Annotated in this window: 48 protein-coding genes, 1 tRNA gene, 3 rRNA genes and 1 riboswitch (2 of these 53 only partly in view); of the genes, 33 read left to right on the top strand and 19 right to left on the bottom strand. The window is 45.1% G+C overall.

Annotated elements, in window-relative coordinates; genetic code table 11:
* The 4 genes in view from BQ7400_RS08055 to BQ7400_RS08040 are tightly spaced (at most 10 nt apart) and all read left to right on the top strand, a layout consistent with a single transcriptional unit that may run on beyond the window.
* Positions 1–635, top strand: partial view of a homocysteine S-methyltransferase family protein gene (locus BQ7400_RS08055; RefSeq protein WP_072470095.1) — the final stretch only. The gene continues 1,693 nt to the left of window position 1, outside the view; the window shows 635 of its 2,328 coding nt (coding positions 1,694–2,328); its start codon lies off the left edge, out of view; its stop codon occupies positions 633–635.
* Positions 636–645: 10 nt separating this feature from the next.
* Positions 646–2,382, top strand: coding sequence for a bifunctional homocysteine S-methyltransferase/methylenetetrahydrofolate reductase (locus BQ7400_RS08050; protein WP_083553310.1), 1,737 nt, complete (start codon positions 646–648; stop codon positions 2,380–2,382).
* Complete coding sequence (locus BQ7400_RS08045; RefSeq protein ID WP_072470094.1) at positions 2,360–3,265, top strand: patatin-like phospholipase family protein; 906 nt, start codon at positions 2,360–2,362, stop codon at positions 3,263–3,265. The genes BQ7400_RS08050 and BQ7400_RS08045 overlap by 23 nt, the downstream gene beginning before the upstream one ends.
* Complete coding sequence (locus BQ7400_RS08040) at positions 3,255–4,520, top strand: M18 family aminopeptidase (RefSeq protein ID WP_072470093.1); 1,266 nt, start codon at positions 3,255–3,257, stop codon at positions 4,518–4,520. Before BQ7400_RS08045 ends, BQ7400_RS08040 begins: the two co-directional genes overlap by 11 nt.
* Here the strand turns inward: BQ7400_RS08040 and BQ7400_RS08035 are convergent.
* The gene (locus tag BQ7400_RS08035; protein WP_072470092.1) at positions 4,498–5,013 is read right to left on the bottom strand and encodes an NUDIX hydrolase; all 516 of its coding nucleotides are present in this window, start codon (positions 5,011–5,013) and stop codon (positions 4,498–4,500) included. The two genes, BQ7400_RS08040 and BQ7400_RS08035, sit on opposite strands and share 23 nt — an antisense overlap.
* A complete protein-coding gene (locus tag BQ7400_RS08030; protein WP_072470465.1) occupies positions 5,000–6,085 on the bottom strand; it encodes an A/G-specific adenine glycosylase in 1,086 nt (361 codons plus the stop codon). The genes BQ7400_RS08035 and BQ7400_RS08030 overlap by 14 nt, the downstream gene beginning before the upstream one ends.
* 406 nt (positions 6,086–6,491) lie before the next feature.
* Here BQ7400_RS08030 and BQ7400_RS08025 point away from each other — a divergent pair.
* The 3 genes from BQ7400_RS08025 to rrf all read left to right on the top strand — a co-directional run bounded on the left by BQ7400_RS08025 (position 6,492) and on the right by rrf (position 11,272).
* Positions 6,492–8,014: ribosomal RNA gene (locus tag BQ7400_RS08025) — 16S ribosomal RNA — on the top strand.
* 260 nt (positions 8,015–8,274) lie between these two features.
* Positions 8,275–11,134 (top strand): 23S ribosomal RNA (locus tag BQ7400_RS08020).
* 21 nt (positions 11,135–11,155) lie between these two features.
* A 5S ribosomal RNA gene (rrf, locus tag BQ7400_RS08015) occupies positions 11,156–11,272 on the top strand.
* Together the 16S, 23S and 5S rRNA genes form the textbook arrangement of a ribosomal RNA operon.
* Positions 11,273–11,402: 130 nt before the next feature.
* On the opposite strand, the gene BQ7400_RS08010 is transcribed toward rrf, so the two are convergent.
* From BQ7400_RS08010 to BQ7400_RS07985, 6 genes are all read right to left on the bottom strand, one after another.
* Entirely contained in the window at positions 11,403–11,621 is a 219-nt protein-coding gene (locus tag BQ7400_RS08010; RefSeq protein WP_034438037.1) for a hypothetical protein, read from the bottom strand.
* Between the two features lie 354 nt (positions 11,622–11,975).
* On the bottom strand, positions 11,976–12,752 hold the full coding sequence (locus BQ7400_RS08005; protein ID WP_072470091.1) for a sugar phosphate isomerase/epimerase family protein: 777 nt from the start codon (positions 12,750–12,752) through the stop codon (positions 11,976–11,978).
* The gene (locus tag BQ7400_RS08000) at positions 12,753–13,835 is read right to left on the bottom strand and encodes an ABC transporter ATP-binding protein (RefSeq protein ID WP_072470090.1); all 1,083 of its coding nucleotides are present in this window, start codon (positions 13,833–13,835) and stop codon (positions 12,753–12,755) included.
* Positions 13,836–13,900: 65 nt separating this feature from the next.
* Positions 13,901–14,722 carry a carbohydrate ABC transporter permease gene (locus BQ7400_RS07995; protein WP_072470089.1) on the bottom strand — a complete coding sequence of 274 codons (822 nt, stop codon included), beginning with the start codon at positions 14,720–14,722 and terminating at the stop codon, positions 13,901–13,903.
* Positions 14,712–15,587, bottom strand: a complete 876-nt coding sequence (locus tag BQ7400_RS07990) for a carbohydrate ABC transporter permease (RefSeq protein WP_072470088.1) — start codon at positions 15,585–15,587, stop codon at positions 14,712–14,714. Before BQ7400_RS07990 ends, BQ7400_RS07995 begins: the two co-directional genes overlap by 11 nt.
* A gap of 10 nt (positions 15,588–15,597) precedes the next feature.
* A complete protein-coding gene (locus BQ7400_RS07985; protein WP_072470087.1) occupies positions 15,598–16,902 on the bottom strand; it encodes an ABC transporter substrate-binding protein in 1,305 nt (434 codons plus the stop codon).
* A gap of 233 nt (positions 16,903–17,135) precedes the next feature.
* Here BQ7400_RS07985 and htpG point away from each other — a divergent pair, with 233 nt between their 5' ends.
* The 8 genes from htpG (at position 17,136) to BQ7400_RS07945 (ending at position 25,629) form a co-directional block, all read left to right on the top strand.
* Positions 17,136–19,007 (top strand): molecular chaperone HtpG, encoded by a 1,872-nt coding sequence (gene htpG, locus BQ7400_RS07980; RefSeq protein ID WP_072470086.1) that lies wholly within the window; start codon positions 17,136–17,138, stop codon positions 19,005–19,007.
* The gene (locus BQ7400_RS07975; RefSeq protein WP_072470085.1) at positions 19,004–20,329 is read left to right on the top strand and encodes a C1 family peptidase; all 1,326 of its coding nucleotides are present in this window, start codon (positions 19,004–19,006) and stop codon (positions 20,327–20,329) included. The genes htpG and BQ7400_RS07975 overlap by 4 nt, the downstream gene beginning before the upstream one ends.
* Positions 20,330–20,487: 158 nt before the next feature.
* The gene (locus BQ7400_RS07970; protein ID WP_034438017.1) at positions 20,488–21,252 is read left to right on the top strand and encodes a ParA family protein; all 765 of its coding nucleotides are present in this window, start codon (positions 20,488–20,490) and stop codon (positions 21,250–21,252) included.
* A complete protein-coding gene (locus BQ7400_RS07965; RefSeq protein ID WP_072470084.1) occupies positions 21,249–22,100 on the top strand; it encodes a ParB/RepB/Spo0J family partition protein in 852 nt (283 codons plus the stop codon). Before BQ7400_RS07970 ends, BQ7400_RS07965 begins: the two co-directional genes overlap by 4 nt.
* Positions 22,087–22,968 carry a PhzF family phenazine biosynthesis protein gene (locus tag BQ7400_RS07960; RefSeq protein ID WP_072470083.1) on the top strand — a complete coding sequence of 294 codons (882 nt, stop codon included), beginning with the start codon at positions 22,087–22,089 and terminating at the stop codon, positions 22,966–22,968. Before BQ7400_RS07965 ends, BQ7400_RS07960 begins: the two co-directional genes overlap by 14 nt.
* Positions 22,961–23,548 (top strand): cyclodeaminase/cyclohydrolase family protein, encoded by a 588-nt coding sequence (locus tag BQ7400_RS07955; protein ID WP_072470082.1) that lies wholly within the window; start codon positions 22,961–22,963, stop codon positions 23,546–23,548. Before BQ7400_RS07960 ends, BQ7400_RS07955 begins: the two co-directional genes overlap by 8 nt.
* Positions 23,538–24,437 (top strand): diacylglycerol/lipid kinase family protein, encoded by a 900-nt coding sequence (locus BQ7400_RS07950; RefSeq protein ID WP_072470081.1) that lies wholly within the window; start codon positions 23,538–23,540, stop codon positions 24,435–24,437. The genes BQ7400_RS07955 and BQ7400_RS07950 overlap by 11 nt, the downstream gene beginning before the upstream one ends.
* Before the next feature lie 112 nt (positions 24,438–24,549).
* Positions 24,550–25,629 carry a M23 family metallopeptidase gene (locus BQ7400_RS07945; RefSeq protein WP_072470080.1) on the top strand — a complete coding sequence of 360 codons (1,080 nt, stop codon included), beginning with the start codon at positions 24,550–24,552 and terminating at the stop codon, positions 25,627–25,629.
* A 111-nt stretch (positions 25,630–25,740) separates the two neighbouring features.
* On the opposite strand, the gene BQ7400_RS07940 is transcribed toward BQ7400_RS07945, so the two are convergent.
* A tRNA-Arg gene (locus BQ7400_RS07940) sits at positions 25,741–25,815 on the bottom strand.
* 121 nt (positions 25,816–25,936) lie between these two features.
* On the opposite strand from BQ7400_RS07940, the gene BQ7400_RS07935 reads away from it, so the two are divergent.
* Together BQ7400_RS07935 and BQ7400_RS07930 are read left to right on the top strand one after the other, a co-directional pair.
* Complete coding sequence (locus BQ7400_RS07935) at positions 25,937–27,655, top strand: ABC transporter ATP-binding protein (protein WP_072470079.1); 1,719 nt, start codon at positions 25,937–25,939, stop codon at positions 27,653–27,655.
* Positions 27,642–29,411: an ABC transporter ATP-binding protein gene (locus BQ7400_RS07930; protein WP_072470078.1), complete on the top strand. Its 1,770-nt coding sequence runs from the start codon at positions 27,642–27,644 to the stop codon at positions 29,409–29,411. Before BQ7400_RS07935 ends, BQ7400_RS07930 begins: the two co-directional genes overlap by 14 nt.
* 27 nt (positions 29,412–29,438) lie before the next feature.
* On the opposite strand, the gene ctlX is transcribed toward BQ7400_RS07930, so the two are convergent.
* From ctlX to glpK, 4 genes are all read right to left on the bottom strand, one after another.
* Entirely contained in the window at positions 29,439–30,368 is a 930-nt protein-coding gene (gene ctlX / locus BQ7400_RS07925) for a citrulline utilization hydrolase CtlX (protein WP_072470077.1), read from the bottom strand.
* 49 nt (positions 30,369–30,417) lie between these two features.
* A complete protein-coding gene (locus tag BQ7400_RS07920; protein WP_034438000.1) occupies positions 30,418–31,305 on the bottom strand; it encodes a fructose bisphosphate aldolase in 888 nt (295 codons plus the stop codon).
* 65 nt (positions 31,306–31,370) lie between these two features.
* Positions 31,371–32,960 (bottom strand): gamma-glutamyltransferase family protein, encoded by a 1,590-nt coding sequence (locus tag BQ7400_RS07915; protein ID WP_072470076.1) that lies wholly within the window; start codon positions 32,958–32,960, stop codon positions 31,371–31,373.
* 48 nt (positions 32,961–33,008) lie between these two features.
* Positions 33,009–34,496, bottom strand: a complete 1,488-nt coding sequence (glpK, locus tag BQ7400_RS07910) for a glycerol kinase GlpK (protein ID WP_072470075.1) — start codon at positions 34,494–34,496, stop codon at positions 33,009–33,011.
* Positions 34,497–34,611: 115 nt separating this feature from the next.
* Here glpK and BQ7400_RS07905 point away from each other — a divergent pair, with 115 nt between their 5' ends.
* A complete protein-coding gene (locus BQ7400_RS07905) occupies positions 34,612–35,733 on the top strand; it encodes a cysteine desulfurase family protein (protein ID WP_072470074.1) in 1,122 nt (373 codons plus the stop codon).
* 10 nt (positions 35,734–35,743) lie between these two features.
* Complete coding sequence (gene mnmA, locus BQ7400_RS07900; protein ID WP_072470073.1) at positions 35,744–36,844, top strand: tRNA 2-thiouridine(34) synthase MnmA; 1,101 nt, start codon at positions 35,744–35,746, stop codon at positions 36,842–36,844.
* 39 nt (positions 36,845–36,883) lie between these two features.
* Here the strand turns inward: mnmA and BQ7400_RS07895 are convergent, their stop codons facing one another.
* Together BQ7400_RS07895 and BQ7400_RS07890 are read right to left on the bottom strand one after the other, a co-directional pair.
* A complete protein-coding gene (locus BQ7400_RS07895) occupies positions 36,884–37,633 on the bottom strand; it encodes a class I SAM-dependent methyltransferase (protein ID WP_083553307.1) in 750 nt (249 codons plus the stop codon).
* 205 nt (positions 37,634–37,838) lie between these two features.
* A riboswitch (cobalamin riboswitch) is annotated at positions 37,839–38,026 on the bottom strand.
* A gap of 43 nt (positions 38,027–38,069) precedes the next feature.
* Positions 38,070–38,426: a YccF domain-containing protein gene (locus BQ7400_RS07890; protein ID WP_034437982.1), complete on the bottom strand. Its 357-nt coding sequence runs from the start codon at positions 38,424–38,426 to the stop codon at positions 38,070–38,072.
* A gap of 174 nt (positions 38,427–38,600) precedes the next feature.
* Here BQ7400_RS07890 and BQ7400_RS07885 point away from each other — a divergent pair, with 174 nt between their 5' ends.
* The 7 genes from BQ7400_RS07885 (at position 38,601) to rlmD (ending at position 44,629) form a co-directional block, all read left to right on the top strand.
* Complete coding sequence (locus BQ7400_RS07885) at positions 38,601–39,122, top strand: YcxB family protein (RefSeq protein ID WP_072470072.1); 522 nt, start codon at positions 38,601–38,603, stop codon at positions 39,120–39,122.
* Between the two features lie 15 nt (positions 39,123–39,137).
* Positions 39,138–39,833: an S-layer homology domain-containing protein gene (locus BQ7400_RS07880; RefSeq protein ID WP_072470071.1), complete on the top strand. Its 696-nt coding sequence runs from the start codon at positions 39,138–39,140 to the stop codon at positions 39,831–39,833.
* A 147-nt stretch (positions 39,834–39,980) separates the two neighbouring features.
* On the top strand, positions 39,981–40,898 hold the full coding sequence (locus BQ7400_RS07875) for a DMT family transporter (protein WP_072470070.1): 918 nt from the start codon (positions 39,981–39,983) through the stop codon (positions 40,896–40,898).
* A gap of 22 nt (positions 40,899–40,920) precedes the next feature.
* Positions 40,921–42,090 (top strand): GNAT family N-acetyltransferase, encoded by a 1,170-nt coding sequence (locus BQ7400_RS07870; RefSeq protein WP_165478669.1) that lies wholly within the window; start codon positions 40,921–40,923, stop codon positions 42,088–42,090.
* A 105-nt stretch (positions 42,091–42,195) separates the two neighbouring features.
* Positions 42,196–42,636 (top strand): DUF4342 domain-containing protein, encoded by a 441-nt coding sequence (locus tag BQ7400_RS07865; protein WP_072470068.1) that lies wholly within the window; start codon positions 42,196–42,198, stop codon positions 42,634–42,636.
* 105 nt (positions 42,637–42,741) lie between these two features.
* Complete coding sequence (gene yfcE, locus BQ7400_RS07860; protein WP_072470067.1) at positions 42,742–43,266, top strand: phosphodiesterase; 525 nt, start codon at positions 42,742–42,744, stop codon at positions 43,264–43,266.
* A complete protein-coding gene (rlmD, locus tag BQ7400_RS07855; protein WP_072470066.1) occupies positions 43,259–44,629 on the top strand; it encodes a 23S rRNA (uracil(1939)-C(5))-methyltransferase RlmD in 1,371 nt (456 codons plus the stop codon). The genes yfcE and rlmD overlap by 8 nt, the downstream gene beginning before the upstream one ends.
* Positions 44,630–44,771: 142 nt before the next feature.
* On the opposite strand, the gene BQ7400_RS07850 is transcribed toward rlmD, so the two are convergent.
* Genes BQ7400_RS07850 through BQ7400_RS07840 form a run of 3 tightly spaced genes read right to left on the bottom strand, consistent with a single transcriptional unit; the run spans position 44,772 to position 46,550 of the window.
* The gene (locus tag BQ7400_RS07850; protein ID WP_425445227.1) at positions 44,772–45,716 is read right to left on the bottom strand and encodes an IS3 family transposase; all 945 of its coding nucleotides are present in this window, start codon (positions 45,714–45,716) and stop codon (positions 44,772–44,774) included.
* A gap of 32 nt (positions 45,717–45,748) precedes the next feature.
* Entirely contained in the window at positions 45,749–46,153 is a 405-nt protein-coding gene (locus tag BQ7400_RS10715) for a helix-turn-helix domain-containing protein (RefSeq protein ID WP_008901347.1), read from the bottom strand.
* Positions 46,110–46,550: a hypothetical protein gene (locus BQ7400_RS07840; protein WP_245759425.1), complete on the bottom strand. Its 441-nt coding sequence runs from the start codon at positions 46,548–46,550 to the stop codon at positions 46,110–46,112. Before BQ7400_RS07840 ends, BQ7400_RS10715 begins: the two co-directional genes overlap by 44 nt.
* A gap of 327 nt (positions 46,551–46,877) precedes the next feature.
* Between BQ7400_RS07840 and BQ7400_RS07835 the strand changes: the two genes are divergently transcribed.
* From BQ7400_RS07835 to BQ7400_RS07820, 4 genes are all read left to right on the top strand, one after another.
* Complete coding sequence (locus tag BQ7400_RS07835; RefSeq protein ID WP_034437969.1) at positions 46,878–47,483, top strand: TetR/AcrR family transcriptional regulator; 606 nt, start codon at positions 46,878–46,880, stop codon at positions 47,481–47,483.
* 51 nt (positions 47,484–47,534) lie between these two features.
* Positions 47,535–49,445 carry an ABC transporter ATP-binding protein gene (locus BQ7400_RS07830; RefSeq protein ID WP_072470063.1) on the top strand — a complete coding sequence of 637 codons (1,911 nt, stop codon included), beginning with the start codon at positions 47,535–47,537 and terminating at the stop codon, positions 49,443–49,445.
* Between the two features lie 3 nt (positions 49,446–49,448).
* Entirely contained in the window at positions 49,449–51,185 is a 1,737-nt protein-coding gene (locus BQ7400_RS07825) for an ABC transporter ATP-binding protein (protein WP_034437966.1), read from the top strand.
* A 715-nt stretch (positions 51,186–51,900) separates the two neighbouring features.
* Complete coding sequence (locus tag BQ7400_RS07820; RefSeq protein WP_072470062.1) at positions 51,901–52,527, top strand: helix-turn-helix domain-containing protein; 627 nt, start codon at positions 51,901–51,903, stop codon at positions 52,525–52,527.
* 436 nt (positions 52,528–52,963) lie between these two features.
* Here the strand turns inward: BQ7400_RS07820 and BQ7400_RS07815 are convergent, their stop codons facing one another.
* Positions 52,964–53,956 carry a helix-turn-helix domain-containing protein gene (locus BQ7400_RS07815; RefSeq protein WP_072470061.1) on the bottom strand — a complete coding sequence of 331 codons (993 nt, stop codon included), beginning with the start codon at positions 53,954–53,956 and terminating at the stop codon, positions 52,964–52,966.
* A gap of 160 nt (positions 53,957–54,116) precedes the next feature.
* On the opposite strand from BQ7400_RS07815, the gene BQ7400_RS07810 reads away from it, so the two are divergent.
* The 3 genes in view from BQ7400_RS07810 to BQ7400_RS07800 are tightly spaced (at most 11 nt apart) and all read left to right on the top strand, a layout consistent with a single transcriptional unit that may run on beyond the window.
* On the top strand, positions 54,117–55,871 hold the full coding sequence (locus tag BQ7400_RS07810; RefSeq protein WP_072470464.1) for an ABC transporter ATP-binding protein: 1,755 nt from the start codon (positions 54,117–54,119) through the stop codon (positions 55,869–55,871).
* Positions 55,855–57,576 (top strand): ABC transporter ATP-binding protein, encoded by a 1,722-nt coding sequence (locus BQ7400_RS07805; RefSeq protein ID WP_072470060.1) that lies wholly within the window; start codon positions 55,855–55,857, stop codon positions 57,574–57,576. The genes BQ7400_RS07810 and BQ7400_RS07805 overlap by 17 nt, the downstream gene beginning before the upstream one ends.
* A gap of 11 nt (positions 57,577–57,587) precedes the next feature.
* Positions 57,588–57,671 carry the start of an MATE family efflux transporter gene (locus BQ7400_RS07800; protein ID WP_072470463.1) on the top strand. It continues 1,260 nt past the right edge of the window, so only the first 84 of its 1,344 coding nucleotides appear in the window; the start codon lies at positions 57,588–57,590; the stop codon falls past the right edge of the window.

Raw genomic sequence — 57,671 nt, 5'->3', positions numbered from 1 at the left:
TGGAAGAGGATGAAGGGGACTTTTCACCCTACCAGGCTATGAGGCGGTCCCAAAAAACAGAACTTTTAAACTATGTCAAGGGGGCCATAAGGGAAAAAGACCCCATGGAGATTATTTCAGAAGAGTTGATTCCGGCCCTGGACGCCATTGGCCGGGACTATGAAAAAAAGGAAATCTACCTACCCCAACTCATTGGAGCCGCATCGGCAGCCCAAGAGGCCTTTTTATTCCTAAGAGACCAGTTAAAGGTCAAGGGAGACGGCAAGGGGGAAAAGATCCTCTTGGCTACGGTAAAGGGAGACATCCACGACATTGGAAAAAATATAGCCAAGGTTCTTTTGGAAAACTATGGCTATGATGTCTATGACCTGGGCCGGGATGTGTCCAAGGAGGAAATTTTACAGACTGTAGAGGAAGAGGACATCCACCTGGTGGGCCTGTCTGCCCTCATGACCACTACGGTTTCCTCCATGGAAGACACCATCCAACTTTTAACAGAAAAAAGACCCGACCTGAAAATCATGGTAGGCGGGGCCGTTTTAACCCAGACCTATGCCCATGAAATTGGGGCCCACTACTATTGCAAGGACGCCAAGGAAGATATAGAAATCGCAAAAAATGTATTTAAGGACTAGGAGAAAATGATTGATCGAATTTAGAGGAAGTAAAACACAACCCTTGATTTTTGACGGGGCCATGGGGACCTATTTAAAGCAAATATCCCCCTCGGACCTGACCATTGAAGAATATAATATAGAAAAACCTGCCATTATTGAAGAAATCCACCGGCAGTACATTGAAGCGGGAGCCCAGGCCATTAAGACCAATACTTTTGGGGCCAACCCCATCCAATATGACCGGGATCTTTGCCGGACCTACCTGGAAGCCGGGGCAAAAATTGCCTTGAAATTCCAAGACCGGGCAGAAGTTTACGGGTCCATAGGTCCCATGGAAACTCCAGACCTTGGGGACTATCTTTTCGTGGCTGATGTCCTTTACCAGGCCGGGATTCGGAAATTTCTCTGGGAGACCTTTCCTGAAGCAGACAAGCTCCTGGAAATCATCGACAGTTTTTGCCAGGACCATGGCGATACCCTCCATATAACAAGCTTTGCCGTCTTCCCCTCTGGAGAAACCAGGCTGGGCGTCTTGGCCCAAGAGGCCTTGGAAGCCGCAGATAAAAACCCCCATGTCCAAGCCATGGGCCTAAACTGTATCTCCGGCCCCTACCACCTGGTCCAGCTGGTAAAAAGCCTTCCGACCTACCAAACTCCCCTGGGCTTGATGCCCAATTCCGGCTACCCCACCATGGTGGATGGCCGCCTCCAATACAAGGAGAACCCCAGCTACTTTTCCCAGGCCCTGGCCCAAGGCCTAAACTATGGCCTCAGCTACCTGGGAGGTTGCTGCGGGACAGACCCCTCCTATATTCTGGAGCTAAGCCGGCACTTAAAGGAAGTTCCTGGCCAGGTAAAGAGCCTGAAAAAAGAAGAAATAGTTCTAAAAAAGACAGAAAGTAACCTCAAGAAGAAGCTAAAGGCTGGCAAGCAAGTTATGGTTGTGGAATACGATCCACCCCAAGAGGCCACCCGGGACTATTTTAAAAAGCTCTCCCTCTTAAGACAGATGGAGGTAGATGCCGTTACCCTGGCAGATTGCCCCATTGGCCGCCCCAGGATGGATGCTTCCTTGACCTCTTTGATCCTAAAAAAGGACTATGGCCTGGACTCTGTGGTCCACATGACCTGTCGAGACCGCAACATCAATGCCATCAAGGCCCTTTTGCTGGGTCTTTCCCTAGAGGGAATCCAAGATATCCTCCTAATTACAGGAGACCCAGTCCCATCGGTGGACCGGGAAGATGTCAAGGCAGTTTTCCAATTTAACTCAGCCCGCCTGGCAGCCTTTGTGAAAAACCTCAACCGGGACCTGGAAAATCCCTTTACCATTAGTGGGGCCTTAAACATCAATGCCCCAAATTTTGACAGCGAATTGGTCAAGGCCAAAAGAAAAATAAAATCCGGCGTTGAATTGTTTTTTACCCAGCCAATAATGGGTAAAAATGCTATAGTACAATTAAGACGTGCCCAAAAAGAACTGGATGTTCCTATTCTGGCAGGGATTATGCCCCTGGTAAGTTATCGAAATGCCCAATACCTCCACAACCAAGTTTCCGGAATGCAGGTGGACCAAGAAGTCCTGGATAGTTTCCATGAAGGTCTGAGCCGGGAAGAAGGAGAGGAAATTGGCATTGGCTGGGCTTTAGACTTTATGAATGAAATTAAGGATGAAGTCTCTGGATTTTACCTCATTACTCCCTTTCAAAGGCTCCAGGTCATAGAAAGGTTGTTGAAAGACTATGGACAAGGAAAAGAAAAATAACATATTCAAAACAGCCCTCTTAATTGAAGGCGGCGGGATGCGGTGCGCTTTTTCTGCTGGCATCCTCAACTGCCTCTTGGAAGAAGGCATCTATATCAACTATGTCATTGGCATTTCGGCAGGGTCCAGCTGCCTGGTAAACTACCTGGCCAGGCGACCGGATATTATGAAAAAGTGCTTTACAGACTTTGTCACCGACCCCAATGCCATGAGTTGGCGGAGCTTTTTCAAGGGAGGAGGCTATATGCAAAGTGACTACATTTATGGTCAGGCCTGCCAACCAGGAGGCCCCCTCCACATCGACTTTGACGACTTTTTTGCCAATCCAGCCAGCTACCGCATAGTGGCCTATGAAGAAAAGCAAGGCCCCATGTTTTGGACAGAAAAGGACAGCCGGGACCCGGAAGACCTTATGATGAAGGTCCGGGCCTCATCCAGCCTGCCCCTTTTTATGCCGCCAACCCACTACCAAGGCAAGACCTATTATGATGGAGGAATCAATAACGGCTTGCCCATTGACATTGCCTTTGACGACGGCTTTGACCGGATCCTGGTTATCCGGACCAAGACCCGGACCTATGTCCGCCCGCCCTTGAACCCCTTGCGGCAAAGCATTCTTAGAAGGAATTTCAGGGGCAATGAAAAAATCCAAGAAGCTCTTTTTAGCCGCTATAAAAACTACAACCAATCAGTTGAAATTATTAAATTGATGGAAAAGGAAAATAAGGCCCTGATGGTTTGCCCGGAAATCATGGAAGTTAGCAACCATGACCGGGACCTGGACGCCCTAAACAAGACCTATGCTCACGGATTAGACGTAGGTAAAAAAGAAGTGGGCCGGATTAAGACCTGGTTAGAAGAAGGAGAAAAAGATGAAAAATGACCTGTTGGAATTTATAGACCAAAGCCCCACTCCCTACCAAGGAGTGGTAGAAATTGAAAAAAGACTCAAAGCCCAAGGCTACCTTGCCTGCCCCCTGGACCAAGACTTCCAATGTACAGAGGGAGGGAAATTTTACGCAAAAAGCCCAGGAGCTATTTTTGCCTTTGAATTAGGGAGGAAGAAGCCCTGGGAAACAGGCTTTGCCCTTGTCGCTTCCCACCTGGACTCTCCCTGCCTTCGGGTCAAGCCCAACCCCCATATTAAAAAGAAAAACTACATCCAAATCAATACAGAAGTTTATGGAGGCCCCCTGCTCTACACCTGGTTTGACAAGCCCCTGACCCTGGCCGGCAAGGTCTACTACCAAGAAGAGGGTCAAGTAAGGGAAAAGCTAGTCCATAGCCAGAAGGCCCTAACCATTATTCCTTCTTTAGCCATCCATATGAACCGGGGGGCCAATGAAAAATTTGCCCCCAACCCCCAAGAGGACCTTTTACCAATCTTTGTAGACTTAGAAGAAAATCTCCAAGACCCCCTCTTTGGATTTTTAGAAGAAGAGTTGGGGATCAAATCCCAAGACCTCTTGGACTTTGACCTCTTTGTCCTTCCCCTGGAAAAATCCTCCAGCATAGGCTTAAAGGAAGAATTGATTTCTGCCCCCAGGTTGGACAACCTGGCCAGTGCCCATGCTTCTTTACAAGGACTCTTCCAATCCAAGCCTGGGGATAAGAGTAAGTTTTTGGCCTTTTTAAACCACGAAGAAATAGGCTCCCTTACAGAAGAGGGAGCCAGTGGAAACTTAAGCTATGAAATTTTAGAGAGGATTGTCTATGCCCTGGGAGGGACCAAGGAAGAATTCTACCAAGCTCTCCACAAGAGCTTCCTCCTAAGTGCCGACTTGGCCCATGCCGTCCATCCATCCCATCTAGAATGTGCCGACCCCTCCAACCAACCCCTTATGGGTAAGGGGCCAGTTATTAAACTGGCGGCCAACCGGTCCTATGTATCCACAGGCTATACATCCGCTGTCATTGAGGCCCTCTGCAGGAAACACGACATCCCCTATCAAAAGTTTGTCAACGCATCCGACCGCAAGGGCGGGTCAACCCTGGGGCCCTTGATGCAACACAGCCTGACTATTCCAGGTGTAGACGTGGGAACCCCCATCCTGGCCATGCACAGCAACCGGGAACTAGGGGCCTGGGTGGACCAAATTAACTATGAAAAACTCTTTAAGGTCTTTTTGGAAGACTAAGCCAATCATTTAAAAGCTCATGGTAGAGTTTGACCATGTGGCTTTCCCTGACCTCTTGGTCTAGCTTGTCCAGAGGAATCCAAGCAACCCCCTTGTTTTCATCCAATTTAGGATGAAGACTTGGGGGATTTTTTATCATGTAACCATAGGTGAAATTCAAGTGGTCATGGGCCTGGACCAAGACCCCCTTGCGGTAGTGGTCCTTTACAGGAAGAAGTCGAACATCCAGCAAGAGGCCTGGCTCAGAAAGCTCCAAACCCGTTTCTTCCAAGACCTCCCGCCGGGCGCAGGCCTCCGGGTCTCGGTCCCCGTCAGCATGGCCTCCGGGCCAGGACCAGGATTGAAAAATCAAGTGGTTGACCATGAGTAGGGCCTCCTTTTCTGGGCAAAAGACCAGGGCCGAAGCCGTTACATGGGGAGAGACTTCCCGCTGGTAAAGGGCCGGATCTTCCCGGTGGTCTAAATAGTATTGGTAGGCCTTAGATTCTTTCATTTTCTTGCCTCCATTCTTGGACAAAGACCTTAAAGGCCGAGGGAAGGGCGATGGTTTGGTCCAGGTCTTCTTGGGAAAAATATTGAAGGACATCATCCTCCCGGGCAAAGGGCAGGTCCCGGACCTGGACAAGGTAGGACTTCATCCGCCACTCGATATGGGAAAAAAGGTGTTTGCCAGAAGGCCCCTTCTTAATAGAAGAAAAGGGCAGGTCCCTTTCCAACAAAAGAGCCTTGGCATCTTCTAAATCCAAATAGGAGTCCACTCCTGGCAGTTCCCATTGCCCCCGTAAAAGGCCCTGGTCTGGCCGCTTTTTCAAGGCCAGGGCCCCGTTTTTAACCAGGATAAAGATGGTTCGCTCAACAAGCTTTCTCTCTTTTTTTGGAGCCTTGACAGGATACTTGGCCACAGACCCCTCCTGGTAGGCCAGGCAGTAGGCCTTCAAGGGGCAGGAAGGGCAAAGGGCACGGTCCTTGGGCAGGCAAATTTTAGAGCCAATATCCATTAGACCCTGGTTAAAGGCCGAAGGGTCCGGTCCCATAATCTCCTGGCCAAAAGAAGTTAAATCCTCCTTGGTCTGGGCCTTGCCAATGTCCCCGTCATAGGCCAGGAGCCTGGAAAAAATCCGAGACAGGTTTCCATCCAGGGCCACATAGGCTTGGCCATAGACAATAGAAGCAATGGCAGCTGCCGTATAGGGGCCAACCCCCGGTAAAGATAAAAGTTCTTCGTAGCTTTTTGGAACTTCCTTCCTAATATAGACGATTTCTTGGGCAGCCTTTTTTAAATTTCTAGCCCGGTTATAATAGCCTAGGCCCTCCCAAAGTTTTAGCAAGACCTCTTCCTGGACATCCGCCAGGTCTTGGATGGTGGGCAGGGCCTCCATAAAGTTTTGGTGGTAAGAAACCACCACCTCCATCCGGGTTTGTTGGGCCATGATTTCACTGATCCAAACAGGATAAAAGGCAGGGTCCCTCCTCCAGGGAAGGTCTCGGCCAAACTCTCTATAATAGGCATGAATTGCCTGGCCTATTTTTTTCTTGCTGGACTGGGTAAAAAAATCTTTTCTCATAAGGTTAGTATAGCACAAGAAGACTTGGAAAAAGAAAAAGGATTTAAAAGACAAGTTGGAAACCTGGGAAAGCATTAAAAAAAGAAGCTTGAGAAAAAATTTAAAAACTTAAAAAAAATCTCTTGACTCGACTTCAAAGCCCTGCTATACTATAGAAGTTATCGCCACAAGGGCGATATGAACTGCAGAAGAAATTGTCAAAAAGTTAAAAAAAGATTAAAAAAACTCTTGACAAAAGATTCTGGGCTTGATATTATAGATAAGCTATCTCGTAAAGAGATCAGTTAAACAGAACCAAAAAAACTAAACAGTGTAAGAGAATGAACACACAAGCAAAAGCAAAAAAAGCGGAACTTCAGTGAAGAATCCGGAGTCAGTCTAAAGACGATAAAATGGAAAAAACTTTTTAATTGAGAGTTTGATCCTGGCTCAGGACGAACGCTGGCGGCGCGCCTAACACATGCAAGTCGAGCGATGAAATTTTAACCGATCTCTTCGGAGAGAAGATAAAATGGATTAGCGGCGGACGGGTGAGTAACACGTGAGAAACCTGCCTTTCACAAGGGGATAGCCTCGGGAAACCGGGATTAATACCCTATGACACATTTCCTTCGCATGGAAGAAATGTTAAAACTCCGGTGGTGAAAGATGGTCTCGCGCCTGATTAGCTAGTTGGTGGGGTAACGGCCCACCAAGGCCATGATCAGTAACCGGCCTGAGAGGGTGAACGGTCACATTGGAACTGAGACACGGTCCAAACTCCTACGGGAGGCAGCAGTGGGGAATATTGCACAATGGAGGAAACTCTGATGCAGCGACGCCGCGTGAGCGATGAAGGCTTTCGAGTCGTAAAGCTCTGTCCTATGGGAAGATAATGACGGTACCATAGGAGGAAGCCCCGGCTAACTACGTGCCAGCAGCCGCGGTAATACGTAGGGGGCGAGCGTTGTCCGGAATCACTGGGCGTAAAGGGTTCGCAGGCGGTCTACCAAGTCCGATGTGAAAGGCATGGGCTCAACCCATGTAAGCATTGGAAACTGGTAGACTTGAGTTAAGGAGAGGTAAGTGGAATTCCTAGTGTAGCGGTGAAATGCGTAGATATTAGGAAGAATACCGGTGGCGAAGGCGACTTACTGGACTTAAACTGACGCTGAGGAACGAAAGCGTGGGGAGCAAACAGGATTAGATACCCTGGTAGTCCACGCTGTAAACGATGAGTGCTAGGTGTCGGGGCAACTCGGTGCCGCAGTTAACACATTAAGCACTCCGCCTGGGGAGTACGTGCGCAAGCATGAAACTCAAAGGAATTGACGGGGACCCGCACAAGCAGCGGAGCATGTGGTTTAATTCGAAGCAACGCGAAGAACCTTACCAAGGCTAGACATTTTAATGATCGGTCTAGAGATAGACCTTTTCTTCGGAACAGTAAAACAGGTGGTGCATGGTTGTCGTCAGCTCGTGTCGTGAGATGTTGGGTTAAGTCCCGCAACGAGCGCAACCCTTACCTTTAGTTGCCAGCATTTCGGATGGGAACTCTAAAGGGACTGCCGATGATAAATCGGAGGAAGGTGGGGATGACGTCAAATCATCATGCCCTTTATGCCTTGGGCTACACACGTGCTACAATGGTCGGTACAGAGAGCAGCGAGCGAGCGATCTCAAGCGAATCTCAAAAAGCCGATCTCAGTTCGGATTGTAGGCTGCAACTCGCCTACATGAAGTCGGAGTTGCTAGTAATCGCGAATCAGAATGTCGCGGTGAATGCGTTCCCGGGTCTTGTACACACCGCCCGTCACACCATGGGAGTTGGTAATACCCGAAGCCGCCGAGCTAACCGCAAGGAGGCAGGCGTCGAAGGTAGGATCAATGACTGGGGTGAAGTCGTAACAAGGTAGCCGTATCGGAAGGTGCGGCTGGATCACCTCCTTTCTAAGGAGTTCAGAAAGAAGTGGGCCTTGAGCAATCAAGTCATTTCTTGACTCTTACACTGGATTTTTTGGCTCTAACGACAGAGTCTAGTACCCTTTTTATAAGGCATGGTGCAAATCCATGGATGTCGAAGATGCACAATGAAAACTACATACTCCAATTTTAAAAGTAAGAATGAGATTTTCAAATTATTCAATAACGAGAGTAAAGAAAAGACATTTTTACCGGATAGAAACAGTTTTAAGGAAAACTGAAACAAAGGTCAAGTTAGAAAGAGCATCAGGTGGATGCCTTGGCACCAAGAGCCGAAGAAGGACGTGATAAGCTGCGAAAAGCAACGGGGAGTCGCAAATAGACGTGAATCCGTTGATGTCCGAATGGGGAAACCCGTATGAGCAAACCTCATACATCCATGCATGAATCCATAGTGTATGGAAGGAAGACCGGGGGAACTGAAACATCTAAGTACCCCGAGGAAAAGAAAGAAACCTCGATTTCCCAAGTAGCGGCGAGCGAACGGGAAAGAGCCCAGGAGCGTAACGACTGATTGTGTATAGTAGAAGGATATGGGAAGATCCGCCAGAGAGGGTAACAGCCCCGTACACGAAATGCACAATGAGCGAACTCCGAAGAGTACCACGAGACACGTGAAACCTTGTGGGAAGATAGGGGGACCACCCCCTAAGGCTAAATACTCCTTGGTGACCGATAGCGCATAGTACCGTGAGGGAACGGTGAAAAGAACCCCGGGAGGGGAGTGAAATAGAATCTGAAACCTGATGTTTACAAGCAGATAAAGTGGTTTTAGGCCACGATATCGTACTTTTTGTAGAACGGGCCAGCGAGTTATGATTTCAAGCAAGGTTAAGAAGAAAAACTTTGGAGCCGCAGGGAAACCGAGTCTGAATAGGGCGTATAGTTTGAAGTTGTAGACCCGAAACCGTGTGATCTATCCATGGGCAGAGTGAAGTGTTGGTAAAACGACATGGAGGCTCGAACCGGGTAACGTTTAAAAGTTATCGGATGACCTGTGGATAGGGGTGAAAAGCCAATCGAACACGGAGATAGCTGGTTCTCCTCGAAATAGCTTTAGGGCTAGCCTGTAGGAAAAACTGTTTGGGGGGTAGAGCACTGAATCGCCAAGGGACATGTGATGTTACCGCGGCCTATCAAACTCCGAATACCCAAACAAAGCCTATGGAGTCAGACAGTGAGGGATGAGCTTCATTGTCGAAAGGGAAAGAGCCCAGACCACCGACTAAGGTCCCAAAATACTATTTAAGTGGGAAAGGATGTGGAGTTACTCAGACAACTAGGATGTTGGCTTAGAAGCAGCCATCCATTGAAAGAGTGCGTAATAGCTCACTAGTCAAGTGACTCTGCGCCGAAGATAACCGGGGCTAAAATAGATACCGAAGTCGTGGAACGAATAACGTTGGTAGAGGAGCATTGTATAGACAACGAAGCAAAAGGCGTAAGCCATTGTGGAGCCTATACAAGAGAGAATGCTGGCATGAGTAGCGAGAGGTGAGTGAGAATCTCACCCGTCGAAAACCCAAGGATTCCTGAGGAAGGCTCGTCCACTCAGGGTAAGTCGGGACCTAAGGCGAGGCTGAAAAGCGTAGTCGATGGACAACAGGTGGAAATTCCTGTACCGATGGTATTGCTGATGATGGAGTGACGCAGGAGGGGAAATAGAGCGCCCAGTTGGTGAGGCGTGCAAGCACAAAGGCAAGAAGATAGGCAAATCCGTCTTCTGAAGATGCTGAAGTGTGATGCGGATTGAAAACAAGTAGAGAAGTCTAAACGAACCAAACTGCCAAGAAAAGCTTCTAAGAGATACCATTGCCCGTACCGCAAACCGACACAGGTAGGTGAGGAGAGAATCCTAAGACGAGCGGAAGAACCTTTGTTAAGGAACTCGGCAAAATGACCCCGTAACTTCGGGAGAAGGGGAGCCCCTGTAAAAGGGGGCCGCAGTGAAAAGGCCCAAGCGACTGTTTACCAAAAACACAAGTATCTGCGAAGTCGAAAGACGAAGTATAGGTGCTGACACCTGCCCGGTGCTGGAAGGTTAAGGGGACGAGTTAGCGCAAGCGAAGCTCCGAGCTGAAGCCCCAGTAAACGGCGGCCGTAACTATAACGGTCCTAAGGTAGCGAAATTCCTTGTCGGGTAAGTTCCGACCCGCACGAAAGGTGTAACGATTTGGGCACTGTCTCAACAAAGGATCCGGTGAAATTGTAGTAGCGGTAAAGATGCCGCTTACCCACGACAGGACGGAAAGACCCCGTGGAGCTTTACTGTAGGTTGACATTGGATTTTGGGATAAACTGTACAGGATAGGTGGGAGGCAGAGAACCATGTACGCCAGTATATGGGGAGCCAATGGTGGGATACCACTCTTTTTATCTTAGAATTCTAACCGACTTCCGTGAAACCGGAAGCGGGACACTGTCAGTCGGGCAGTTTGACTGGGGCGGTCGCCTCCGAAAGAGTAACGGAGGCGTTCAAAGGTTCCCTCAGCACGGACGGAAATCGTGCGAAGAGTGCAAAGGCAGAAGGGAGCTTAACTGCGAGAGCGACAACTCGAGCAGATGCGAAAGCAGGACTTAGTGATCCGGTGGTACCGCGTGGAAGGGCCATCGCTCAACGGATAAAAGCTACCCCGGGGATAACAGGCTTATCTCCCCCAAGAGTCCACATCGACGGGGAGGTTTGGCACCTCGATGTCGGCTCGTCTCATCCTGGGGCTGAAGTAGGTCCCAAGGGTTGGGCTGTTCGCCCATTAAAGAGGCACGCGAGCTGGGTTCAGAACGTCGCGAGACAGTTCGGTCCCTATCCGTCGTGGGCGCAGGAAATTTGAGAGGAGCTATCCTTAGTACGAGAGGACCGGGATGGACAAACCACTGGTGCATCAGTTGTACTGCCAAGTGCACAGCTGAGTAGCTACGTTTGGACTGGATAAGAGCTGAAGGCATCTAAGCACGAAGCCAACCTCGAGATAAGATTTCCCATCGAAAGAATAAGGCCCCTTGAAGAAAATGAGGTAGATAGGCTTCAGGTGGAAGCACAGCAATGTGTGGAGCTAAGAAGTACTAATCGGCCGAAGACTTGACCAAAGAAAATTGGAGGATGTAGGATCCGGTGACCATAGCAAGAGGGTACCACCCGTAACCATACCGAACACGGAAGTTAAGCCTCTATGCGCCGATGATACTTGGTTGGCAACGACCTGGGAAAGTAGGATATTGCCGGACAGAAAAACCAGTTTTGATGTTCACTCACAAAGCTGGTTTTTGTTTTATGTAAAAAATCATAAAGAAGAAGGACCCTAGTCTTTTTGGCTAGGGTCCTTCTTCTTTTAAAGCTCGTATTTACTTTTCTAAATTACTTTTTCAAAAGGTCATCGACCCGGTTCAGAAGGTCTCCAACTCTTTCGTCCTTTTTTAAGTCTTCAACCTTATTGGAAAGAGATTCTCCAGATTTTTTGGCTAGGTCCATGGCCTTGGGACCATTCTCTTTTATAAATTTATAGCCTGTCTTACAGGTTTTTACTGTGGACTTGAAAATTTCCTTGCCTGCCATCATATCATCAAATAAACCCATATAGGACCTCCTAAAATTAAATATCTTCTTACCTATATCCTAGCATAAAGTGGAAAAAAGACAAGAGGAAGCTAAGACACTAAAGGCCTTCTTCTAGGAAGAAAAATAAGATCTCACATCTAAAGGCCTTTTTAGCTTAGAAAACTCCTAACTTATACCCATACCCACATAGATATCCACAAAATTTCTAAAAAGTTTGGGGAGAAAGGGCCTTATTTAGCAAATCCCCAGGAAGTTATCAACATATCAACAACTTATCCACAGATCTAAGAGGCGTATTTTTTGTTTGTTCTATTGGCACATTTAATTTTACAAGCTATCAAGAAGAAAAGATTCCTTCTTTAAGAAGGAATCTTATTCTATCCATAGTTGATGGAGTTTTTTGGCATCCTGAATGACTTGTTGGACTTGCTGGTCATAGTCCTTGCCATATTCCAGAACTAGATCTGCCTGGGGGGTGTGTTTTTTTATGAGTTGAATAATGGATTGAATGTCAGGGGCCATGTCGGGGTGGAAGATGGACTGGTGGAGGTCATGGTAGGAGTCGTTGCTATGGAGGTGGTAGGACCGAATCTTATTTTTTAACTTAGAAAGAAGATGGTCTATGTCCCAAGCATTGGCATTGGCATGGCCTATATCAATGAGGACATTTTCTTTTCTTTCCAGGCATTCTTCTATGAATTCTTCTTCTTCCAAGAGGACATTTTCCCAGGGCTTAACTCCGACATTTTCGATTAAGAGAGGGATGGAGGATTTTTGGCCCAGGTCGTCTAAATTTTTACGGGCAGCTTCAAGCATAAGGTCTCGATCTTGAATTTTCCGGTTATTATAGTGGTAGACAATGTATTTGGGATTAAGGTCTTGAAAGGATAGGAGTTTTTCATAGTAGTGGCGGGTGGTTAAAAAAACATCTCCATCCAGATAGCTATGGTCTGCCTGGTAGTAGGGTTCATGGAAGGTTAGGGGATAATTTTTCAGTCTTTGCCTATTTTTATCCAAGAGTTCTTGGTAACCAGGGATGTGGAACATGGAAAAAATTTCTATCCCCAAGTCAAAATCTACAGAGTCTACAATTTCATAGATTTTTTCTAGATTTAGGGGTTGGAACATATTTGTTGAGATATAGATCATTTAGGCCTCCAAGTTTTCTTCTGTATCAATGTCAAAGAGGGAAATTTTTTCCATGTCAAAGGTCAGGTGAATTTCTTCCTTTTCCTTAAAACGAGAGTAGTCTTGGTCTCTTGTCATGGCAACATATTCTTGGCCCCCAAGCTTAAAATAAAGGCCCAGGTGGTTTCCATAGTCTTCCAGGTAGTTAATTTCTACTGGCAAGCCCTTGTTTTTCTTTATTTGAATGTGTTCGGGCCGAATTCCTAGGTAGACTTGCTTTTTGGGGTAGGTCTTTAATCTTTGGGTCAGTTGGGGACTTAGGTCTATTTTTTGGTCTCCTAGGTAGAGGTCTTGGTTTTTTACCTGGGCTGGAATGATATTCATAGAGGGAGATCCGATAAATTTAGCTGTAAAGACATTTTTAGGATGGTTATAAATATTATAGGGGGTGTCTGCCATTTGAACTTTTCCTTGGTTTAAAAGGACGATTCTTTGGCCGATGGTCATGGCTTCCACTTGGTCATGGGTGACATAAATCAGGGTCATATGATATTTTTCATGAATTTTAACCAACTCTTTTCGGGCATGGAGACGGAGTTGGGCATCCAAGTTGGACAAGGGCTCATCCAAGAGGAAGTAGTCTGTTTTTTTCACCAGGGCTCGAGCCAGGGCAACCCGTTGTCTTTGACCACCAGACAAGTCTTTGGGCTTTCGGTCTTCCAGATCTTCAAGTTGGAGGGTTGCTAAGGCATCTTGGAGCCTGGCCTGAATTTCTTCCTTGGGGACCTTGTTGATTTTAAGTCCATAACTTATGTTTTCAGCAACAGTCATATGGGGGTAGAGGGCATAATTTTGAAAGACCATGGAGATGTTTCGCTCCTTGGCTTCCAGGTTATTGGCCATTTGTTGGTTTAAGATTAATTGACCACTTGTGATATCAGAAAGTCCCGCAATAATTCGAAGAGTTGTGGATTTTCCACAGCCGGAAGGGCCTAAAAGGACTAGGCGTTCCCCACTTTTGATGGTGAGATTTAGGTGGTCAAGAACCATATTTTTATTGCCTGGGTAGGACTTACAAACATTTTTAAATACAATATCTTTCAAACTTTTCTCCTTTCGTGGCCGGAGGTCTTGGCCACAAGTTGTCTTTTTATAGCTTGTTTTTACCTTTATTTGACACCGGAACTGATGAAGGTGGATATAATATGCCTTTGGAAGAGTAAAAATAAGACCAAGGGGATAATCATGGTAATGACGGAAACAGCCATGGCAATGGGAAATTCTGTGCCTCCTTCAGAAGATATAAACATCTGGAGGGCCAAAGACAGGGTGTAGTGGTCTTGGCTGGAAATAATTAAAACTGGCCAGACGTATTCGTTCCAAGAGTTAATGAAGAAGATAATGGCTGTTGAAATCATGGAGGGACGAAGGATGGGGAGGATAATATCTAGCAGGATATGTCCTTCTCCTACACCATCGATTTTTGCAACCTCAATGATGGATTTTGGAATGGTCCGCATGGATTGTCGTAGTAGAAAAATCCCCAGGACGTCTGCAAATTGAGGTAGCATAACTCCCCAAATACTGTCAGTGAGCCCTAATTTGGATACAATCAAATAGTTGGGAATCATGGTGACTGTAAAGGGAATGAACATGGTGGTTAGAAAAACCAGGTAGATGAAGTTTTTTCCCTTAAAATCATAGTAGACTAGGCTGTAGCTGGCTAAGACAGAGGTGATGATCTTTACTGCTGTGACAAGAAAGGCAATGGTAAAGGTGTTGAAAATAATCTTAAAGAGGGGAAGCCTGGAAAAGACATAGAGATAGTTGGAGAGGGTAGGGCTCTTGGGGATTAAGGATAGGACGTTGTTAAAGGATTCTTCCAGACTTTTAAAAGAGTTGGATAGGGCAAAGACAATGGGAAAGAGGCTAATCACAACAAGAAGAACTAGAACTAGGTGGAGGAGGACTTGGCGATCTTTAGTTTTCATAGTAAATACCTCTTTCTACAAACTTGAATTCTAAAATTAAAAGAAAAACGAAAATAAGCATGGTCAAGATGGATAAGGCAGAGGAAAGGCCGGTACGGTAGAGGATAAAGGCTTCATGATAGGCATGGTAGATTAGGGAAGAAGAAGCGTAGCTTGGGCCCCCCTGGGTAATAACCTTGATGGGGGTAAAGACGAATTGTAGGCCTTGGACAATGGTCATAATAAAAATGTAAAGTCCAGTTGCCGAGGAAGCTGGCAGGGCAATGTCTCGAAAGAGTTGTAAGGAGTTGGCCCCATCCAAGCGGGCTGCCTCAATAATACTTTCGTCAATCCCCGATAGACCACCCAGGATGACAATAAAGTTGTAGCCAAAGGCCTTCCAGGAGGTGATGATAGAAATAACCACTAGAACCAAGCCCTGGGTCTTAGACCAAATAGGAAGAGCCAGGTCAAAGTGCCTTAGGATAATGGCAAGAGGTCCTGAAACCGGATTTAAGATCCAGGTATAAAGAACAGACCCAATGACCAGGGAAATCAAAGAGGGCAAAAAGAAGGCTGCCCGGTAAAAATTCTTGTACTTTTTCACCACAATACTTAAGACATAGGCCAAAATATAGGGAGCAACAAAGTTTAAAATCAAAAGTAAGAGAATGTAGATGAAGGTATTGACTAAAACAGTTTTAAAAATAGGGCTTTGGACTAGGTCCAGATAGTTTTGCAAACCGACAAATTTCTTGTGGGCCTTGATCATATTCCAGTCAAAGAAGCTCAAGTAAAAAGTATAAAACAAGGGAATAAGAACAAAGACCAGAAAGAAAAAGCCTGCCGGCAAAAGCATGAGGTAGGCTTTAAGCTTATCTTTCATGGACAAACCACTACTTTTCTAACAAACTGTTAATCTTTTCTTGGGTTGTGGTCATGGATTCTTGAACATTGGCTCCAGCCAAAATTTCATCCCGCATGTCTAAAAGAAGTTGTTCAGCTTGTAGACCGGCATTTCCAGGGAAGGAGGCCCAAGACACGACGTCTTTAGATTGTTCAATGGCTGGCTTCATCATTTGATTTTCTTCCAAGAAGGCCTTGAGACCATTTTCAGCTTCAGCAACACCTTTTCGTGGAGGAGTGTAGCCTGTTCCCTTGGTCCAAGTGGCCATTTGTTCAACTCCGTAAAGGTATTTCTCAAATTCCCAAGCGGCTTTAATTTTTTCCTTATCTGTAGCTGTAATGGCTAAAAAGCAACCGCCAGCTGGGACACACCGGTCTTTTCCTGCAAAGGTAGGAGATTTTACAGCAGCAACATCGAATTGAGCACCCTTTTGGATTTGTTCACGACGGGCAATTGTTGTGTAACACATGGCAATATTTCCGTCTACGAAAGATTGAACTCCTTCGTCCCAGGAAATATGGATGGCTGATCCGTCTTGAACCATGGTTTGGTAGAGTTCCATGGCTTCGATTCCTTGAGGATCGGCAAAACTTGCCTTATGGTCTTGGATCATCTTGCCACCATTGGATTCTACTAGGGCTTGTTGGGCCCAAAAATCTTGGGGTTCTTGAATGTAAAGACCGAATTTACCGGTTTTTTCCTTGATGGTTTTGGCGAATTGGCTAACTTCTTGCCAGGTTTGAGGTCCAGCTTCTGGCAGGCCACATTCTTTTAAGATGTCCCGGTTAATGTAGAGGACTGGAGTGGATAGAGAGTAGGGAATCCCAACTTGGTCACCCTTGGAATTTTTTGCCAGGTCTAGGATGTTAGGGAGGAAGTTTTCTTTTAAGAAATCAGGATCTTCCTTGTCAAATTCATCAATGGCCTCTTGGGGAGATACATAGTCAAAGTTATTGGAAAAATAGTCTAAGAAGGCCCAGCCGATTTGGGCAATGGCTGGAGATTCCTTGGCGGCTTGTTTGGCTTGGAGGTTTTGCATCAAGCCCTTGTACATATCAGGATTATAGGTGGCCACTACTTCAATGTGGTCGTTGCTTTTATTAAAGTTGTCAACCAGCTCTTTGACACTAATCCCACCTTGGGTTTCGGCATTGACATGGTAGTATTCGATTTTGATCTTACCGTCCTTGCCGTCCTTGCCGTCCTTGGCAGGAGAAGATTCTGGAGCCTGGCCACAGGCAAAAAGACTAAGAGATAAGATAAGAATTGATAAAAGTACTGCAAGTTTTTTCATGGGTTTATTTCATCCTTTCAAATAGAGAGTCTGTTGGGAGTCCAACATCAAAATCATAGCATAGGGAAATCTATGGAAACTTAAGAAAGAAAAAAGATTCTGTAAAAAAATAAGGGAAAAAATAAAAATGAACATAGTTAAATAAAAGGCGAAAGGAGTCTGGTTTGACAAAAAGAAAGCTTTAGACTAAAATATTAGCAGAAGCACTATAAGAGTGCTAAAGGAGGATTTCTATGAATTATGAATTTAAAGCCCAATCAAAACGCTTGATGGAGTTGATGATTCATTCCATCTATACAAATAAAGAAATTTTTTTGCGAGAGCTGATTTCCAATGCCTCGGATGCAACGGACAAGATGTACTATGAGTCCTTGACCAACCAGGACCTGACCTTTAACAAGGATGACTATGTCATTGAGATCTTGCCAGACAAGGACAAGAGAACCCTAACCATCAAGGACCACGGCATTGGTATGGACCAAGAAGACCTGGTGGAAAACCTGGGGACCATTGCCCAAAGTGGGTCTTTGGACTTTAAGAAAAAGTTGGAAGACCAAGACGAGGCCACAGACCTCATTGGTCAATTTGGGGTTGGATTTTATTCTGCCTTTTTGGTGGCTGATAAGGTGGAAGTCTTGACTAAAAAGTTTGGCCAAGACCAGGCCTACCTCTGGACTTCTTCAGGAGTGGATGGTTTCACCATTGACAAGGCCCAAAAAGAGGACCTGGGGACCTCCATCACCCTCTATTTAAAGGAAAATACAGAAGACGAAAACTACGACCAATTCCTGGAAACCTACAAGATCCAAGAGATGGTGGCCCGGTATTCCAACTATATCCGCTACCCCATCCAAATGGAAGTGACCAAGTCCAGACCCCTTGAAAATTCGGACCAAGAAGACCAAGAGCCAAAATATGAATCCTACCAAGAACTGGGAACCCTAAATTCCATGGTTCCCATCTGGAAGAAGGATAAAAAAGACCTGACCCAGGAAGACTACGAAAATTTCTACCATGACGAGGGCTTTGGCTTTGACAAGCCCCTGGACTATATCCACATCAAGGTAGAAGGCCTGGTGAACTACCGGGGCATCCTCTACCTGCCCTCTTCTGAGCCCTTTAATTGGCGGTCCAAGGACTTTGAAAAGGGGTTAAAACTCTATTCTAACGGAGTTTTGATCATGGACAAGTGCCAACAGCTCCTACCAGATGCCTTTTCCTTTGTAACGGGGGTCATTGATTCAGAGGACTTAAACCTCAATATTTCCCGGGAAATTTTGCAAGAAGACCGGGAGTTGAAGATTATTTCAAAAAATATTGAAAGAAAAATCAAGGACAAGCTCCTGGACCTGATGAAAAATCGCCGGGAAGACTATGTCAACTTCTATAAGACCTTTGGCCTGACCTTTAAGGCGGCCATTTACGAGTCCTTTGGTATGGAAAAAGACAAGTATTCAGACCTTTTGCTCTTTGTTTCCTCCAAGGACCAAGCCTACACCAGCTTGGATGACTACCTGGACCGGATGCAGGAAGACCAGGAAGCCATCTACTATGCCACAGGAGACAGCCTGGCCAAGATGGACCAACTGCCCCAAAAAGAAGCCATGGCAGAAAAAGGCCTGGAAATCCTCTATTTAACGGACCCCATTGATGAATTTGTCCTAAAGGCCATGAGGGACTACAAGGGCAAGGCCTTTGTCTCCATCAACACGGAAAAGGAAGAAAAAGTAGAAAAGACCCAGGAAGAAGAGGGCCTCTTTAAGGAAATGAAGGACATCCTGGCTGGAGAAGTGGTTGCCATCAAGGCCTCTGAAGACCTGGCTGACCACCCGGTTTGCCTCTTGAGCCGGGGAGAAGTTTCCATTGAAATGGAAAAAATCTTCCAAGCCCAAGGCCAAGACATCCAAGCGGAAAAAGTTTTGGAAATTAACAAGAACCACCCCATCTACCAAAAACTTTTAAGCCTAAAAGATAATGAAGACATGTTGAAAAAATACACCAAGCTCCTATACAACCAAGCCCGGTTAATTGAAGGCCTAGGCCTTCAAAACCCCAGCGACTATACAAAGACAATTTTCGACCTTTTAATGAAGGAGGACCAATGAAAGAACTGACCCCAGACCTTTTGAAAAAATTTGACCAAGCCTACATGGAAGACAAGACCAATGCAATCATTGAAGGAGCCATTTCCAATGTAGGCATCCGGGAAGCCAGCAAGAACCAAAGGCAAATCAACAAGCATTCCTTTGTCTTTAACCATGAAATTGACCATAAAAATATCACCGACCAAAAGCAAACAGGCCGCTGTTGGATGTTTGCCGCCCTGAACATGGCCCGGCCAAAGATCATGAAGGACCTGGGCCTAGAGGAATTTGAACTTTCAGAAAGCTACCTCTACTTTTACGACAACCTGGAAAAAACCAATGTCTTTTTAGACATGGTCTGCAAGACCCGGGACCTGGACATCAACAGCCGGGAAGTCATCCACGCCCTGAGCTTTAAAACCGATGATGGGGGCTATTTTGAATACTTTAAGGCCCTGGTGGAAAAGTACGGCCTGGTGCCAAAATCAGCCATGAAGGAAAGCTTCAACAGCCAAAATTCCGCCGACATGTTTGCCCGGATTGAAGAAGTCATTAAGAAATACGCCATGGACATCCGTCGGGCCCCGGAAGAAGATATAGACCAGCTCAAGGAAGAATGCCTGGCCAAGGTCTACACCATCCTGGCCAAGTGTATTGGCCGTCCCGTCCAAAAGTTTGACTTTGAATACCTGGACAAGGACAAAAACTACCATATTGAAAGAAACATGACCCCCAAAGACTTTTACCACAAGTACCTAGATGGCTTTTATGACAACCTCATCCGCCTCATTCATGACCCCAGGCCTAGGAACCCCTATGGCCGGGTCTACATCAACCCAGAAATTAAAAACCTCTTGGAAATTGACGGGCTCAGGGGCCTCAACGTCCCCATAGACCAAATGAAAAAGGCCATGATCCGGTCCCTGGAAGATGGTCGGACAGCCTGGTTTGCCTGTGATGTGGGGAAAATGAGCGACCGCAAGGCCGGAATTCTGGATGACAGGCTCTACAACTACCGAGATAGCCTGGTGGACCCAGGAGACTTTTCCAAGGCCGACCGGATTGACTCCCGACAGTCCATGGCCACCCATGCTATGAACATCACCGGAGTCAACATCCAAGACGGCCAAAGTCGTTTTTGGAAGGTAGAAAATTCCTGGGGAGAGAAAAATGGGAAAAAGGGCATCTTCTCCATGACCGATGCCTGGTTTGACGCCTATGTCTATGAACTCATTGTCCACAAGGACTACCTGGACCCGGACTACCTCAAGGGTCTGGACCAAGAACCCATTTGCTACAGTCCCTACGATGCCTTTTGTGCAGCCTTTGGAATGGTAAAATAAACAAGACCTGCCGGAAAGAAAAGCCGGCAGGTTTTTTATGTAAATCATCCGGAAAGACAGGGGATATTTTTTGGGAAAATCCAGGGCAAAGTCCAGACTCAAGCTACAAAAAATAGCTAAAATCTGTTATCATTAGAGTATAGGAAGTGAGGTAGAATATGAACCACATAATGACTGTTTTTAATCAGAAGGGCGGCGTTGGCAAGACAACTACGGTTGTCAATTTAAGTGCGGCTTTAGCCTTACTGGGGAAGAAGGTTCTTGTGATAGACATCGACCCACAAGCCAATACCACCAGTGGTTTAGGCTTGGATAAGTTGGCAGAAAAGTCTATCTATGGAGTCATCAAGGGAAGCAAAAAGCCTCAAGAGATGATCCAACATACAAAAATAGAAAACCTGGATATTATAGGTTCTCATGGGGATGTGGCAGGCCTGGAAATGGACCTGGCCATTGAGGGGAACTGGCAGTACCGCTTAAAAGATGCCCTGGAAAACTGCCCGGGCTACGACTATATCCTAATAGACTCTCCCCCCTCTCTGGGGATTCTTTCCCTCATGGGCCTGATTGCCTCCAAGGAAATTCTACTTCCAATCCAATGCGAATACTATGCCCTGGAAGGGGTTGGGCAACTCTTTAACACCATCCAGCTGGTTAAGGAAAACTACAACAAGGACCTGGACCTAAATGGGGTTGTTATGACCATGTATGATGGAAGGACCAATCTTTCCACCCAGGTGGTAGAAAACGTCAAGGACTATTTTTCCACCATGGTCTACCAAACCACCATTCCCAGGAATATTAAATTGGCTGAAGCACCCTCTTATGGGCAAGACATCTTTACCTATGCTCCCAAGAGTGCAGGGGCCAAGGCCTATGAAAGTCTAGCTCGAGAAATGGTGAAAGGAGAAGCTAAGAAATGAGTATGGGACGGGGTCTGGATAGTTTTTTCAAAGATGCAAAAGAAGTAAAAGACATCCTAGAGACCAAGGATCAAGAAACAAACCAAGTCAGCCTCAAAGAAATCTTCCCCAATAAAAACCAACCCAGAAAGGTCTTTGACCAGGAAGAGCTAGAGGGACTGGCAGCATCCATCAAGGAGCATGGCGTCCTCCAGCCCTTGATTTTGAGAAAGACCCAGGACGGCTACCAAATCATTGCCGGGGAAAGACGCTACCGGGCGGCTAAATTGGCGGGTCTGGACAAGGTTCCGGTCCTGGTTAAGGACATCAGCGACCAACAGGCCGATGCCATTAGCCTTATTGAAAACCTCCAAAGAGAGGACTTAAATCCCATAGAAGAAGCCCAAGCCCTTAAGGCCATGATGGAGACCCACAAGTTGACCCAGCAAGACCTGGCTGACCTCATTGGAAAGAACCGGTCCTCCATTGCCAACCTCTTGCGACTTTTAAACCTAGAAAAAGAAGTCCAAGGCTACCTGGCCCAGGGAGACTTGACCTTTAGCCACGGCAAGCTTCTTTTAAAGATCAAGGACCCTAAAAAACAAGTGGCCAAGGCCCGGGACATTATCAAAAAGGGCCAAACCATCCTGGAAACAGAAGAAAACCTGGATAATAAAAAGCCCAAGAGCCAGGAGGAAAAAGATATTTTCATCCGGGATGTGGAAGAGCAACTGACCCGGTGTCTGGGAACCAAGGTTCGCTTAAAGACCCAGGGCCGGGTGAAAAAAATCCAAATCGACTACTACAACAATGACGACCTGGAAAGAATCATGGAGCAAATGATGGGGGAAGGCCATGAGGGACTATAAGTTTTTTATTTTTGATGCCTTTGCCCACAAGGCCTTTCAAGGAAACCCCGCCGGTGTAGTGATAGACCAGGGTCACCTCAGCGACCAAGAAAGACTTGCCCTGGCAGGAGAATTAAAAATGTCGGAAACGGCCTTTATTGAACGGTTGGATATCAATGACTATCGGATCCGCTATTTTACCCCGGTGGAGGAAGTAGACCTCTGCGGCCATGCAAGTATTGCCTCTTTCTATATGCTGGCCCAATACGACTATATTGAAGGCCTGGAAAATGGCGTCAAGGAGGTTCTCTTGCGGTCCAAGGCCGGGAACCTGCCCATTTATTTAACTTATAAAAATGGAGCCCTAGAAGAAGTCACCATGACCCAGTCAGACCCCCAAGAGTTTGGTCAAGTTAAAGATATAGGGGCCGTGGCCAAGGCTCTGGGCCTAAGGCAAGAAGATTTTTATGCCCCGGAAGACCTGCCTATGGAAAAAATTTCCACAGGCATCCGGGACCTTATGGTGCCCTTAAAGAGCCGGCAAGCCCTGGCAGACATCCAGGCAGATATGGACGCCTTGGTGGACCTGTCCAAAAAATACGACTACTATTCTGTCCATGCCTTTTGCCAAGAAGGGGGCAAAATCTACCAAAGAAACTTCTGCCCCATTTTGGGGATTCCAGAAGAAGCGGCCACCGGGACCTCTACTGGGGCCCTTTTACACTATCTCAATAAACACCAAGGCCAAAGGAGCCTTCGGGCCATCCAGGGCCTGGAAATGAACCGACCCTCTGAAATTGTGGCCAGCTACCAAGGAGAGCCAGGAAAAGAAAAAATCACCGTGGGAGGCAGGGCCTGCCTGGTGGTTGAAGGAGTTTTACATGTCTGAATTAAGTAAGTACAAATTAGATGACTTTATTATCAAGACCCAGGACAAGACATCCAATCCTGGAGGAGGAGCCATTTGCGGTCTGGCAGGAGCCCTGGCTGCCTCCCTGACCCTGATGGTGGACAACCTGTCCAAGCAAGAGGCCCTGGAAGACCCCGGTCGGGTCCAAGACCTTTGCCAAAGGCTCCAAGTCCTGATGCAAAAAGATGCCCAGGCCTTTGGACGGGTTCTTAGGGCCTATAAGCTTCCCCGGGAAAGCCAGGAGGAAAAAGCCCACTATCAAGAGGAATTGGAAAAGGGCTACCAGGAAGCCATTGAGGTTCCCCTGGACATCTGCCGGACCCTCTTGGACCTTTTAAGGATAGGAAAAACCATGAAGGACAAGGCCCACAAGTATGCCCTTTCTGATCTTAAGGTGGCAGCCAGCCTGGCCTATGGAGCCATGGAGGGAGCCGGCTTTATGGTGGAAACCAACCTGCCGGGCCTGGGACAAGAAGCCCAAGAGGCCTATAGAAAGACCCTGGAGGCCATTCTCAAGGAAGGCTTAGAAATAAAAGAAGAAGTGAACCATGACGCATAGAGAAAAAATTGAAAACATTTTATTTGTCCTAAACTCCCATGCCGGGACAGGAAAAATTGAACAAATAAAAAGAGAAATTCAAGAATCATGTAAGTTTTATGGCCTACATGATTTTTACATAGAGAAAAAAGATCCAGACCAGGCCAGCCGGGCCATTGTAGACCAGGCAGACCAGGTGGACCTGGTGGTGTCTGTAGGGGGAGATGGCAGCAACTTTTGGACCCTCAATGCCCTTATGAAGACCCGGCAAAGAAATCTTGGCCTCATTCCCCTGGGGACAGGAAATGACTTTGCCCATGCCCTGGGCTTGAAAAAATCCATCCGCAGCCAGGTGGAAGCCTATAAAAAGGCAGAAAAGAAAGACATTTATATCGGGAAAATCCAAGACTACTATTTTTTAAATATCGTTTCTTACGGATTTGACGTTTGCGTCATTGAAAATTACAACCAAATGGCCAAGGAATCCCATAAAAAGCTAGCTTATATCCGATCCATCTTCAAGACCATCCGGAAGGATTTTTCTAAATTTACCCAAGCTAATAAGGGCTGGCCCTTTATCAGCGTCTTGGCCAATGGGTCCTACTTTGGTGGAGGCCTGCCCATAGCCTACCAAGCCAACCCCTTTAAGCCAGACCTAGACTATATCCAGGGCCATGTTTATAAGACCAAGGATATTGTCCGCCTCCTGGCCAAGGTCTTTTTAAAAAACCACCTGACAGATCCGGCTGTCCAGCTGGAAGAAAAAAGCCGGCAAGAAATTACAACAGAAAAAGAGAAAATCTTCAACATTGATGGGGAGCTTTTGCCCCTAAAGGGGAAGATTCTTGTGGAAAAACCCCAAGAAAAGATCCAACTTTACGGGGCCTACAAGCATGTAAAGGGATTGTAATGATTTTGTAATAGGAATCCTCTAAAAATATGTTACAATAGAATGCGTTGTTAAAAGTTACAAAAGAGTAACAAATAAAACAATTTAGTAACATTTAGAAAGAGGAAGTTATTTGAAAAAACAATTTACCCTAGGAGCCCTGGCCCTTAGTATGATTATCAGCCTGGGAAGTCAAACCCTTCACGCAGCAAGTCCAAAGGCCGTAGAGCTTTTTATCGACCAAGAAAGTCTTGGCCTTGTGGAATCCAGAGAGGCGGCCCACGGGGCCTTGAAAGACCTGGCTGTGTTTCCCAAGTTAGATGCAAGAGTTCAAAAAGAAAGTATTCGATTTAACAATAAAATTGAGGTCAAGGACCTGGAAGAAAAGGCTCCAGCCCTGATGAGCCGGGAAGACCTGGTCCTTCGCTTGAGGAACCTGTCGAAAGACTACCTGGTTAAGAGCCAGGGGACCTGGCAGGAAGAAGCAAAAAAGTATGGCCTGGACCTGGAAGATCTTTTAGAGGCCAACAAAAAGAAACTGACAGACCCTGTGCCGGAAAAAATCTACCTACCGGCTTCCAAGATAAGCCTGTCCATTGAGGCCAGGGAAGAGGTCCAATATGACTTAGACCTTGCCTATAAGACCCGAAAGATTGAAGACCACACCCTGGCCAAGGGGAAGACAGTCTTGGTCCAAGCTGGGAAGAAAGGTCTGGAACGGGTTGATGCCAAGGTTGTCCGAGTCAATGGAGAAAAGGTAGACCACCTGGTCCAAAAAGTAGAATTGGTCCAAGCGCCTGTAGATGAAATCATCCGGATTGGGACTAAGGAAGGGGCTACAGGATCCTTTATCAAGCCCACCAATGGGCGCTTGAGTTCTCCCTTTGGCCCCCGTTGGGGCAGTTTTCACCGGGGCATTGACCTGGCCTGTCCCATAGGGACCCAGGTCCTGGCAGCAGACGGTGGGGTTGTGACCCGGGCCAGGACCAATGCAGGCAGCTATGGCAACTACATCGACATTGACCACGGCAACGGCTACACGACCCGCTATGCCCACTTAAGTCTTATAGAAGTCCACGTGGGACAAAAGGTCAGCCAGGGAGACCCCATTGCCAAAAGTGGAAACACAGGGCGAAGTACAGGCCCCCACCTACATTTTGAAGTTTGCAATCAAGGGAATTTAGAAGATCCCCTAAAACATATCCAAAACTAGAAAAACCTACAGGGACTCCCTGTAGGTTTTCTTATATTTTGCCTGGCTTTTGCCAAAATCTGTATAAAAAAATCGTGCCTGACATTGGTCAATGCCAGACACGAATTATTTTGGTGGACCTGAGAAGAATCGAACTCCCGCTTCAGCCTCCGGAGGGCTGCGCTCTATCCGCTGAGCTACAGGTCCATAATACATATATTATAGCACAAGATGACCAAATTAAAAAACAAAATTCCTTGAAATTTTACTTTTTTTGAATTGTAGGGATAAATAGTGTAAAATAGTCCTGCTAGCTAAGGAGGAATATATGGAAATCTTTCGCCGTTTAGGCAAGTTTAAATATCGAATTGCCCTGGTCATTTTACTGACCTTTGGCAATGCCTTGGGGGAACTCTTTCTCCCCAGGCTCATGAGTTTGGTGGTGGACCTGGGCGTGGCCCGGGGAGATACCGCCTATATCCTGAGGATGGGGCAGCTTATGCTCCTGGTGGTTTTTGCCACAGTCCTTTGCCGGGGGGCTGCAGCCTACCATTCATCCAAGGTAGCCATGGCCTACTCAGCCGATGTTCGTTATGATTTGTTTTCAAAAATCAACCGGTTAACAGTTAATGAAACGGAATATTTTGGTATTTCTTCCCTGATTACCCGGTCTACAGATGATGTAAACCAGGTGGAACAAATGGTCCTGATGGGCCTAAGACCCCTGGTTCGGGGGCCCTTGATGTTTGTGGGAGGCCTGATTATGGCCCTGACAACCAACCTCAAACTCTCCCTGGTTTTTCCCATCTCCATTCCCTTTATTTCCTTGGGAATCTACCTGGTGATCCGGTCAGCAGTACCCTATTTTCCCGTTCTACAAAGGAGGCTGGACCGGCTCAACCAACTCTTTCGCCGGAGACTGACGGGGATTCGGGTAACCCGGGCCTTTTCCAGAGACGATTTGGAGGAAGAAATCTTTACAGAGGCCAACCAGGACTATTATGAAATGGCCCTAAGGGTTAATAAAATCATCATCAATGTCATTCCGATTTTGGGAATTTTCCTAAATGTGGCCCTGGTTCTGGTTATGTATTTTGGTGCCCAGCTCATTAGCCTGGACCAACTGGCCGTAGGGGAACTCATGGCCTTTATCCAATACATTACCCAGGTTTTAATGGCCCTGATTATGCTAAGTTTTTTAATTACCATGATTCCCAGAACCTGGGCATCCATGGTCAGGATCAACGAAGTTTTGAACTACCCCACCCATGACACGGGAGGGTGCCAGGACCTAAAAGAAGACCTGGTCCATATTGAAGCAAAAAACCTGACCTTTGCCTATCCCCAGGCCAAGCGACCCGTCCTCCAAAACCTGTCCTTTTCCCTGGACCGGGGGCAAACCCTGGGGGTTATTGGGGGGACAGGGTCCGGTAAGTCTACCCTCTTGCGGCTTTTTTTGCAATTTTATAATCCCACAGGGGGCCAGCTACTTTTAAATGGCAAGGATATTCAAGACCTGAATAGCCAAGATGTCCGCAGGCAGATGTCCTATGTCCCTCAAAAGAACTTTTTCTTTTCCAAGACAGTGGGAGAAAACCTCCTTTATAGCAACCAAGATGCATTGGAGGAAGACCTAAGAGAGGCCCTGGGCCAGGCCCAAGCCTTGGAATTTTTGGGACAAGACCCCTTGGACCAAGAAATGACCCGGGGAGGGACCAACTTTTCCGGAGGGCAAAGGCAGCGCCTGTCCATTGCCCGGGCCCTAAACCGCAAGGCCCAAGTCTATCTTTTTGATGACTCCTTTTCAGCCCTGGACTCTCTAACAGACCGCAAGGTCCGGCAAGGGCTCTTGGAAAAAACCAAGGATGCCATGGTGATTATTGTGGCCCAAAGAGTGGCTACCATCCGGTCTGCAGACAAGATTTTGGTTTTGGAAGATGGTGAAATGGTGGGTTATGGGACCCACCAGGACCTTTTAAGAGACAACCCCGTCTATAGGGAAATTGCCCTAAGCCAAGGAGAGGAGGCAGAGGATGAAGGAAAATAAAAAGAAAAACCCTCAAACCCTAAGACGCCTCTTGGCCTACCTGGGAGTCTACAAGGGCAAGCTGGCCCTGGCTATTTTCTTTACCCTGCTCAGTGTCTATGCCCAGGTCCAAAGCCCCAAGTACATGGGGAAAATCACCACCAGACTCTTTCAAGATGTGAAAGAAGGCCTGGCCCTTGATTTTGACTTTATCCTGAAAACCTGTCTTTTCTTGGTAGTCCTCTACTGCCTCCAAGGCCTCTTTGACTTTATCTGTGGCCGGATCCTGGTAGATGTGAGCCAAGACTTGATCTTTAAACTCAGGAAGGAAATTTCAGAAAAAGTCCGCCACTTGCCCATTTCCTTTTACGATAGCCATTCCACAGGAGACCTCCTGTCCCGGATGACCAATGACGTGGAAACCCTGGGTAAAAACCTCCAACAATCCATTAGCCGGGCCCTGTCTGGGGGGCTGTTGATTATTGGCATCCTCTATATGATGATAAAGACCAGCCCCACCCTAACCGTGGTCTTTATCGTGACCCTGCCCTTGAGCTATGGGTCCACCAAGTTTATCGCCAAAAGGTCCCAGGAATTTTTCCGGCAAAAATCCCAGGGCCTGGGGGCCATGGTAGGCTTTATTGAAGAAAGTTTCTCGGCAACAGACCTTATCAAGGCCTATGGCTATGAAGAAGAGTCGGAAAAAGAATTTATTGCCCACAATGACCAGCTCTATAAGGTTTCCTACAAGGCCAGCTTTATGACAGGAATCATGTTGCCGGTGATGACCTTTATCAGCAACCTGGGCTATGTGGCCATTTGCATTGTGGGGGGATTGGAAGTTCTAAAGGCCAGACTCCTGATTGGAGACATCCAGGCCATTATCCAATATGTAAGAAAAATTGGTCGGCCCATTGAAGAAATTGCTGAAATGGCCAATATCTTCCAGGCCTCTCTTGCAGCTGGAGAGCGGATTTTTGACTTTTTAGATGTACCAGAAGAAGTTGAATGCCAAGAAGAAAGTCTGGACCGGCCCATTGAAAGGGTAGACTTTAAGGATGTCTTCTTTTCCTATGACAAGAAGACCCCAGTTATTCAGAACTTCTCTTTACATGTTGAAAGAGGCCAATCCATTGCCATTGTTGGTCCTACAGGAGCTGGGAAGACCACCCTGGTCAACCTCCTTATGCGCTTTTATGATGTGGACCAGGGAGCCATCTCCCTAAATGGAGTGGATATCCGCCGGGTCCACCGGGACCAACTCCGAGACTTTTTTGGCATGGTCCTCCAGGATACCTGGCTATTTAAGGGGACTATCCGGGAAAATATAGCCTACGGCAAGCCCCAAGCTACAGAAGAAGAAATTATCCAGGCGGCCAAACAGGCCTATTGCCATAATTTCATCCAAACCCTGCCCCAGGGCTATGATACAGAGCTCAATGAAGAGGCGTCCAATATTTCCCAAGGCCAACAACAGCTTCTCACCATAGCCCGGGCCCTTTTAAGCGATCCAGAAATCCTAATTTTAGACGAGGCCACCTCCTCGGTAGATACCCGGACAGAGCGCTTGATTCAAAAAGCCATGAACCGGCTCCTGGAGGGGCGGACCAACTTCGTCATTGCCCACCGGCTGTCCACCATTGTGGGAGCCGATACCATCCTAGTTTTACAGGATGGAGACATTGTAGAAAAGGGAGACCACCAAAGCCTCCTGGCCCAAAATGGGATCTACAAGGGCCTCTACACTTCACAATTTGCCCAAGAAGAAAAATCCTAGAGAAAGATCTCTAGGATTTTTTACAAGCTATCTAAAAATTTCTCCCAACATGCACCGGGCAGACCCGCCGCCGTAGTATTCAATGGTGGGGATATCCACGATTAAAAGTTCCAGGTCCTCCTCCAGGGCCTGGACCTGGTCGGGTCTTAGGCTTTGGTAGGCTCCTTGGGAGCAGACTAAAAATCTTTTTCCGTCTGAACCTTCCACTTCCAAGGCATTTCCAGCACACTGGCTAATTTGGTCCAGGGTCAGGTCCACCAGGTCCAAGCCGCTGGCCAGGATCCTCTCCCGGACCCTGTCTCGATCTTCTGGGACCAGGGCATCCAGGCAGACCAGGGCCTTGGTGGAGGTGATGGCCATTAAAATGTTGGTGTGGTAGATGGGGGCCCCAGCCTGGTAGGCCCGGAAGGAGATGGCTTCATAGCCGAAGTCTTGGCAAAAACGTTCAAAAAGGGCCTGGTCGCTTCGGGGAGATAGGGCACAATAGGCTATCTTGTGGACCCGGTCCAGGACCATGGACCCGGTACCTTCAAGATAGGCTGCTTTTTTTCTATTTTCCCGGTAGTCGGTCTTTCGGTAGATAGAATCTTGGGGGAGATCTCTTAAGAGGAGGTCCTCCAGCTGAGGCAAAAACTTATCCACTTCCGCCTGGCGGTTTTGGGCAAACATGGGATAGATGGCCAGGTGGCCTCCAGCATGGGTGGAAAACCAATTGTTGGGAAAGATAGAGTCCGGGGTCCTTGGGTTGGGGGAATCCTTAAAAACATGGACCTGGACTCCCCGGTCTCTCAGGGCCTGGACATAGGAGTTAAATTCTTCCAGGGCCTGTTTTTGGACCTGGTCCAGGGGCCTTTGGTCCTGGTGCTGGTAGAGGTTGTTGACGGCAGTTTCCTGGTTAAAGGCAAAGCAAGAGGGCTCTACCATTAAAAGTTCATGGCTTGCTTGTTTTCTTTCCATAATTTCTCCTAAAAAAGACTCCTGGCCTGGGCCGGGAGTCTTTGACTTTTTATTCCATTGAGGCTTCGTAGATTTCTTGGATGGATTCTTCCAAGGTCTTGGTAAATTCTTCATCGCTTTGTTGCTTGGAGAGGCCTTCGGTTAAGCCCCTGGAGAAGGAGGCGATGACATTTGCATTTTTAGCCAGTCGGTCATTGGCTTCTTCCCGGCTATAGCCACCGGATAGGGCCACAACTCTTAAAACTCTAGGATGCTTGGTGAGTTCTCTATATAGGTTTTCGATATTTGGTAGGGTTAATTTTAAGAGGACTTCTTGGCCTTCTTCCAATTGGTCCAGGTGTCTTTTTAATTCCTTGACCAAAAGGGCTTCACACTCTTCTTTTTCCGGGGAGTCGATGGAGACTTCCGGTTCCACAATGGGAACAAGACCCTTTGCAATAATTTGACGGGCCAGGTCGAATTGTTGGTCCACTATGCCCACAATGGCTTCTTCGTTGTAGGCTTGGATGACGCTGCGCATCTTGGTTCCGAAGATGTGTTTTTCAATGGCCTTGTCTAAAAGGGCATCCAGGCCCGGGTTAGGTTTCATTCTTTGGACGCCGTTTTCAAGCTCGGCAAGGCCCTTGTCTATTTTCAAGAAAGGAACAATACCCTTTTCTTCCCATAAGTAGTCTGCTGTTGGCTTACCTTGGATTTCAGAATCCATGGTTCGTTCAAAGAGAATGGCCCCCAGAATATGGTCCTTGGTAAAGGCGGGGTTGGTAATAATCCGGGTCCGCATTTGGTGGACCAGGTCAAACATTTCTTCTTCGTTGGAATAGGCATCTTCCATAACACCATAGCGTTTTAGGGCAGTTGGTGTACTTCCACCACTTTGGTCTAAAGCGGCAATAAAGCCCTTACCATTTTGTATCCGTTCCTTCATTTCTTGATTCATGACTACATCCTTTCTTTGTTCATATCTTTTTTCTATATACCCAAAAGGCAACTTTTTAACCAGGCCTAGAAGACGGCAATATGGCCATCGGTTCTTTTTTCTGTGCCTCCACAGTAGATGCCATTTGCTAAACGTAAAATAATTTGCCCCCGACCCATGGCATAAGAGTCCTTGGCCAGGGTCAGGTCATGACCCCGGTCCATGAGGTCTTTTATGAGTTGGGGAGGGAAGTCTCCTTCAACTTCCAAGGTCTTTGCCCCCAGCCACTGCCAACGGGGACAGTCTAAGGCTGCTTGGGGGTTGAGGCCCTGGTCAATTAAATTGGACAGGACCTGGACATGGCCCTGGGGCTGCATAAAGGCCCCCATGACGCCAAAGCTGGCCACTGCTTGGCCATCTTTTGTAATAAATCCCGGAATAATGGTGTGGTAGGACCTCTTTCTGGGCCCCAGGCAATTGGGATGGTTGGGGTCCAGGACGAAATTTGCTGCCCGGTTGTTGTAGCTGATACTAAAATCCGGGTGGACCAGGCCCGAGCCAAAGCCGTCGTAGTTGGATTGGATCAGGCTTACCATGGCGCCTTCTGGGTCGGCAGCCGTCAAATAGACGGTAGAGGGACTGGAAGGCAGGCAGGAAAAGTCTTGGGCCCGGTTTGTGAGCCTTGTAGACAAGTCCTGGAGATAGCCGGGACTTAAGAGATCCTGGCAGGGCCGGGGCAGGAAGTCTGGGTCACAGACATAGTCCCGAGCCAGGGACATGGCCAACTTGGTGGCTTCAATTTGCCGGTGTAAAAAGTCCTCTTTCCGGCCTAGGGGGGCTTGGTCTAAAATTCCCAGGGCCATTAAGACGCTGATGCCATGGCCGTTGGGAGGAAGCTCATGGATATCATATCCCCGGTAGTTGATGGCAAGGGGGTCTGTCCAGAAGCAGTGGTAGTTTTTGTAGTCTTCAAAATCCACCAGGCCTCCCTGGTCCTGTATGTACTGGGCAGAACCATGGGCCAGGCTTCCCTCATAAAATTCCCCCCTCTGGGTCCTGGAAATGAGGTCCAGGCTTTGGGCCAAGTTTGTATTTTTATAAACTGCACCGGCCTTGGGGGCCTCTTGACTGATCCCGTAAAGGTCAAAAAGGGGACCTAGGTCCAGGTCTAGGCCCCGGTATTTTTCAAACTCTTTCTCCCAAAGGACAGAGACAGTTTCCGATACCGGGTAGCCCTCCCGGGCATAGGAGATGGCCGGTTGAAAGACTTCCCGGAAGGGAAGTTTGCCAAAGCGTTGGGACAGGGAAATCCACCCATCTACAGCTCCGCCAATATTAATGGACAAAGGCCCGAAGCTGGGGACCTGGTCATGGCCTAGGTCTCGGTAAGTTTTTGGGTTTGCCCTGCCAGGGGCATAGCCTGAGGCATTGAGGCCATGGAGCCGTCCATCCTTGTAGACCAGGGCAAAAAGGTCCGACCCCAGACCATTGCAGGTGGGCTCCAAGACGGTCATGGCTATCGCCATGGCCAAAGCAGCATCTACGGCATTTCCTCCGTCTCTTAAGATATCCAGGCCCACTTGAGACGTCAAGGGGTTGGAAGAGGCGGTCATGGCCCGGCCATAAACCACTGGGCGCCGGGAGGAATAGGGGTAGACATGGGGGTTAAAATCCATTGTAAGCTCCTTTAAAATATACCATTGAATCCCTCCTGTGACAAGGATTTACAGGTTAAAATTCAAGCAGTGGTTGACGGCCTTGTGCCAACGGTCCAGGCCCACTTGTCTCTCTTCCGGAGCCAGGGCAGGGAGAAATTCCCGGTCCTTTTGCCAGATTTTTTGAATTTCATCCAAGCCCTTAAAATAACCGGACCCCAGACCTGCCATGAGAAAGGCTCCCAGGGCTGTTGTTTCCGTACACTTGGGCCGTAAGACGGGGATTTGTAAGAGGTCTGCCTGGGTCTGCATGAGAAAGTTGTTGTTGGAAGCGCCTCCATCTACCTTTAAGAGCTTTCTCTTTAAGCCACTGTCCTCTTGCATGGCCTGGACCACATCATGGGTTAGGTAGGCAATGGCCTCCAAGGTGGCCCGGACCAGGTGGTTTTTATTGACTCCCCGAGTCAAGCCGAAAATACTTCCCTGGCAATAGGGGTTCCAATAGGGGGCCCCCAGGCCGGTAAAGGCAGGAACCACAATGGCCCCATTGGAATCCTGGACAGAAAGAGCCATTTTTTCCGATTCTTCGGCATAGGCCATAAAGCCCATTTGGTCTCGGAGCCATTGGACGGCAGACCCTGCCACAAAGATGGACCCCTCCAGGGCATAGGAAGTCTGACCCTGGATATCCCAGGCAATGGAAGTCAAGAGACCATTCTTAGAGATAATTGGGTCTGGTCCTGTATTCATCAAGACAAAGGCCCCGGTGCCATAGGTGGCCTTGGCCTCTCCGGCTTCCAGGCAGGATTGGCCAAAAAGAGCCGCCTGTTGGTCTCCCAAGACCCCAGTAATGGGAAGTTCGTGACCCAGGAAGGAGGGAGAGGTCGATCCGAAATAGCCAGCGGAAGGACAGACCTCCGGCAGGATTTCCCGGGGGATATCCAGGAGGTCCAAAAGCTCTTGGTCCCAGGTCTTGCTATGGATGTTAAAGAGCATGGTCCGGCAGGCATTGGACACGTCGGTCTTATGGATCCGTCCCTCGCTTAATTGGTACATGAGGTAAGAATCCACTGTCCCAAAGGCGATTTCTCCTTTTTTTGCCCTGTCTCTCAGGCCGGGAATTTTGTCCAGGAGGTATTTAATTTTTGTGGCGGAAAAATAAGCATCCACCACCAGACCGGTTTTTCCCAAAATCATATCCACATAGCCGGCCTCTTTTAAGGCATCGGCTAAGGGAGCAGTCCGGCGGCACTGCCAAACAATGGCGTTGTGGACAGGAAGGCCTGTTTTCTTGTCCCACAAAATGGTAGTTTCTCTTTGGTTGGTGATCCCGATACACTCCAGGTCTTCTGCGGCGAGAGAGGCCTTGGCCAAGGCTTCAGCTGCCACCCCCGACATGGTGGAGTAGATATCAATGGGGTTTTGCTCCACCCAGCCCGGTTGGGGAAAGTATTGGGGGAACTCCTTTTGAGCCATGGTAACAACCTGGCCGTCTTCCTTGAAGATAAGGGCCCGGTTGCTGGTGGTGCCAGCATCTAGGGCTAAGAAATATGCCAATTCAATCAGTCCTTTCCCCCTTATTGTACCACAGACCAGGTCCGATGACAGAAAAAAATAGGTCCCAAGCCAACGCCAAGAAGCCGGCTGTGGTATAATACAAAAAGGTGATAAAATGATTTACTTAGACCATGCAGCTACAACCCCTCTTGATGGGGAGGTTTTAGAACTTTATATTCGAGAATTAAAAGAAGACTATGGCAACCCCTCCAGTACCTACCGGCTGGGGAAAAAGGCCAGTCGCAAGCTCCGCCAGGCCCGGGAAGACATTGCCGGGATTTTTGGCCTGGGAGACCGGAATATCTACTTTACGTCCGGAGCCACAGAATCCAATAACTGGGCCCTATGGAGCCAGTCTTTGGCCCATAGAAGGGCCTTTGGCCAGGACGAAATTGTAACCACCAGCCTGGAGCACCCTGCCGTAGTCAAGACCCTGGACTACCTCAAGACCCTGGGCTTTAAGGTCATAGAAGTAGCCCCCAGGGATGGAAACATCCAGGTTCAAGACTTCCTGGATGCCACAAATGAAAAAACTTGCGGCTGGATTTGTATGGCCGTCAACAATGAAACTGGGTCCATCCTCCCTGTGACCCAGCTGGGCCAAGAGGCCAAGGACCGGAATATCTACTTCCACATTGACGGAGTCCAAGCCATGGCCCTGGAGGAAGTGGACCTCAAGTCCACCTACTATACCAGCCTAACCTGTTCAGGCCACAAGGTCTATGGCCCCAAGGGCATGGGCTTTTTAGCCACAAAAAACCTCAAGGCCCCCCTTATGGCCTACCACCGGGGAGGGAGCCAAGAATTTAACCTAAGGGCAGGAACCGTAGATGTGCCGGGAGCCCAAGCCCTGGCCAAGGCCCTGGAGATTGCCTATACAAGAAGCCAAGAAGACCAAGCCCACTGCCAGGCCTTAAAAGAAGCCTGCATCCAGGGCTTAAGCCAAGGAGGCCTGGACTTTGCAGTCAACCACCTGGCCCAAGAATCGCCAAAGATTCTAAACCTCTGGATCAAGGGGGTCCCGGCCCAAGAATTATTGATGAAATTGGACATGGAGGATATCTATGTATCAGCAGGGTCTGCCTGTTCTGCAGGAGCCCTGGGCCCCAGCCGGGTCATTGAAAGCATCTACCCCCAAGACCCTGATAGGGGATTGGAAAGCATCCGCCTGTCCTTTGGACGAGAAAACACCCTGGAAGAAATAGACCAGCTGGTCCAAGCCCTGGTTAAAGCTTAAGGAGATAAAGATGCGTGTAATACTAGGAATGAGCGGCGGCGTAGACTCATCTGTTGCCGCCTATATATTGAAGAAAAAAGGCTATGACGTCATCGGCCTTTTTATGAAAAATTGGGACGACACCGATGAATCTGGAGTCTGTACCGCAGAAAGAGACTATGAAGATGTGGCCCGAGTGGCCGACCAACTGGACATACCCTACTATTCCATTAATTTTGAAAAAGAATACTGGGACCGGGTCTTTAGCTACTTTTTAAATGAGTATAAAAAAGACCGGACCCCCAATCCCGATGTCATGTGCAACAAGGAAATCAAGTTTAAGGCCTTTTTAGACTCGGCCATGAACCTGGGAGCCGACTACATTGCCATGGGCCACTATGCCCAAACCAGCCGGGACTCAGAGGGCAAGGTCCACCTCTTAAGAGGAGCAGATGACAACAAGGACCAAACCTACTTCCTCTCCCAACTCTCCCAGGACCAATTGCAAAAGGCCATCTTCCCCATTGGAGATCTGACCAAGGCCCAGGTTCGAGCCATAGCCAAGGACCTGGACCTGGCAACGGCAGATAAAAAAGACTCCACTGGAGTTTGCTTTATCGGAGAGAGAAATTTTAACGAATTTTTGGCCAACTACCTTCCCAACCAACCGGGTCAGATGGTGACCCTGGATGGCAAGGTCATGGGCAAGCACAATGGCCTCATGTACTACACCATAGGCCAACGCCAAGGCCTGGGCATAGGTGGTGGAGGAGAAAGTGGAGAACCCTGGTTTGTCATTGGCAAGGACCTAAAGACCAAGACCCTTTACGTGGGCCAAGGGAAAAACCACCCCAACCTCTTTTCCGATTCCTGCCTGGCCAGCGACCTGAACTTTATCCAAGGTCAAGCCCCAGCAGACAGCTTTGACTGTACCGTCAAGGTCCGCTACCGGCAAAAAGACGTTCCCGCCCATGTGGACCTAAGGGGAGATAAGGCCCTGGTTCACTTCAAAGACCAGGTTCGGGGTGTCACACCAGGCCAGGCCGTGGTCTTCTACCAAGGACAAGAGTGCCTGGGAGGTGGCCTCATTGATGAAGCCTACTTCCAAGGGCAAAAAAGACAATACCAATAAAAAACTCCAGCCTAGGCTGGAGTTTTCTTATGCTTAGATTTACTTGCTGGCCTTGATGAAAAAGACAGGGCTAATGTCGCCTCTTGCCAGGCGTTCTTCCTTACCTACCAGGAAGTCCAGGTAGTCTTCCAAGACCTTGTCTACGGTAAAGCCCATAGAAGTCAGGGTTTTTTCATCCCATGCCGGCCGGGCCTTGTCACTTAAAAAAGTGATCTTCATCAATTCATAGTCATCTGGATTTGTTTCCTTGTCCCCGTAAGGGTAGACGTCTATGTCGTAGGTTTTTTTCACATAGTCCTTTAAGGCCTGGTATTTTTCCTTGGCACTAGGGTCAAAGTGGTGGATGTACCAAGACCCGTCAAAAATGAGAAGTTGTCCACCGGGTTTTAAAATCCGAAACCACTCCTTGTAGGCCTTTTCCGGGTCTGGCAGGGTCCAGACCAGGTTCCGGCAGATGATGCAGTCAAACTTCTGGTCGGGAAAAGTGGTTTCTTGGCAGTCCATGATAAAAAGATCAGCGTCCACATGGAAGGCTTGGAGCTTCTTTTGGGCCTCTTCAATCATGGCTTCGGTTAGGTCAATCCCTGTCAGGTGGCGGTCTTTGGAAGAAAGGATCAAGGGGAAAAAGCCGGGGCCCGTCCCAATGTCTAAAATTTCCAAGGGGCCTTCCAGGTCCTTGATTTCATCCAGGATAAAATTTAGCCACTTGTCCTTGTAGGACTTTTGCATTTCCTCGTCGATTAAGTCGCTGTAGTCAGAGCTGGCCTTGGTCCAATAGTCTTTAATCATTTAAGACCCTCCCATTGGGCAAAGAAGCAGGAATCTTAGCCATAGTATTTTTCATTTTTTGCACTTCTCCTTTCTTTTTGAGCTATATGCATAAGAATGCATGGGACTCCTTTCCAAAAGACCAATAAAAAAAGCACAGGCTGGAACCGCCTATGCCTCAAGTCTTTCTTGACATAAGATAAAAAATTTCACATCGATACCACGCGACAAAATTTCCTCCTAAGCATGTATTCTGACTTCTGACTACGCTTGGTCTACCTTCCCAAATAGCAAGCTATCCAGTGGTAAACAAGACCAACCTATCAGTTACAGCGGCGTGACCGTTTCGGATTTGCACCGAATTCCATCTTAGCCCCATGGCGACCATAGGGAACTTAGAAAACCTATTCATTTATACAAAGATTATCATTTTATTTTAAAAAAGTCAACCGGCCTTTTATTGGATGGAGGCTCCAAAGGGGAAGAGGGCCAAGCGAGCCTGTTTAAAACATTGGAGGCCAAAGGGGATGCCGATAATGGTGATACAAAGGGCCAGGCCGTGGACTAGAAAGGCCAGGGCCAGCTGGAGGCCTCCGAAGATCAACCACAGGAGGTTCAAGACCAGGTGGTCCTTGGGCCCCTGGACCACTTCCTTGCCAAAGGGGCACAGGGAGAGCCGGGCCAGCTTAAAGCACTGGAGTCCAACGGGGATTCCGACGATGGTAACCGACCACAAAAGTCCCACAAAAAACCAGGCTAGGGCCTGCCAAAAGCCAGCAAAAACCAACCAGATTATATTTCCTAAACAGTTCATGACCAACCTCCTTTTTTTCTATCTTAATTAAAAAACTGGCGAAAGACAAGGGGTTTAGACAAGTCTTTGATAAGCTGTATAAAGAAGCTGACACGAATCTGACATCTTTCCTTTAAGAAACTTTAACTTTTTTAACACAGATTAACCTGTATAATGGAACTATAAGGAGGACTTATGAAACTGAGTGTATTTTACGAAAACCAAGAGGCCTACAGCAAGGAATTTTTAAAGGCCCTCTTAAAGCGCCTGATCCAATGGTCCTACCTGGTTGGCCTGACAGGTCTGGTATTTTCCTTTCTCTTCTACCGGGATGGAAGAATCCTAGCTGCCGGAAGTCTTGTAACAGCAGGGCTGATCTCCCTGGCTGTGGCTATTTTCATCCTTCCTCTGACCCTAAAGGAATACAAGGACCAGGTCAAGGCTGCAGTAGGGGAAGAAGACAAGGTCCTGGTGCGCTTTTTTGAGGACTACCTGGAAATCCACCAGGGTCAAAGCCACCTAAGGATTGACTATAAAAATATTGAACGCATCTTTACAAGCCAAAATCTCTATATTTTCCAATTGGGGAAGAATACGGGCTTTTACCTACCTAAAGATGCTCTAACCCCGGAAAAGATCCAGGATTTTAATGCCCTGATGGAGGGGCCCTTTAAGGGTCTGCCCAAAAAAGCAAGAGGATTTTTTAGCAATAAATAGTTTAAGGAGGAAACAATGAAAGAAAAAAGATTATTCGCTGTAACTTTAGCTGCCGGAATTTTTTTGACTTCTGTCATTCATCCGGCCCTGGTACAAGGGTCTGCAAGTTTGGCAAAAAATAGCAAGGAAGAGGCTCCTGCTTTTACAGATATTGATAAGCACTGGGCCAAGGCTAAAATTGCCTACACAGTCAAAATGGGTCTCTTTTCGGGAATTTCCAAGACCAAGTTTGACCCCGATGGCAAGGTTACCCGGGCCATGCTGGTAGCCAGCCTGGGTCGCTTTGAAGAAAAATTAGCCCCCTTAAAGGGGACGGACAAAAATGCCTTTAAGGATGTCCAAGCCGACAGCTGGTATGGTAAATATGTCAACTGGGCAGCGGCCAACAAGGTTGTTAGCGGCTTTGAAGATGGGACCTTTAGGCCGGACCAAGAAATTACCCGGCAAGAAATGGCTGCCATCATCTCCCGCTATGTCTTTCAATTAAAAGACCAGCCCATGGTCCTGCTCTTGCCAGACCGCTTTAAGGACGACAAGGACATTGACTCTTGGGCCAAAGAACCGGTCTATAATGCCGTGGTGGGTCAATTGGTTTCCGGAACGCCCCAAGGGAAGTTCCTACCCAAGAAGGGGGCCACGCGGGGAGAGCTGGCAGGCCTGCTCTACAATTTAGATAAGAACTTTGTCTGGACCAAGAAGGGACAAAAGTAAATAAGAAGGCCATAAAGAAAAAGGGCCTAGGAAGATTTTAAAGGAAGGGAGCCCCTTCCTTTTTATCTTTTATGACAGGGATTTTGGCAAAAATCTGGAAAAATCCACCTTTATCTAGTAAAATATTAGTCAATAGGGGGGATTTTTATGAGTAAGATGTTAAAGGCGGACCTGAGTCTTCTTTTTGTTGCCTTGACTTGGGGCCTGTCTTATTATTTGGTGGATATTGTCATGGAGGACCTGGGGGTTTACGGGCAAAATGTCTACCGATTTTTCATCGCCTTTGCTTTTGCCCTGGCCCTGGGGCGGGGCCGGATGGCGCCCTTAAGGGGGGATATTTTAAAGCATAGTTTTATCATGGGGGCCATCTTGTCTTGCGTTTACTTTGGCTCCACCATGGGGGTCAAGTACACCAGCCTGTCCAATACGGCCTTTTTGTGTAGCTTGATGGTGATCTTTACCCCTCTTTTTGCCACCCTCTACTATGGCAAGGCCCCCAGTAAAAGGACCATTTTTTGCGTTATTGTCTCCTTTATCGGGATTGCCTTTTTGACCCTGGGAGAGGACTTTAAGATCCAGATGTCCACTCTAAAGGGGGACATGGTATCTATCTTGGCTGCTGTGGCCTATGCCAACCACCTCCTCTATACGGAAAGGACCGTGCGAAAGTCCCCCCAAGACGCCTTTAGCCTCAGCGCCTACCAATTCCTCTTTGTAGGTCTGATTAACCTGGTCCTAATGATGATTTTTGAAAAACCGGGGATTCCAAGGACGGGCTTTACCTGGTTTGCCCTAATCTTTCTTTCTGTTTTCTGTACAGGCCTGGCCTTTATCCTCCAAACCCTGGCCCAAAGACATACGACAGCCAGCCATGTAGGGGTGATTTTTTCCCTGGAACCTGTTTTTGCCAGTATCTTTGCCTACATCCTCTTGGGGGAAGTCCTCCTTCCCAGGGCCTATTTTGGGGCCTTTTTAATGTTGGCCAGTGTCATCTTAATGGAAATGCCCGGGAAAAAAGAAAAACTTGGAAGCCCGGACCCTGATGGAGAAGAAAAACCCATCTGAACAGATGGTAAAAGGAGAAAAAATGGAAATTCGTCAACTAACCCTGCAAGATTTTGACAAGTACCGGAAAATTTCTTACCGGTCCTATCCCAGCATCCGAGACTTTTCCTCCCAAGGCTACCAAGACTACGACCAGTCTGTCCAAGCCTTGATGGAGAGCCAAAATGAAGAGCTCTTTTTCGGAGCCATTGAAGATGGAAAAGTTGTGGGCATCATGCGCCACATCCTCTTTCAAATGAACATCTTCGGCAAGATGGAAGAAGTTGGGGGCTTTGGCTACCTGGGGGTAGACCCCTTTTACAAGAGACGGGGCCTTGCCGGACAGCTCCTGGCCTATTTTGAAAAAACAGCCCTGGAAAGAGGCAACCACACCGCCCTCCTCCTGCCCTTTAGACCGGACTTTTACCACAAGTTTGGCTATGGCTTTTTGGGCAAGATGAACCAATACCAGGTCCAAACCAGCTACCTGCCTCAAAAACCCGACCAAGTCACCGTGAGAGAAATCAAGGCCCAAGAAGCCCTGACCTTCCGGAAAAATGCCACAGGAGTTCTCCATGGCATGACCCAGGTTCTGGCTGTTGAAGAAGAGGCCTTCCAAGACGACTTGAAAAACATCTATATCGGGGCCTTCCTGGACAAAAAACTCATTGCCTATGGAAAATACCACTGGAAGTCCCTTAACGAGGAAAACTACACCCAAAACGCCATTGTCCTGTCCGATCTCTTGTCCATCCATCCCCTGGGGATCCAGGGCGTCTTGAGCCATCTAAGGGCCCAATCCGACCAGGCCCGGTATGTGGACTTTTTCAGCCACCAAAAAAACCTGGAACAAATCATGACCAACCCCACAGACCAGTCCCACCACTATTTTGCCAACGGCTACATCCAGACCAATATCCAGGCCATTGGTCTTATGGCCAAGATCCTGGACCCCTGCGCCTTTTACCAGGCCCACTACCAAGACCAAGCCGCCATTGAAATTCGAACAGAGGACAAGGTCTACCGGACATCTCCCAATCCCAAGTATAGCTTCTACCTGCCCCAAGCCTGCCTGGCTCCCCTGGTCTTTAAAGAAATCTCCTTCCGACAATTCCTAGACCTGGGCCTGGCCCAAGCAGCTCCAGACGACCTTAAGGCCCTGGAAGAAATCTTCCCGGGAGGCTATACTGTCTACAACAATGCCGACTTTTAAGACAAGATAAAGAAAAGTCAAAGAATATCAAAAGTCCTTTTCAGGCCATGAAGATTGGGGTAAAATAAGCTTGTAAGGAAAACGCATAAAAGAAGGAGGAAGCCCATGATTACAATAGAAAAAATCGACTATGTTATGGCAGCCACAGGAAAAAGTTATGAAGAAGTCCGCCAAGCTCTTTTAGATGTAGACGGAGATGCAGACCAAGCCATTGAAAACCTCAAGGCAGGTCAAGGAAGCTTCAAGGACCAAGACCCCACAGGCCCGGAAGACGACAAGCAATCCCAAGACTTTGTAGACCAAGTCGTCCAAGCCATTAAGGACATTTGGCACAAGGGAAATGCCAGCCGACTGGTGGTAGAAAACAGCAAGGGCGATACCGTCCTTAGCGTCAGCTTAAACGTATCTGCCATTGCCTTTGTCATTGAGCCCCTTATCGCCATTATTGGCCTAGGAGCCACCGTCATTACCAGCTACAACATCAAAATCTACATGGACAATGGCGACATCATCGACATTAAAGAATACATTGGCCTAAAAAAATAAGCCCCTTCCATGGGACCAAGCGACTTTTGAATGGACCTTCAAGAGTCGCTTTTTTAGTGGAAGTTTCCGGCCCGGCATAGTAAAATAATCTAAAGAGGTGAAACAATGAAAATTGGCGTTTTATCAGATACACATGGGTCCTACCAGCAAAGCAAAAGAGCCCTGGAGGCCCTGGGCCCCTGTGACCACATCATCCACCTGGGGGATGTCCTCTATCATGGCCCCAGAAACCCCATCCATGCCAGCTACCAACCGGCCCAACTGGCCCGCTACCTGGAAGGCAAAAAAATCCACTTTATCCGAGGCAATTGCGACAGCGATGTAGACTGCATGGTAACCCAGCAAGACATCTACCATAAAGAAGCCTTCTTCCATTGGGGAGAGCTGAAAATTTATGCCGTCCATGGCTATGAAGAAAGCCTAGAAGAGAGAATCCAAAAGGCCAAAGAAAAAGGAGCCAACACCCTCCTCTTTGGCCATAGCCATAAAAAACTGCTGGAAAAAAGACAGGGCTTAACCATTGTAAACCCCGGATCCACCACCCTGCCCAAAGATGGATCCCCTTCCTGTGCCCTCTACCAAGACGGGGTCTGGACATTTATTGAACTAAAGGAGACCGAACTTGGCTAAAAAGAAACCCCAAGAAGTAACCATTGAAAAAACCGATTACCCCAACCTGTCCCAAGCCCAGGGCCAAGACCAAACTTTCCGCTTCAAGGGAGGCCTTCCCGGCCAAAAAGTGGAAATCATCCCCATAAAAAAACGGCCCAACTATACCCGGGCCAAGATCCGGCAAATTTTAGGAGATGCCCCCTATGAAACCGACCCCGGCTGCCCGGCCCATGGCCGGTGTGGCGGTTGCATCTACCAAAAAACCCCCCATGACATCCAACACGCCCTTAAGGAAGCCCAGCTCAAAGACCTCTACCAAGACTATTGGACCCAAGATAGCCACTTGGAAGAAGCCTCCGACCATAACCACTACCGCAACAAGATGGAATACACCTTTGGTGACCAAGTCAAGGGAGGCCCCCTGGTTCTAGGCCTCCACCGCCGCTTCCATATGCACGAAATCGTCGACACCACAGGCTGCCGCATTGCCCCGGAAGACTTCGAAACAATCCGGGCCTATACCCAAGAATTTTACCGGGAAAGAAAAGTCCCCTACTACCACCGCATGTCCAAGGAAGGCACCCTCCGCCACCTGGTCTTGAGAAAAAGCTTTCGAGAAAAAAAGATCATGGTCAACCTGGTCACCCGGTCCCAGGGACAAATCTACCTGGAAGACTATATCCAAGGCTTGGAAGATCTAGACCTGGACTGCACCATCTCCTCCATCTACCACACCATCAACGACCAGGCCGGAGACGCCGTCATTTGCGACCAACTCATCCACGTCAAGGGAGACGACGGCATCCATGAAAAACTCCTGGGCCTGGACTTTAAAATCACCCCCTTTTCCTTCTTCCAACCCAACCCCCTGGGAGTGGAAAAAATCTACCAAAAAGCCCTGGACTATGCCGGCCAAACCCAGGGAAAATCCATCTTTGACCTCTACTCCGGTACAGGAACCCTGGCCCAAATCCTGGCCAGCCAAGCCCAAAGCGTCTATGCCGTAGAAATCGTTCAAGACGCCGTAGACAATGCCCGAGAAATGGCCAAGAAAAACAAGCTGGACAACATCACCTTTGTCTGCGATGACGTGGGAAAAGCCCTGGAAGACTACCAAGGTCAGGTGGATACCATCCTGGTAGACCCGCCGAGAGTGGGCCTTTTGCCCCAGGCCATGAAAAACATCCTCAAGGCCCAGGCCGAGAAGATCGTCTACATCTCCTGCAACCCCAAGACACAAAAAGACAACTTGGACCAATTCGTGGAAAATGGCTATCGGGTGGAAAAACTCTGCGCCTTTGACCAGTTCCCCGGAACAGTTCATGTGGAGACGGTAACTCTATTATCCAAACTTAATACAGAGCACCATTTGGATATATAAATAGGTGAAGATGAATTGTCTAAAATTGATAGACAAGAATTTATTACAACGAAAATTAAAAGAATATATAGATATTGCTGGTGAAATAAACGAATAAAATTTAAAAAAGGTACGGGGGTGCGGACAAAAAGTTGGACAGTTTTTATGCAGCAAATCCAAGTTTTCTCCTATACTCTACAGGACTAAGATTTCCCAATGACGTTTTAATACGCTCTTCATTATACCAAGAAATATAATCATTAAGCTCCTGCATGAATTCAAATATGTTGACTCCTGGCCAATCCTTATTGTAAAACATCTCTTTTTTTAGTCTTCCAAAAAAGCCTTCACAAGCAGCATTGTCGCCAGTACAGCCTTTTTTAGACATGGAGCGAGTAAGGCCCGCCTCATCCATACGCTGAATCCAACCCGGCCAACGGTAGTGACATCCACGATCTGAATGGACCGTGGGATTCTCATCGCTCTGAAGAGTGTCTATTGCTTTCTCCAGCATCTCGTTAACTAGTTTAACGTCCGGAGAGACGCTGATTGACCATGCGCAAACCATACCGTCAAAGCAATCTACGATTGGAGACAGGTAGACTTTGCCGGCCGGTATGGCAAATTCTGTTATATCAGTAAGCCATTTGCTATTCGGTTGCTCTGCATGGAAGTCGCTCCGGATTAAATTAGGAACAGCCGGGGAAACCTCATCCTGATAGGAGTTGTACTTCCTCCGCCTTTTTACGGTAACTACAAGATTTTCTTCGCTCATGATACGGCGGACAACCTTATCTGAAACGGTAATGCCCTCACGCTGAAGCAAAGCATGAATGCGACGATAACCGTAACACTTTCGATTTTCGGCAAAGAGCTCTGCAATACGAACTCTTAAGCGAGTATACTTATTCGGCTTCTTGCGTGTTTCCTCTTGATAATAATAGCTGCTCCGAGAAAGATGCAGGATTGACAGCAATTGCGACAACGAGTAGCGGTTCTTTAAGGCGTCAACGATCGTTGTCTTTTCCCTGTTGTTCAGGTTTTTCCGGTTGACGCCCGGGTCTTTTTTTATGACTTTGATCGTCTCCCTCAAGATATCTATCTCCATTTGCATTTCGAGCATTTGCTGTTTTAGCTCTACTATTTCATCCTTTGAGGCCTGGGGCCCTCTTCCGGTTCTCCTCTTGGTCTATCTTTTTCATTCATTAGTGCGGCTACTCCCTGTGATACATATAGTTTTCTCCATCTGTAGATTGATGTCCGACTATAACCGGTTTCCTCAGAAACCAATTGTACGTTTTCGCCCTTCATAAAACAACGCTCTAAAATTGCGAACTTGGTCTCTACAGAAGGATGCAAAGGATGCTCTTTAGAGTTGTTTATCCTTTTGCGCTCTGCTTTATCCTCAGGAGGATTTGAGCGTCCCCGGAGCCATTTATACATACCTTGCCGACTGGGATAGCCAAGCTTTTGTATGACTTTAGTAACTGATTGAAACTCATCATGCAGTTGCAATGCGGTTTCTCGTTGTTCTTTTGAATACATTTCCTGCTCCTTGATATCTTCTTTTGACTTTTTTACCTCTACGGGGTAAGTTTCTATTTGTCAGATTGAGGAAGTAACCTTTACTGATGTAGTTGTAGAGGGTTTTTGTACAAATCTCGGTTTCAAAAGAGAGTCCTTCGTTTTCGATCTTCATGATTACCGCATCCGGTGAATACTTTTTCTCTATTATCCAGTATTCAACAAAATCATGGAAGAGCTGATCTTTACCTAACTTTAAAGAGGGACCTTTTGCCGTGGTATTGGAATCAATGAGATCTTGTGTTACATCGGCGCAATAGGAAGTGTATTCTTTCCACAGGATATCACGCTGCGTGATTTCGCCCCTTTTGAGCTCTCGGCTGATTGTTGAGCGATGAACGCCAAGCATTTCTGCCATCTTACTCTTTGATATTCTCTCCTTAGCAGGTTTCCTGTGATTCTCCATGACCATCCTTTCTAAGGTTTGACGATCTTGATAAGTTAAATGGCTTCCTTTTTCTCGAGTCGTGGTACAATATACTTAATCCATGGCTTCTCCTTTGTGTTTTTGTGGGTATTAACACTTTATCAGATTAGCCATGGATTATTTTATTTATTTGTTGCATTTCATATTACAAGTCACCATAAAGTGTATTCCGAAAAAGTTAGTTGACGCTAACTTAAAATGATGCTACAATAAAACTGACAGTTTTGTCAGTTTTGTTTACAAAGAGAGGTATATATTTTGGAAGGGAAAAAACAGAAAGTCAGTCAAATCAGAAAAAAAGAAATATTAGATGCAGCTAAAAAGGTTTTTTTAAGGAAGGGTTTTGCTGACGCGGTAATGGAAGATATTATTGTTGAAACCTCGCTTTCTCGAGGAGGTGTGTATTACCATTACAAAAATAAAGTTGAAATATTACATGATTTAATGCGAGAAGGTATGGCTTATCGAGTCGATAAGATTAATGAAGTTCTGGCAGAGTATTCGGGAGAGTTAGATGCTAATGCTGTAGCACATATGATTGTCGATAAAGTACTTGATGAAAGTGAACTCATGAGCGTATATGCCATATATCTTCAGGCTACGAAAAACAATGATGACCTAAAGAATTTGTTCCCAATTTTGGTCGAAGAATCCTTAAAGGCTACATATATAGGAGTTAAAGCTGCAAAGAAAGATGGGTGTGAATATCTCACAAATGACTTTTTAATATTTTTTATGAATACAGTTATACTAGGTTGTGAAATCTTAGATGGGGCAAGGGATAGCTTTATAAATAATAGAGAGTTTTTTATAGAAATAATAAAGCTGTTTATTGATAGTTATGAAAAAGGTAAAATAAGGTAATTTTTTTTAAACTAATAGTTAGTATAAGCTAACTGAAAAGGAGATGAGTTAATGAAGAAAAAAAATGATGAGTTGATTTGCTCTGCTTCGGACAGCAAGAAACTCAAGCAAAATAAAAATTTAATAAAAGAGGTAGAGAGTTTAAACTTGGATGTTCCTGATGAGATTATGCAGCGAATCGAAAGTGATGTAGAGCAAAGCGAAAAAAAACCTAAAATCAGTATGGGTGGTTTAAATAAAGCACTTATGAGTGTAGCACCTGAGTATAAGGGTAGGATGCGAATTTCTGTTATTTTTGCCTGCATTGGAGAGCTTTTTAGTTTTTCTACCTATTTTTTTAGTGCTTATGCAGCAGGATGGCTTATAAAAAATGCCGGGGGTAATCCGGTCGGCTTTCACTCGTTAATGAAATATGCTTTTTTTGCAATAGGATCACTGCTTCTTTACTTTATATTTTCAGGATTCAGCACAACCATTTCGCATAAAACCTCTTTTTCCATACTTGCAAAACTCAGACAGACTTTGTTTGAAAAATTAAAGGTAATTCCAATGGGGTACTTGGTGGATAATCCTGTAGGTAAAATTAAGGTAATTATCATGGATCGAGTAGCGGATATGGAAGACTGGGTAGCTCATATTATGCCGGAGCTACCGAGCAAGCTTTTGCATCCGATACTCTGCACAGTTATTTTGTTTTATTTAGATTGGCGTATAGGATTATCAATATTTGTGCCGCTACCAATTATTTTTGTCGGGATGATTACAATGATGTATAAATACCGTAGTAGAATGGCGGTGTGGTTATCAAGTTATGCTAATGTTGCCGACAGAAGTGCGGAATATGTTCGTGGAATTCCTGTAATCAAAGCCTTTGCACAAGACAAAGCTTCGTATGGTAAATTTGCTGATGCGGTAAAATTCTACCATTTTTCAACGATGAAATGGTGGAAGCAAAGCTGGTTTGGCAAAGCACTGATGATGGCAGCAATGATGACACCACAGATAGTGAGCTTGCCTTTAGCTTTCTATTTATATGGAAACGGGCAAATAGGCATTGAAACATTGCTTTTATCACTTATTCTGCCATTTACTATTCTTCCACAGGCTTTTGCAATCATGATGAGTTTTGAAGTTTTTCAGATGGCTTCTAATACTTGGGTATCCATACAAGAATTGCTTGATATGCCTGTCCAAAAACGTCCTGATGTAGAAAATAAAGTTACTATAGATAGGGGCAAGGGGATAAAATTTGATAATGTAAGTTTTTCTTATCATGACGGAACTGAGGTATTGCATAACATTTCTTTTGAAACAAGTCCTGGAGAAGTGACTGCGCTTGTCGGACCTTCAGGTGGCGGAAAATCTACAATTGCAAAGCTTTTAGCAGGCTTTTGGGATCAGTCATCGGGTAAAATTTCCATTGGTAATGTTGATACAAAGAATATTTCATTTAAGCAGCTTGCTGAAGAAATCTCATTTGTCTCACAAGATAACTTTCTTTTCGACGTAAGTATTAGAGACAATATTCGTCTTGGCAAGCCTAATGCAACCGAAGATGAAATTATTGCGGCGGCAAAAGCTGCTCATTGCCATGACTTTATTATGGCACTTCCTAAGGGGTATGATACCAAAGCAGGAGAAGCAGGAGGAGCAATGTCAGGCGGTGAAAGACAACGGATAACCCTTGCAAGAGCAATTTTGAAACCTGCATCAACCATTATTTTGGATGAGGCGACAGCTTATGCCGATCCTGAAAATGAAGCTCTCATCCAAGAAGCAATATCGAATCTAGTAAAGGGGAAAAATCTTGTGATGGTTGCTCATAGGTTAAATACAATCAAGCAGGCACACCAAATAATTCTAATCGATAAAGGTCAAATTATAGCCAAGGGTAAACATGAAGAACTGATGGAAGAGCCACTTTATGCAAGCCTGTGGAAACAATATTTAGGGGAGGAATAAGACATGGAGTTTATAAGATTATCATTCAAACTGGCAGGACAGTATAAAAATCGTCTTAAGGCAGGAATGTTTCTTATTTTTCTGCAAAATGCTTCAATGCTGTTTGGATTTTTCGCTCTCTTTCTTGCATTCGGTTGGATGAATGAAACTACATGGGAGCATATTTGGACAATTTTCGGAGTGCTTTTTGCTTCCTTTCTTTTTAATTTTTTGACAGGCTGGGCGAAAAGCGGTCTTAGTGACGGTGTTTTCTTTGGCATTTTCAAGGACTACAGACTTGCAGTTGGCGAAAAACTTAAAAAGGCGCCTATGGGATATTTTGCAGAACAAAGCCTATCAAGAATTATGGCGGCATTTACCAATGTTATGAAGAGTCTTGAAAATTACTCTGCAATGAGTATCGACTTTGCTGTTTCAGGCATTTCAATATCCTTTTTTCTGTTGGTTGGGATGTTCGGTGTAAATACTAAAATTGGATTTTTAACTTTAATTTGTTTAATTCTTATTTGGCTATGCATGTCTCTTATGGTTAATCAAGCAAAAAAAGAGGTTGCACGTGAGCATGCAGCTATTACAAAGGTGGGTGATGCGTTAGTTGATAGCATTAGCGGGATTCCTGTGCTTCGCAGTTTTCCGTTTGCAGATGAAGGTGTTGTTGAAGAAATACATTCTAAATTGGAAAATGCTTCTGAAGAACTTAGACTCTCTCAAGTACATTTTGAAATCGTCTTTGTTATTTATGCAAGAATTTTTTCTACTGTTATTAATCTTTCGAGTCTACTTGTTACATTATTTTCTTGTTATCTTTATACGAAAGGGGAAGTTTTATTACCACAAGCGCTTACTGTTTCAGCTGCCGGCTTTATGCTTTTCGGCGGTTTAAAACAACTTGAAAATGCTGCCGTCCTCATGGTTAAGAATCCTGCCAATATGCAATATTTGGATGAGGTTTTAGATATTCCTGAAATAAGTGACGGGACTTTAGAAGTTATGGAAAATCAGGATATCGTCTTTGACAAGGTGAGCTTTAGTTATGAGAAATGTAATCCTGTCTTAAAAGATCTTTCATTTACTATTCCACAAGGATCAAAGACAGCTATCGTAGGACCGTCAGGCTCCGGAAAAACAACAATAATCAATTTGATCTCTCGTTTTTATGATGTTGACAGTGGCGAAATAAGATTAGGAAATAGGGATATACGAGATTATAAAGTAGAAAGTTTACTGAAAAATCTTTCGCTTGTTTTCCAAAATGTTTATCTTTTTCAAGATACTATAGAGAATAATATTCGCTTTGCAGATCCTAAGGCAAGTCATGAAGAAGTAGTGGAAGCTGCTAAAAAGGCTCGTTGCCATAATTTTATTATGGAACTTCCTGATGGCTATAACACCATGGTAGGTGAGGGTGGCAGTTCTCTTTCCGGTGGTGAAAAACAACGAATTTCTATTGCTAGAGCATTACTTAAAAATGCACCTATTATTCTTTTAGATGAAGCGACCAGCTCCGTTGATCCTGAAAATGAATATGAGATTTTAGCAGCGATTGAGGAATTGTCCAAAGGACACACTGTAGTTTCGATAGCTCACAGACTTTCAACCGTGAGAAAAGCCGATCAGATACTAGTGATTGATGACGGTAAATTGGTTCAAGAAGGCAAACATAACGATTTGATAAATAGAGAAGGAATTTATTCAGCATTTATCAAGGCAAGAGAGCGAGCTGCAAGCTGGAGATTGTAAAAAAGTAAACGATTAAAAGCAACCGACATTTAAGAATTAAAAAGCTTTGTAAAGCACATATAGACAATTTTTGAAGCGATTAAGAATAAAATAACTTAGTCGCTTTTATATCGTGATTTTTAAATTACGTAAATTGCAATAACAAGTTGAACATTGGCAGTTGAATCGTTCATCAGGCAACACAGGAGTAAATTTTGTCAAGTTCGTCCTCAAAGAGTGTATCTGGGGACGGTAGCCGAACGACTTCCGTGGAAGGCCATTGCACCAGATCTCAATCTGAGCAATCTATTCGTCGGAGCAGCTGTCAATTTGTTTTCCCTTGGGGATGAATCTGCGGATCAGACCATTATACGACATTCCCTTTGCCATTTTTCGTCCGCGCAGACCTATTTCTTGATGTAGGGTTATCATCAGGGTAGTCTTGATACATGTGGAGGCAATAACGTTGTTGTCAAGAACTAAGTAAAATGAAGAAACCTTAGCCACTGAACTTGATCATGAATTTGTCACAAAGTTTACTAAAGAGTTTAGGGAATTATATAATGGGATTTATTTTTAAACAAAGATAAATTAGAATTTTTAGAATAGCTTGTTTATATTGAATTAACAAAAAAACAGCATTGCAACTGTTGGTTGACATATTTCCAAGGCAGCTTGGTAGTATGAAACCGATTTGTTTGATATAACTAAACCATAAAAGAAAGGAGTGTGCGTTATGAACATGGCAGACAGAATACAGTATTTGAGAAAAACAAAAGGAATTTCACAGGAAGAACTTGCAGGCAAGGTTGGAGTATCTCGGCAGGCGGTTTCAAAATGGGAAAGTGGACAAAGCTTGCCGGATTTGGAAAAAATAATTACCATGAGCGATTACTTCGGAGTTACAACCGATTACATTCTAAAAGGAATTGAACCAGTTGCAGATAAAGAACAGAAAAGCTCTGAGCTAAAAAGCAAGATACTATATATCGCATCAACAGCATTTGTTTGGATTGGATTATTTAGTGCTTTTGCAGGCTGGTATGAAAGGCAAACCATGGATACCCTATGGGGTTCAATGATTATTCAGGCCGTTGGAATTGCTGGATACTTTATAGGGCGGTTACTCTCTGCAGCAAGGGCACCTTTCGCTGTCAACTGGCTTAATCTCATCGGGTTCTTGTTCATGCCTTTTTCTATGGTTACGGGTGCAATTTCTATCGCACTTTTCAAACAAGGTTGGATTGCTCCATACCCTATCGGCATTGCCCCCCATCTTGTATTGTTTGTTATAGTGTATATTAGTATTTGTGCTATAAGCTATATTGTGTTGAAAAGAAGAACAAGAGGAGCTCTGTTTTGATGACAACTCTCAGTTTGTAGAGCTAATGCCTTTTAAGGATAGGCTTATGTTATCGTTAAAAAGCATGTGGATATGTTTCCACATACATACAAGAATTCATGACATACTTAGTGTTCACCCGTTTCACTTGAAGAGTCTAGCCTTGATACAAAAGATATAAATTTATAAATCCTGCATTTTAAGCAGTTTTATAAGCATTTTGTATTTGAAAAAGATGAAGAAGGATATGTCAAAAAGACTCAAAAAAACTATATGGACGTGAGAGTAGTTTTTGGGCTGGTATTAGGAAACACAAAAATATAATTAACTCGTTTTGTACTTTCTACAAGAGTAGCTTAAGAGGCTGCTCTTTTTTTGCTTTTTACCAAACTTATACATACCTATACCAATATCTATAAAATCATATAAGATAAAGGCCTATAAATAAAAAAATACTTTAATCACAATAATCGCATTTTAAATTGTGATGTTTGCAAGCTAAATTACGGACTTCACTAGGAAGTTTCCCTTTGTATCTTTTGTAATAAATGGAAAACTTGCTATGGGATGTGTATCCAACAGACGCAGCTATTTCCTTTATAGGAAGCTTGGTGTTTAAGAGTAGAGTTTCAGCCACGTTCATTCTTTTTCTTTGTGAGTATTCTGTAATGCTTTGACCATATTTTTCTTTGAATAAATTTTTTAATTTTGTTCCGCTCATTTTAGATATTTTTTCAAGGGTTTCTTGATTTACATTCATGGCGAAATGATCATCTAAGAATCTTGCTACATCTTCGAGTGCTTTATTATCGTCAGATTCAATTTTATATTTTTTTCTATTTAAGTAGGTATCTATTACTATACTTATCCATTCATTTGCCTTTGCTTTAAAGAAAAAATCAGCGGCTGGAGGGTCCATCTTACAATTTAATATTTCCATTGCAACTTTTTCTAAGGCCTTTGTAAGAATAATTTGATTATTTTGAAGTAAGGTCGAATAAAATGATTCTGGATTAATGTTAATGGATGATAGGTGCTTTTCTAAAAGTTCTCTTTTAAATCCTATAGAAACACAAAGATAATATGAATTCTCGTGTAATAAAAATAGGAAGTCATCTCTTATATTATCAAAATCAAGAGTACATAAGGAGTTTGCAGTAAGAGTTTGATATGGATTAAATTTTTCACCGTTCGCGCTGACTATGTAGCTTGTGTATATCGACACATAATCTGCCATACTGTAAGTACTATTTTTAACTACTTCCTCACTGATATAAAAATCATGTATATCAATAATGAAGCCGTCTCCTTCATAAAACCAATAAAGGCCTTCTGCATAAGTAGAATCCTCTTTTTTCCAACAAAAAGTGTGACCTGCACTTGAGTACTTCTTATTGTTTTTACATGCATCCACTTGCATACATTTTTTTACAAAATCGTAATATGTCATAATACACCTATCCCTTTTAGACAATATTCCAATTAGCCTTATTAATTCAAAACTATTGTATTAGTAATTATAACCGATGTATAATAAAAAAGCAATGATAACAGTTATCATCAAAGCGAATTTATATCTAAAAGGAATATCAATGAAGGGAGATAATATTATGAAGATTTACAAAAAACTATTTGCTTATGTACAGGATAAAAAATATCTCGGCTTTTTAGCTATAGTCTTTTCTGCTATATCTGCTGTACTTACGGTATATGGATTTTATTTAATCTACAAATTTCTAGATAATTTAATAATTAATTCAAATTTATCCGGCGCAGAGACCATAGCGTTAAAATCTGTCATCACACTAACAAGTGGAGCAATATTTTATTCTGTTTCAGGAACATGTTCTCACATACTAGGTTTTAGGCTTGAAACAAATTTAAGAAAAAGGGGGATAGACGGCTTAGAGAAAGCAAGTTTTAGGTTCTTTGACTTAAATCCATCTGGTCAAATAAGAAAGATCATAGATGACAACGCCGCGCAAACTCACCAGGTTGTAGCTCACATGATTCCCGATAGTTCTCAGGCAATAGTTACACCAGTACTAGTACTAGCACTCGGCTTTATAGTAAGTATAAGAGTTGGCATAACTTTGCTTGCTCTTACTATAATCGGTGGCTTAATTTTAGGTGCAATGATGGGCGATCAAGAATTTATGAAGATATACCAAGAAGCCCTATCTAAACTAAGCGCTGAAACTGTTGAATACGTAAGAGGAATGCAAGTTGTAAAAATATTTAGAGCAAATGTCGAGTCATTTAAAAGCTTTTACAAGGCGATAAAAGATTACTCAAAGTATGCTTATAATTATTCACTATCTTGTAAAAAACCTTATGTTTTGTATCAATGGTTATTTTTTGGCTTAATTGCAATTTTAATTATTCCTATAGTTTATTTTATGACTAGCTTAGCTAGCGCAAAGGTGGTTTTACTTGAACTTATCATGATTTTATTTTTATCAGGAGTTCTCTTTGTTTCATTTATGAGAATGATGTGGTACTCCATGTACATTTCTCAAGGCAATTATGCAGTAGATACTTTAGAGGCGCTTTACGAAGATATGCAAAAAGACAAATTAGCCCATGGTAATGTTAATAATTTTAAAAACTATAATATAGAATTTGATAATGTAAGCTTTGCTTATAATGATAAGGCTGTCATTGAAAATTTATCCTTTAAATTAGAAGAGGGAAAGTCCTATGCACTAGTTGGTTCATCTGGATCAGGTAAATCAACAGTAGCAAAACTTATATCAGGTTTTTATAATGTTAATGAAGGAAGCATAAAGATAGGTGGGATTCCAATATCTGAATATTCTGACCAAGCTTTAATTAAAGCTATATCCTTTGTTTTTCAAGATTCAAAATTATTCAAGAAGAGCATTTATGATAATGTTGCTTTAGCTAATAAAGGAGCGAGCAGAGATGACGTTATGAGAGCCTTAAAATTAGCAGGATGCAATTTGATACTAGACAAATTCCCGGAAAGAGAAAATACAGTCATAGGCTCAAAAGGAGTTTATTTATCTGGCGGAGAAAAACAGAGAATTGCAATTGCTAGAGCAATTTTAAAGGATTCCAAAATTATTATTATGGATGAAGCATCAGCATCTATTGACCCAGATAACGAGTTTGAATTGCAAAAAGCTTTCAAAAATCTTATGAAGGATAAAACAGTTATCATGATTGCACATAGACTATCTACAATTAAAGACCTCGATGAAATACTTGTGATGGATGGCGGAAAAATTATAGAAAGAGGTTCTGACAAAGAATTAATGTCAAGTGATACAAAGTATAAGAGATTGCAAGAGATGTTTAACAGTGCGAATGAATGGAGGGTTTCAAATGAAGGAGTTTTATAAAAAAAGATTTGCTCTTACAGATAAAGGAGCAAGAAATTTAAGTAAAGCAACACTGGCTTCATTTTTTGTTTATTGTATAAACATGCTTCCTGCGATATTACTAATGATTTTTGCTCAGGAAGTCTTGGAAAATATTGGTAGAAGCAAGGGATTTTATATAGCATTCTCAGCCTTGACCTTGATAGCAATGTATATTTTGCTTTCTATCGAATACGATAAATTATACAGCACAACATATCAAGAAAGTGCGGACTTAAGAATAAGGACAGCAGAGAATTTATCAAAACTACCTCTATCATACTTTTCTAAACACGATATTTCAGACCTAGCGCAGACAATCATGTCTGATATTGAAGGTATAGAGCATGCAATGAGCCACTCGATACCAAAAGTGGGCGGTATGGCACTCTTCTTCCCACTAATATCCATTATGATGCTAGTGAGCAATGTCAAGATGGGTTTAGCTGTAATTATTCCATCACTTTTAAGCTTTATATTTATACCTTTATCTAAAAAAATTCAGGTTAAGGGACATAAAAGATATTATGATATTCTAAGAAAAAACTCAGAAAGTTTTCAGGAAAATATCGAAATGCAAATGGAGATTAAAGCCTATGGCTTATCAGAGGAAATGAAAGAAAAGCTGTATGAAAAAATGGATAAAAGTGAAAAAGTGCACTTAAAATCGGAAATGACTACAATTTTAACTATGTCTATATCTTCAATATTTAGCTTCATATCTCTTGCTGTTGTAATACTTGTAGGAGTTAATTTAATTATCAATAAAGAGATAAGTCCTCTCTACCTTATAGGATATTTACTAGCAGCTATGAAGATAAAAGACTCTCTAGATGCATCTAAAGAGGGCATGATGGAAATATTTTATTTATCGCCTAAGATTGAAAGACTAAAAGAAATTCAAAATCAAGATTTACAAGAAGGCGATGACTATAATTTGAAAAAATTTGATATTGATCTAAAAAATGTTGAGTTTGCCTATAATAAAGACGCAAAAGTTATAGATGGCGTAAGTTTTAAAGCTAAGCAGGGAGAGGTAACTGCTTTAGTAGGCGCAAGCGGCTGCGGTAAAACAACCATCTTGAAACTTATATCAAGACTATATGATTATGACGAGGGACAAATCTTAATCGATGGCAAAGATATAAAAGAAATATCAACAGAATCTCTTTTTGACAAGGTATCAATAGTTTTTCAAGACGTGGTTCTCTTTAATCAAAGCGTTATGGAAAATATTAGAATCGGTGAGCAAGACGCAAGTGACGAAGAAGTTAAAAGAGCAGCAAAACTTGCAAACTGCACAGATTTTATAGAAAAAATGGATAATGGTTTCGATACTCTTATCGGTGAGAACGGAGCTGAGCTATCAGGTGGAGAAAGACAAAGGCTATCAATAGCCAGAGCCTTCTTAAAAGATGCACCAATCTTAATCTTAGATGAGATAGCAGCCAGCCTTGATGTTGACAACGAGAAAAAAATTCAAGAGTCTTTAAACAATTTAATTAAAGATAAAACAGTTGTTATCATTTCACACAGAATGAAATCCATAGAAAATGCAGATAAGATAGTAGTTCTTGAAAACGGAAGAGTAGAAAGTGAAGGCAAACATGGAGAGCTTTTACAAAAATCAAAAGTTTACAAGAATTTAATAGAAAAAACAAAAATGGCAGAAGAGTTTATATATTGAAGAAATTAAAAATGAAACAAAACATGAAAGAACAGTTATTGACCAAGAAGCCATTGTCTTTAATGTTTCAATTATCTATACCAGCAGTAATTGGC

The sequence above is a fragment of the Urinicoccus massiliensis genome (genome assembly GCF_900120405.1).
GTDB classification, from domain to species: Bacteria; Bacillota; Clostridia; order Tissierellales; family Peptoniphilaceae; genus Urinicoccus; species Urinicoccus massiliensis.
The sequence above is the reverse complement of the archived record's forward strand: the minus strand, read 5'-3'. Positions and strand labels throughout refer to the sequence as shown.

Bases quoted from the DNA above. Each gene is read 5' to 3' on its own strand.
- BQ7400_RS07960 (WP_072470083.1), top strand. From the start codon at position 22,087: ATGAGGGACTATAAGTTTTTTATTTTTGATGCCTTTGCCCACAAGGCC.
- BQ7400_RS07850 (WP_425445227.1), bottom strand. From the start codon at position 45,716: ATGGAGATAGATATCTTGAGGGAGACGATCAAAGTCATAAAAAAAGAC.
- BQ7400_RS07865 (WP_072470068.1), top strand. From the start codon at position 42,196: ATGATTACAATAGAAAAAATCGACTATGTTATGGCAGCCACAGGAAAA.
- BQ7400_RS07890 (WP_034437982.1), bottom strand. From the start codon at position 38,426: ATGAACTGTTTAGGAAATATAATCTGGTTGGTTTTTGCTGGCTTTTGG.
- ctlX (WP_072470077.1), bottom strand. From the start codon at position 30,368: ATGGAAAGAAAACAAGCAAGCCATGAACTTTTAATGGTAGAGCCCTCT.
- yfcE (WP_072470067.1), top strand. From the start codon at position 42,742: ATGAAAATTGGCGTTTTATCAGATACACATGGGTCCTACCAGCAAAGC.
- BQ7400_RS07950 (WP_072470081.1), top strand. From the start codon at position 23,538: ATGACGCATAGAGAAAAAATTGAAAACATTTTATTTGTCCTAAACTCC.
- BQ7400_RS07870 (WP_165478669.1), top strand. From the start codon at position 40,921: ATGGAAATTCGTCAACTAACCCTGCAAGATTTTGACAAGTACCGGAAA.
- BQ7400_RS07955 (WP_072470082.1), top strand. From the start codon at position 22,961: ATGTCTGAATTAAGTAAGTACAAATTAGATGACTTTATTATCAAGACC.
- BQ7400_RS08010 (WP_034438037.1), bottom strand. From the start codon at position 11,621: ATGGGTTTATTTGATGATATGATGGCAGGCAAGGAAATTTTCAAGTCC.
- BQ7400_RS07985 (WP_072470087.1), bottom strand. From the start codon at position 16,902: ATGAAAAAACTTGCAGTACTTTTATCAATTCTTATCTTATCTCTTAGT.
- BQ7400_RS07965 (WP_072470084.1), top strand. From the start codon at position 21,249: ATGAGTATGGGACGGGGTCTGGATAGTTTTTTCAAAGATGCAAAAGAA.
- BQ7400_RS07885 (WP_072470072.1), top strand. From the start codon at position 38,601: ATGAAACTGAGTGTATTTTACGAAAACCAAGAGGCCTACAGCAAGGAA.
- BQ7400_RS08005 (WP_072470091.1), bottom strand. From the start codon at position 12,752: ATGATCTATATCTCAACAAATATGTTCCAACCCCTAAATCTAGAAAAA.
- BQ7400_RS07805 (WP_072470060.1), top strand. From the start codon at position 55,855: ATGAAGGAGTTTTATAAAAAAAGATTTGCTCTTACAGATAAAGGAGCA.
- BQ7400_RS08035 (WP_072470092.1), bottom strand. From the start codon at position 5,013: ATGAAAGAATCTAAGGCCTACCAATACTATTTAGACCACCGGGAAGAT.
- BQ7400_RS07830 (WP_072470063.1), top strand. From the start codon at position 47,535: ATGAAGAAAAAAAATGATGAGTTGATTTGCTCTGCTTCGGACAGCAAG.
- BQ7400_RS07995 (WP_072470089.1), bottom strand. From the start codon at position 14,722: ATGAAAACTAAAGATCGCCAAGTCCTCCTCCACCTAGTTCTAGTTCTT.
- BQ7400_RS07895 (WP_083553307.1), bottom strand. From the start codon at position 37,633: ATGATTAAAGACTATTGGACCAAGGCCAGCTCTGACTACAGCGACTTA.
- BQ7400_RS08045 (WP_072470094.1), top strand. From the start codon at position 2,360: ATGGACAAGGAAAAGAAAAATAACATATTCAAAACAGCCCTCTTAATT.
- BQ7400_RS07815 (WP_072470061.1), bottom strand. From the start codon at position 53,956: ATGACATATTACGATTTTGTAAAAAAATGTATGCAAGTGGATGCATGT.
- BQ7400_RS08040 (WP_072470093.1), top strand. From the start codon at position 3,255: ATGAAAAATGACCTGTTGGAATTTATAGACCAAAGCCCCACTCCCTAC.
- mnmA (WP_072470073.1), top strand. From the start codon at position 35,744: ATGCGTGTAATACTAGGAATGAGCGGCGGCGTAGACTCATCTGTTGCC.
- BQ7400_RS07920 (WP_034438000.1), bottom strand. From the start codon at position 31,305: ATGAATCAAGAAATGAAGGAACGGATACAAAATGGTAAGGGCTTTATT.
- BQ7400_RS07975 (WP_072470085.1), top strand. From the start codon at position 19,004: ATGAAAGAACTGACCCCAGACCTTTTGAAAAAATTTGACCAAGCCTAC.
- BQ7400_RS07915 (WP_072470076.1), bottom strand. From the start codon at position 32,960: ATGGATTTTAACCCCCATGTCTACCCCTATTCCTCCCGGCGCCCAGTG.
- BQ7400_RS07990 (WP_072470088.1), bottom strand. From the start codon at position 15,587: ATGAAAGATAAGCTTAAAGCCTACCTCATGCTTTTGCCGGCAGGCTTT.
- BQ7400_RS07970 (WP_034438017.1), top strand. From the start codon at position 20,488: ATGAACCACATAATGACTGTTTTTAATCAGAAGGGCGGCGTTGGCAAG.
- BQ7400_RS07905 (WP_072470074.1), top strand. From the start codon at position 34,612: ATGATTTACTTAGACCATGCAGCTACAACCCCTCTTGATGGGGAGGTT.
- BQ7400_RS07820 (WP_072470062.1), top strand. From the start codon at position 51,901: ATGAACATGGCAGACAGAATACAGTATTTGAGAAAAACAAAAGGAATT.
- BQ7400_RS07840 (WP_245759425.1), bottom strand. From the start codon at position 46,550: ATGGCAGAAATGCTTGGCGTTCATCGCTCAACAATCAGCCGAGAGCTC.
- BQ7400_RS07930 (WP_072470078.1), top strand. From the start codon at position 27,642: ATGAAGGAAAATAAAAAGAAAAACCCTCAAACCCTAAGACGCCTCTTG.
- BQ7400_RS07880 (WP_072470071.1), top strand. From the start codon at position 39,138: ATGAAAGAAAAAAGATTATTCGCTGTAACTTTAGCTGCCGGAATTTTT.
- BQ7400_RS08030 (WP_072470465.1), bottom strand. From the start codon at position 6,085: ATGAGAAAAGATTTTTTTACCCAGTCCAGCAAGAAAAAAATAGGCCAG.
- BQ7400_RS07875 (WP_072470070.1), top strand. From the start codon at position 39,981: ATGAGTAAGATGTTAAAGGCGGACCTGAGTCTTCTTTTTGTTGCCTTG.
- BQ7400_RS07810 (WP_072470464.1), top strand. From the start codon at position 54,117: ATGAAGATTTACAAAAAACTATTTGCTTATGTACAGGATAAAAAATAT.
- BQ7400_RS07825 (WP_034437966.1), top strand. From the start codon at position 49,449: ATGGAGTTTATAAGATTATCATTCAAACTGGCAGGACAGTATAAAAAT.
- htpG (WP_072470086.1), top strand. From the start codon at position 17,136: ATGAATTATGAATTTAAAGCCCAATCAAAACGCTTGATGGAGTTGATG.
- BQ7400_RS10715 (WP_008901347.1), bottom strand. From the start codon at position 46,153: ATGTATTCAAAAGAACAACGAGAAACCGCATTGCAACTGCATGATGAG.
- BQ7400_RS07935 (WP_072470079.1), top strand. From the start codon at position 25,937: ATGGAAATCTTTCGCCGTTTAGGCAAGTTTAAATATCGAATTGCCCTG.